Here is a 53676-nt window from a genome sequence, read left to right on the forward strand (position 1 = left end):
GCGGGAGGGTTAGCCGGCGGCGATATGGCGAATGCTATGGCGGGTGCGCACACCGGGAAGGTGACGGTTGAGAATAATGTTTTGGGTGCTTTGTCTTCGGATAAACTCGATACAGCTATAGAGAAAATTAAGCAAGGCAATACCTCACTTACAACGGTGAGCGAACTGATAACGCTTGAAAATGCCGATGCCCGTAGTGATGCCTTACTCTCCAAATTTACTAAAGACCCTTCTCAGATGAACAGTACGGAACGCGCCGAACTAGCTAGTTATCTGCGTGTTTATGCAGCTGAAATGGAAAAAGAGTATGGCCGTCCGGTAGCACAAGAACTGATTAAAGGTTTACTGTCGGGACAAGATTACATTAAACGAAACCCAGACTCGGAAGTCATGAGCAAAGCTCAGTCGATAATGAATACTTGGGGCTACCATAAATCAAATGCGAGTATTGGTGATGCACCACTACTATTTGGTAGCAACATGTTGGGCACCACCATCCGGGAAGGAATGGCGCTCAATGCGACTATTGGTATGGGGGTGAATTCAGCTGTGCAGCTCAGTGGAAGTGATTCATTTAGTTACGTGGATATGATTATGTCTGGGGTAATGTCTGCTGCGACAACGGGAAAAAATATAGGAACCTCTGCGGTCATTAATATGGGTGGTGCGGCGATTGGAAGTGGGATTAAGGGGGAGGATCCGACTAGTTCTATGGCTGGGGCTGGAATAGGTACTGTAGCTGGAGGCATTGGTGGTGAAATAGTCAAAGGAGCTGCTTCAAAATTTGCGAAAGATACCGTCTCCGATGTAACTGGCTCGATTTTTGGTGGATACATCAGCGAACAAATGGGAGATGTAGTAAAAAATACTCTTGATGAAAAGGATAAAACTAATGCTAAAAAATAACCTTCTTATTTTGGTAAAATTGGTATTCGGTTGCTTAGTTTTATTTTTAAATGCGAATTTAATATCTGAACTTCTGGCATCATCAATTATTTATATTAAAAAAGGATTTTTTCCATTTAGTTGGGAAAGGGTTTTTGCATCTTTCTTTAAATCTGGTTATGTAGGTGGTCTTGTTTTAGGTATTGGCCTTTGGATAAAAATCTGGTTAAAAGAAAAGAAAAATAAAAAGTCATCACATGGGTAAACGCTTAACTCCAGCCGATATCGGCTGAGGCTTTTGTCAAATAATGCGCTGGGTGCTATGTCTGGTTCAGATCATGGATTTTGTCTGGGTAAAACACCGGATGCGACGACAGGAGATAAAGCGAAACTTGTGGGTGATTTTGATTTTGATCGAAATAACTTAATCAGAGGCACAAAAATATCAATCGGATGCGGGATTATTATTGGTGTGGGGCAATGCTTCATGTCGAAAGAGAAACCGGCCTCGCCTTTTAATCCCAAGTAACATACGCAAATCCCGGCCATCGAGCCGGGATAATGGTTGAGAATAATGCGCTGAGCCTTCCTTCAGGAATGGCAGATTATGCTCAGTCAGCCTTTTCATTAGCAATGTCGATGGCTCAGCAAGGCGCAACCCCAGATGAAATCAATACAGCTCTAAGTCAGCATGTGAAGGGGGATTTGCCCGAGGGAGCGAATATCACAAAAGCCATTGTTGAGGGTTACACGGATGGTTTGCTGATTGCGGGTGCTTGGTATCTGGGGCCAGCGGCATCGGTGGGTAAAGTGATTGGCGGAGGAATTATCGCAGAGATAGCGAATGGAAGCTACCAATGGTTTGACCTGAGCCGTCCAGGTAACGAAAACAAAAGCTGGGACTGGAAAAGCAGCGTAAGCTCAGGGATTTCGGGGATGCTTGCTCCGGGAAGAACTGTCCAGCAAAATGTTGGAATAGCGGTAGCCGGTGCGGTATTTACGGATGGGCCTGATATGGGATCTGTTGGTGGTGCTGCTTTGGGTGGCTTAATTGGTGGAGGGATTGGTAAGTACGAACCGGACTTACTCAGCCCAGTTTTCGGAACTTCTGCTGGTTTTTGGTCTGATGTTGGTAGTGCTTACGTATCTGAAGCTACAGGCAATGCGGTTAAAGATGCTATCAATAAACAGGAGAAGAATAAGTGAAGAGAAAACCAACAATAATGCTTCTTCTATTAAGCATCTTATTCGGTTCGATTATCTTCTTTCTTCTGGGAATAGTATTAAGTTTAATTATTAACTTTATTTATTTAAATAATTTTTCTGTGGATGAACAGGACATTTTCAAAACAAGTGTTTTAAGCCTTATTGCTGGCACCGCAGGTGGAACTGGTTCATGGATCTTCGCCAAAATAGACGAACGTAATATCAGCAAATCTCCACCATCCGATCGTGAGTAAACTCAACAATAATCCAGCTAATCGGCTGGGATTATGGTTGAAAATAACTTACTAGGTGGTAGTGAAGAAGCTCAGGCTGCATGGATACGACAGCATGGTATCGATATGGCGAGCTGTGCTGATAATCCTGGGGGAAGCGCATGTCAAAAAGCCAAAAATGAACGTGATGCGGTAGGGTTTGCTCTTGCTACAGGTAGTGTCGCTCTCCTACCCGGCGGCGCTCAGGCTATGTGGGGGCTTGGTGCGGGCGCTAATGCAGGGATTAGCTACTGGGTAGATGGAGCGATTGATCCGGCTAATGCAGGGATTAGCTACTGGGTAGATGGAGCGATTGATCCGGCTAATGCAGCTATTTCAGGCTGGGTGAATGTTTTCAGTATGGGTAATGGCGTTGTGGGTACAGTCGGTTGGAATGCCGCAGGTGGTGCACTGGGTAACTGGATTGATAACAAAGATCCACTGTCTGGTGCGCTTATCAATGGTGCCGGTTCGAGTATTGGCTATGGCATTGGTAAGGGCCTTTCGTGGGGAATTAATACTGTAGCAAACTGGTGGAAAGGGGGCTGGGATCCGAAATTTAATCCAACACTTCAGAACTATACTGAAATAAAAGGTGATTTTGGGGTTTCTAAGGAAATAAAGCCAAGCAATATCCCTAGTCCTTTTGGTTACTTAGGTTGCTCCCTCTTAACTGAAGTAACCAGCAAAGGGATCGAAAAAATCTCATCTCCGATCAGTAATGGAGATAAAAAATGATAAATATCTTTTTCGCTTTATTTTCAATTTTGGCGGGGATACTTTTAGCTGAAATTGCATATGCTTTATTACTTACCATTGAATACGCGATGCTTAGCAGTTTTAACTTTGAGCTAACATTAGCATGGCACTACCTGAAAATTGGGGCAGTAGGAGGTGGTATAATGGGATTCGGTATTGCTCTCCTTCGATATTTTCGGGTTAAAGGTTTTTAATATTTATTGTTGAAAATAATGTTATGAGTTCTGTTTCTTCGAATAAACTCGATACAGCTATAGAGAAAATCATGTAAGGCAACGGCACACTTGGCTGAAGAGGGAACGGATAACACTTGAAAATGTAGACTCTCGTAGTGATACTTTACTCCCGAAATCTACTATATAGACCCCTACCAATTTTCAGCTAATAAAAAAGAAACCTTAACAGTCTGTTTAGGCAGTTATTCACGAGGCTACAGGAACCACTATAAAACGAGTGTTTAATGGAGCGTGTATATAGTATCAGGTGCAGGGCAGCGAAAAGATAAAATATTATTATGGATATAAATAAGGAGTTAAGGATGCTTAATAAAATAGCTATAATTTTTTCAATTATCTTATTAACAGGATGTAGTAAAGTTTTTCCTGTACCGACAAAGTACGAACCCCCGAGAAATACCAGCGATATTGCAAAAGTAAGATTAATGGGGAATCCACTTAATTATTCAATCAGACAAAAAAACGACACGGGCGATCTGGTTGGTGGATTTGTTGTAGAGCACAACAGATTCGTTAACATAGGTTTGGGTACCACTGTCGACAGTGGATTTCCCAAAATACAGGGAAAGGATTATAGCGGGAAGTACTTTGAAATTTTAGTGATCGCAGACCGCAAGACAGAGATAAATTACCTTGCCCAAAACTGTAGCGTCACTCTAGATGTTATCCCCAAAAGAGAGGCTATCTATGAGGTGCATTACAGTGATTCAGACCTGACAGGATATTGTGTCCTCTATATACGTCCTGTTGTATTTGATGAGGTCAATTCAATCTATATAGAGGGCAGTAACTAATGTCCAACATGAAAAAACTTACGGTATTAGCCCTCTCATTTTTACTTTCAGCTTGCATGGTGAATGTTGACAGAACCCGTGCTACGGAACTTAATCGATATTCTGAATCATCTATTAAAGAAAAATTAATCATAGGAAGTTCAACTAAAAAGGAAGCAATGTTGCTATTAGGTGCGCCAAACTCACCTAAGGATTATAACCATGCCAGTGAATGGGTGTATAAATCCGTCCAGATACACAGGGGAATATATCTATCCATTCCCTTTAATAACAATAAAGAGCAAGTTTTAACATTAAAGTTTAACGAGGTGGGGGTTTTATCATCTTTAGATTATATAGATAAGGCTTCCAAAAGTATTTTTAAGTAACGCTAACCCACGCCTACAAATGGATGAAACTAATAGGCGGACAGCAAATATGGTGTAAGGAACCAATTATTGATGATATCAGGGAAGCTAGTCTGAATTTCACAGTAAGGCTTTCACCGATAATAGAGTTAGAACGGGTGTCAGGTTCAGTCGCTGATCCGAATAGGCACGGTTCATGGACTCGGCAGTAACATGGCAAGAGTGAGCGCAGGGATACAGGCCGGACAAGCACCTCTTAGCTGCTAAGTTGGTTCACCATTACTACCAAAACATGGACGAAAATGGAGCGAGAAACGAAATGTATAGAATGTAATGGATTTGATGCAAACAAAGAGTCTGGACTCTGTGATGCCTGTGAAAATATAGAGTTAAGAAAAATTAATGGACTGCTGTATCTTCCTGCCATAGGGCTTATCCTATGAATTGTTCGTAGTGCAAACGAGCTTTACATTTTAACTATGGTTATAGTTGATCATTTCGATGAAACGAGTTTCTTGTCTTATTACTCCATGGGGGCAGTTGCATTTCTGATCGCTGATTTTCTTACCCCTCTTTATGCATCCTTGTCATTTTTTAGACGCAAGAAAAATACTCGAAAAGTCATGATAATTTACTATCTGATAGGGATGATCAGCGCGTTATATTTTACTGTTCTTCCTTTTGTTGTTGATAACACTCAATATGAAATGGAGGATGTAGGGATAATAGTGAATGGGCTTTTCGGGGTTGTCATAGGGATCCCTTACTTTTTGCTTTCCAAAAGGGTTAATAGTGTTTTCTGTCGGTAGTCTATTTGATTAGTTCACCCGCTTTCAGCTGACGTAGGATCTGTAGTACTACTCTGCTTAAGCAATAATTACTAGCACCTTACTCAGTTGGGTGTCCAACCTTTGGGGTGCAGTCCACCTCTCTGGCTTTTTTTATATCAAGACCTAACGCTTCTTCTTTGTACCCTGTACGGCTTTAAAGCGCGGGTTACTCTTGCAAATAACAAATACGCGTCCGTGGCGGCGCACGATCTTACAATCAGGATGGCGCTGCTTGGCGGATTTTAGTGAACTAAGGACTTTCATTATTTATCCTTTTTAGCATTATCGAAGAAGCGGCCAAAACGCTGTGCGAAACGCGCGGCGCTGCCTTCTTTGGCAAACTCTTTCTGTTTACCGGTATAGAACGGATGCGAGTGAGCGGACACGTCTAGGGTAACGTAAGGATAAACCTGGTCCTGATACTCGACGGTACGTTCGGTTTTAATCGTCGATCCGATAACCATATAGTGATCGGCGCCGAGATCGTGAAAAACGACCTGACGATAGTTGGGATGAATATTCGGTTTCATAATCGCTCCAAATTGTAATGTTATATTATAACAATAACGGTTTGCGGCGAGCGGTGCAACCCTCTTTAGGACAAATTAGCGATCATTGGGTCAAAGCGGCGTCGATACGCTCCATTAAGTTAGCGCTCGCTAACCGTAGATAATGGCTAAACGCCGAACGGGCGGCCGAGGCGGGGCGATGGCGCGGCGTAACGAGATTTACGGTAAAGGGTACGGAGACGCTAAAGCGACGCATCACCACGTTATGCGGTAGATAATCGAGGGCGGTCAGTGGATTAATGATCGACACCCCGCAGCCTTGCCCAACCATCGCGCAGACCGACGCCGCACTGTGCGTTTCTAAGGCGAGTCGCCGAGCAACGCCCCGGGTTAGAAACAGCTGATCCAGCAGCTGCCGATAGCTATCGGTACGTGAAAGGCTGATAAACGGTAGGTCGCGAAAATCCTCGGGGGTCAGCACTGCGTGAGTAGCGAGCGGGTGATGCGGCGCAAGAATACAGACCTCATCGACGGTCAATAGGGTATCGATCTCACAGCCTTCCGGGACCGATTGGGTCTCGGTGATCCCGAGATCGAAGCGCTGCGCGGTCAGCCATTCCTCTAGGAGCGGCGACTCTTGCGGCGTGATCGTCATACTTGCCGCAGGATAGTCGCGTAAATAGGGGGCGCAGGCATGGGGCAATAGGGATTGCGAAAAAGCCGGTAGGCAGGCGACCGTAATCTCCGCGTCATCGAGCTGGGCGAGGCCAGCCGCCGTCTCCTGAATACGCTGGCGTCCGTACCAGCTGCGCTGGACCTCTTCGAACAGACGAAACCCTTGCTGGGTCGGATGTAAACGCCCTTGGCTACGGCGAAACAGTGGCACGGTAAGTTGCTGCTCAAGTCGTGCCAGCTCTCGGCTCAGGGTGGGTTGTGACGTACGTAATAGGGCGGCGGCGCTGGTTAGTGTGCCTTGTGTCATCACCGCATGGAAAATCTCGATCTGTCGCCAGCTAAGTGGGGCCATCAGGTTTTTCGTCCAAGGTATATCATGGATGAATAGAGTAGCGATTAAATGATATTTTTCAATATATAAAGAGTGTGGCTTACTGAGCCTATCGCTTAAGGAGATAACCATGCCGACCCTGATCACCGACACATCCACCGCCCTACATCATACGCAACTGCTCGCCCTCGCTCAGCACTATCAAGGCCCTTTCTGGGCGTATGATGCGCAGATCATTCGCCAACAAATTGCTAAGCTGCGCCAGTTTGATGTGATCCGCTTTGCGCAAAAATCCTGCTCGAATATTCATATTCTAGGGTTAATGCGTGAACAGGGGGTGAAGGTCGATTCGGTTTCGGTGGGCGAACTCACCCGTGCGCTGCAGGCCGGCTATCGTCCAGAAGGGGACGATATTGTCTTTACCGCCGATCTCCTCGACCGTGAAGGGTTGGCACGGGTAACGGAACTGAATGTCGCCGTTAATACCGGCTCTATCGATATGCTTAAGCAGTTGGCGCAAGTCTCGCCGGGGCACCGCGTCTGGTTACGGATTAACCCAGGTTTTGGGCATGGCCACAGCCAGAAAACGAATACCGGTGGCGAGAACAGTAAACATGGCATCTGGTATCAGCAACTTCCTGAGGCCTTGACGGTGATCCAGCAGGCGGGTCTACGGTTAGAAGGCCTGCATATGCATATCGGCTCGGGCGTCGATTATCAGCATCTGCAACAGGTCTGCGATGCGATGGTCGAGCAAGTACTGGGGAGCGGATGCGATCTTCGTGCTATCTCCGCGGGGGGCGGTTTATCGACGCCTTATACGTTCGAGGAGCAAGAGATCGATCCCGCCCACTATTTCTCGTTATGGGACCAGGCACGGCAACGTATCGCCGAGCACCTAGGACACGCCATCACACTGGAAATAGAGCCTGGCCGCTTTTTAGTGGCGCAATCCGGCGTGCTAGTCAGTGAGGTTCGTGGCACGAAGTGGATGGGTAATCGCCATTTTACGTTGGTTGATGCAGGATTTAGTGACCTGATGCGCCCGGCAATGTACGGCAGTTATCATCATATCTCAGTGATGCCTGTCGATGGCAGTGACTCCGCATCACGGCCAGTGCAGCAGACCTTAGTGGCGGGGCCGCTCTGTGAATCGGGGGATGTCTTTACCCAGTTGGCGGGAGGGGAGGTAGAACCGCGTGCCTTGCCTTTAGCGCAGGTTGGCGACTACTTGGTCTTTCACGATACCGGCGCTTATGGTGCGTCGATGTCCTCCAACTACAACAGTCGTCCACTAATTCCCGAAGTCCTTTTAGACGACGGGAAAGCTACCGAGATCCGTCGCCGACAGACCCTCGATCAGCTTCTTGCCTTGGAAAGCGCCCAGCCTCTATTCGGCTAACGACCGGGGGAGCTATAGCTCTTCCAATCGGGCGACAGAGTGGCGAATGACCAGGGTCGGTTGGAAAAGATGGGTGACTGCGGGGGGCGTAAGGCCATTGCCTAAGGCCAACGCAAGGCGTGCCGCCTGCTGTGCCATCGCGACAACCGGATAGCGGACGGTAGTTAAGCGTGGGCGAACATAGCGGGAGACATGGACATCATCGAAACCTATCATCGACACCTGTTCAGGGACTTTGATGCCATTATCCGATAACGCTGCGAGCGCTCCGGCCGCCATGGAGTCGTTATAACAGGCGACGGCGGTAAAGTTCCTGCCTTGCGCCAACAACGATACCATGGCCTGCTCGCCACCCGTTTCATCAGGCTCGCCGTAGGCGATACACTCTACCGGAGCCGATAGCTGGTGATCGTGCAAGGCATCCCGATACCCGGCGAGGCGCTCTTTCGCATCCGAAATCTCATGGGTCGAACAGATGTAGGCAATTTTTTGATGGCCTTGGCTGATCAGGTGACGCGTCGCTAACCAGCTGCCATAGCGATTATCGAGGGAGATACAGCGCGATTCGAAGCCTTTTACCACACGGTTATTCAGAACCATCCCCGGCACTTGCTGCATAAACGTCTGCAGTACCTCGTCGTCAACCATCTTCGCATGGATGACCAAACTCTGACACTGGTGGCGGATCAGCTGCTCGATAGCCAGTTTTTCCTGGGCTGCGCGGTGGTAGCCATTACCGATTAATAAGAAATTGCCAGTCTGAATGGCTACCTGATCGACGGCTTTCACCATCGCACCAAAGAAGGGATCGGACACGTCGTTAACCAATAGTCCCAAGGTTGCCGTAGATTGCTGGGCCAGCGCGCGGGCATTGGCATTAGGAATATAGTTAAGCTCTACCACTGCTTCACCAACCACTTTCTTGGAGTGAGCACTTGCTTTAGGGGACTGGTTGAGCACGCGGGAAACGGTAGCCACAGAGACCCCCGCTAATCGAGCAACATCCTTAATTGTGGCCATAATAAATCTTCCAGGGTAAACGTTTACACTTGATTATGTTACGTCAATCATCTGGGGGTGCAACCCCGATAAATGCCAGATAGATCGCAGATTTACGCTAAAGTCCGACAGAAAAGCGTGCAAACGTTACGGCGCTTATCGTTGGTTACATTTTGCGGGGTTCTGTTGCGTTTTAGGGCTAGTTGTTTTTGTTCGACTTTCAGTAAAGTGATTCTCCCAGAGGTATTAATCGGTGAACATCTATCCATGGATTACACCAGCCTGCGCAACTGCGCAGGTTTTTTTTTGCCTAATGCCTATCTAACCCGCCATTTTTCAGCAAGTTAACCTAAGTTTTCTCCAGCTATTACGAACTGAAACACAGTTTTCGGCACTTTCGGCGACTTTTTAATGTAAACTAACGATAAATTTATCTTTATTTTTAACTTATCGGATTGCTATGCCCCGGATAAAAAAAATTTTAGGAAAAGACCAAATTAAATCGCCGTTTAACTCGTTTCGATTTCGTCTGGTCTGTCTCGGGGTCGTGGCCTGTTTAGGATTATTACTGTTACGTGTCGGCGACCTGCAACTGGTTGACCAGCCGATGTTAGAGCATGAGGCCGATCAGCGCTCCTTGCGTACGGTAACTCTCCCCACTAACCGCGGCACGCTTCTCGATCGCAATGGCGAGACAGTTGCCCTGAGCGTCCCTTCGCGGGATATCATCGCCGATCCGCTGAAAATTCTTGAAGCTAACCCCGATTTTTATAGTCCAAAGTGGGCTTATCTCGCGAATGCATTGAATATGCGTCCTGAACAGCTCGCTAACCTCATTACCGCCAATGCTAAGAAGCGTTTTCTCTATCTAGGTCGCAAGGTCGAACTCGGTATCGCCAAAGATATCTCCAGCTTGCACCTACAGGGACTCACCTCGGTCTACGACGATAGCCGCTTCTATCCGATGGCCGAGGCGGCTGCGCCGCTGATCGGCATCGTGGGGGCGGATAATAAGGGGCTGAATGGATTAGAGCATAGCTTCGACACGCTACTCCAAGGTGTGCCGGGCAAAGAGAAGTATCGTCAAGATCGCCACGGTAATATCATTTCCATGATCAGCTATCAGCCGCCGACTCAGCCGCCGACCGTGCAGCTTAGTATCGACAAGTTCATTCAATACACGATGTTCTCTAAGCTGCGTGATGGCGTGTTACTGAACAAGGCCGATTCCGGAGCCGCGGTGATGGTAAGAGTAGACACCGGTGAGGTCTTGGGGATGGCGTCTTATCCCTCTTATAACCCGAACAATTACGAAGGTGCGAATGCCGCACAGATGCGTAACGTTGCGATCAACGATAGCTTCGAGCCGGGTTCCACGGTTAAGCCACTCGTGGTGATGGAAGGGCTACAGCGGCGGTTGGTTCGTCCCGACTCGGTGTTAGACACGACCCCCTATATGGTCAACGGCCACTTAATCCGTGACGTCGGACACTGGCCGCGCCTTACCATGACCGGCATCTTGCAGAAATCGAGTGATATCGGGGTCTCGCATATCGCCTTGGCAATGCCTGCGGACGTGCTGGTCAATACCTATCGCTCGTTCGGCCTTGGCCGCCCTACGGGGCTGGGGCTTACCGGTGAAAGCGTCGGTTACTTCCCGCTTCACCGCCAGCGTTGGGCCGATATCGAACGGGCAACGTTCTCATTCGGCTATGGATTGCGTGTTACGCCGTTACAGATTGCGCGCGAATATGCAACGCTAGGCTCCTTCGGTCTGTACCGTCCGCTTTCGATCACTAAGGTCACGCCACCGGTCGTCGGGACGCGAGTCGCCGATGAAGACGTCGTGCGCAGTGTGGTCCATATGATGGAAAGCGATGCATTACCGGGAGGATCCGGAGTCCGTGCTGCCGTACCGGGCTACCGCTTAGCGATTAAAACCGGTACCGCAGAGAAGATGGGCAGTAATGGTAAATACGATGGCGGCTATATCAACTACACAGCAGGCGTTGCACCGGCCAGTCATCCTGTCGTGGCGCTGGTGATTATGATTAACCACCCGACAGCGGGCGACCACTTCGGGGGCAGCGTTGCCGCCCCGGTATTTGGTAATATTGTTGGACCGGTGCTTAAGCATATGAATATTGCGCCAGATGCCATCTATACCCCGCAAGATCCTCAAGCCACACATTAAGTTTTCGCTTAATCGCCGGGCGGCCTCAGGTCGCCCGTGTCCCAACGACCTTTACGTAGCCAGAAATAATTTAACGGCATCCTTACGAATTTATGCTGGCAACTCAGTGCCAGCTTGCTAATAATAAAGCCTATTATGACCCGACTGTTTGCCACCGCGCCGCAGATGGGTGTTGATGTCTCCTGATAACGAAGAAGAACCATGACCAATACGTCTCAACGACCTGTACGTCGCACTTGGCTGAAAAAGCTCGCTATTGTCTTGATTATTGTCGTCGTCGCCGTGGTGGCTTGGCGTCTCTTCTTCACCCAATCTTCCTCCCCAACAGGAGCGGCACCCGCAGGACGCCATGCAATGCGTGGGGGGATGGGAGCAGGGGGGGCCACTATCGTACATGCGGTAAGCGCCAAACAGGCAGATGTACCTGTCTATGTTTCCGCGCCGGGTACAGTCATTCCTAATGCAAGCGTCACGGTAACTAGCCGGATCACCGGCCAGCTCGACAAAGTCCTCTTCACCGAAGGCCAGAAGGTGAGCGCAGGGCAGTTGCTCGCCCAGATCGACGATCGAGATTACCAAGCGACCCTGGCGCAATATCAAGGCGCTTTAGCTGAAAACCAGGCGCTGTTAAAAAATGCCGAGTTGACCCTCGCACGCTATCGTAAACTCTACGCGCAAGACTCTTTATCTAAGCAAGACTTAGAGAGCCAAATCGCCACGGTTGGGCAATATCGCGGTACCGTACAACAGGATATTGCGCAGATTAATAACGCGAAAGTAAGTATTAGCTATGCGCGGATCACCGCTCCAGTAACGGGGCGCGTTGGGCTACGGTTGGTCGATGCCGGAAACCTGGTACAGAGTGGCGATAGTACCGGGATCGTGACGATTACGCAGATGCAGCCCGCGGCCGTCACCTTCAGCGTGCCACAGAGCTATGTGGGGCAATTGGCTAAGAAGCTGCACCAAGGCCAGGCGTTACCCGCGACCGCCTTCGACCAAGATGGTACCACCGTCCTCGCCGAGGGTGAGGTGCGCTTTATTAGTAACACTATCGATACCACCACCGGTAGCGTCGCGCTAAAAGCGATGTTTACTAACCAAGACGAATCGTTGTTCGCTAACCAGTTTGTGAATCTACGCCTGCAGATCGATCAGCTAAAACAGGCGACGGTAGTCTCGACCCAAGCTATCCAGCTCAGTAGCGATGGAAGCTTTGTTTTTGTGATCCGTCCGGATAATACGGTCGTGCGCCAAGCGGTCAACACCGGCCCGCTTTTCGGTAACGACCAGCAGGTGGTGCTCTCCGGGATTAAACCGGGGGATCGCTTAGTCTCCGAAGGTATTGACCGCCTGACCACGGGTAGCAAAGTGACGGTTGCTGATCAAACCGCGCCGCAGTCTGCTGAAAACAAGGCTGAGTAATGAATCCCTCTCGTCTCTTTATTCAACGCCCCGTGGCGACCGTGCTATTAATGGTCGCCGTCTTGCTCTCTGGGATCTTTGCCTACCGCTTCTTATCGGTGTCGGCGTTACCACAGGTCGATTACCCGACGATCCAAGTGACCACGCTCTATCCGGGGGCGAGTCCAGAAGTGATGTCGACCTCGGTCACCGCGCCGCTGGAGCGTGAACTCGGTGAGATGAGTGGCCTGAGTGCGATGACCTCCAACTCTTCCTCCGGCTCGTCGCTGATCACCCTGCGCTTTGGGCTGACGACCTCACTGGATGTCGCCGAGCAGGAAGTGCAGGCCGCGATTAACTCGGCCAACAGCCTATTACCTAACGATCTCCCTAACCCGCCGACCTATAAAAAGGTTAACCCTGCGGATACCCCGGTGGTGACGCTGGCGGCGACCTCCGATAACCTAGCGTTAACGCGGGTACAAGACTTATTGAACACGCGCGTGGCCTTAAAGCTCTCGCAAATATCCGGGGTCGGACTCGTCAGCTTGGACGGCGGTAATAAGCCTGCCATCCGTATTCAGCTTAACCCGACGGCGTTGGCCGCCCATAACCTGACCCTAGAGGAAGTGAATACGGTTGTCGGCAACAGTAACGTCAACGGTTCGAAGGGGGGCTTCGATGGTCAATACCACTCGGTGACAATCGATGCCAATGACCAGCTGCGGACCCCCGAAGAGTATGCGAATCTTATTATCACCTGGCAGGATGGCGCGGCGCTGCGCTTAAAAGACATTGCTACCATCACCCAAGGGGCGGAGAACACCTTCCAATCGGCATGGGCCGATAATCACCCCGCAATTATTATGAATGTCCAGCGCCAGCCGGGGGCTAACGTCATTCAGGTGGTCGATGATATCAAAGCTCAACTCCCTAAACTGCAACAGACCCTGCCCGCCGGGGTAACGCTGAAAATCGTGGCGGATCGGACGCAGACCATTCGCGCCTCCATCAGCGACGTCCAGTTCGAGATGGTGTTATCCATCGCGCTGGTGGTGATGGTTACCTTCCTCTTTTTACGCAATATCGCGGCGACACTGATCCCAAGCGTCGCGGTGCCGTTATCGCTGATCGGCACTTTCGGGGTGATGTACCTGCTCGGTTTTAGCTTAAACAATCTCTCACTGATGGCGCTGACTATCGCGACCGGGTTCGTGATCGATGATGCCATCGTCGTCGTGGAGAACATTTCACGGCGTCTTGAGGAGGGGGAGTCCCCGATGGAGGCCGCCTTGAAGGGGTCGCAGCAGATCGGCTTTACCATTATCTCGCTGACCTTCTCGCTAATTGCCGTGCTGATTCCCCTGCTATTTATGGGCGATGTGGTGGGGCGTTTATTCCGCGAGTTTGCGATTACGCTCGCGGTATCGATCTTGGTATCGATGTGTGTCTCCTTAACCCTAACCCCGATGCTCTGTGCCTATCTCCTCAAGCATACTCCGCCGGATCAGCAGTCGCGCTTTGCGCGCCAAGGAGAGGTATGGTTCGAGAAGATCGTTGCGGGTTACGATAAACTCTTGCGCCGGGTGTTGAACCACCAAAAGCTCACGCTATTGGTGGCGCTAGGGACCTTTGTGATGACCGCATTACTCTATATGGTGGTGCCGAAGGGCTTCTTCCCACAGCAAGATACCGGCATGATCCAAGGTATTACTCTCGCTTCGCAGGATGTCTCTTTCCAAGAGATGGCGACACGACAAAAACAACTGGCGTCGATCCTCCTTAAAAACCCCAACGTTGAGGCGTTAACTTCAACCATCGGTATCGACGGTACCAATACCAGCCTTAATAGTGGGCACTTACAGATTACGCTTAAGTCGTTTGAAGACCGCAGCGAACGTGCCGACGAGGTCATCGGTGAACTCAAGCAGGCGGCGCAACAAGTGCCGGGTATTAAGCTCTACCTGCAATCCGCGCAGGATCTGACGGTCAACGATCAGGTCACGCCTAACGAATATCAATTTACCCTGACCGACCTGAGCAGCGAGAACTTGGTCACTTGGACCCCACAGCTTATCGCCGCGCTGGCCAAGCGCCCGGAATTTAGCGATGTGGTCAGTAATCTGCAGGATCAGGGGCGTGTCGCCTATGTCGATCTCGATCGCGATAAAGCCTCGCGGCTTGGGATCACCGCTGCGGATGTTGATACGGCTCTATATAACGCCTTCGGCCAGCGGCTGATCTCCACTATCTTTACGCAGTCTAATCAATACCGTGTGGTGATGGAGGTGGCGCCGAAATACCAGCAGACTCCTGCATCGCTCGATGATATCTGGCTTAAGAGCTCGGTGACCGAGGCAGACACGTCTACGAGTACCACGGCGAACACCACTTCGACGAGCAACGCCACGTCGACCACCACGAAAAGTGGCATGGTTAAGCTCACAGCGGTCGCAACTGTGCATCAACGCCTAGGGTCGTTGATGAATATGCGCCTTAACCAGTATCCGGCGGTGATGGTCTCCTTTAATTTGGCGGACGGCTATTCGATTGAACAGGCGCAGCAGGCTATTACCGACGTGAGCCAACAGCTCGCGCTACCCGAGAGCATCTCGCTACAATATCAAGGCGCGGCGTCCTCGTTCCAAAGCGCGACCAATAATACCTTATGGTTGATCTTGGCCGCGTTATTGACCATGTATCTGGTGCTGGGGATCCTCTATGAAAGCTTTATTCACCCGGTTACCATCCTCTCGACGCTCCCCTCTGCGGCGATCGGCGCGCTACTAGCCCTATTATTAAGCGGCAGCGAGTTTAGCCTTATTGCGCTTATTGGGGTGATCCTCCTCATCGGTATCGTCAAGAAAAATGCGATTATGATGATCGACTTTGCCTTGCAAGCCGAACACGAGCAGGGATTATCACCGCGAGAGGCTATCCATCAGGCCTGTCTGCTACGTTTTCGCCCGATTCTGATGACGACGATGGCGGCATTATTGGGGGCGCTTCCACTGATGCTGGCGAGCGGTTCCGGTGCCGAACTGCGTCAACCCCTCGGGCTGGTCATTGTCGGCGGGCTGATTGTCAGCCAAGTGTTGACGCTGTTCTCCACCCCAGTGATCTACCTGTGGTTCGATCACTGGTCAGAGCGCGGACGCCGCTTTATCGCCCGTAAACAGCAACGTCGTCGGGATGAGCGATGAATATTACACGCTTATTTATCTTCCGCCCGGTCGCCACGCTATTATTGACCGCGGCATTGGTACTGCTAGGGTTCCTCGGTTATCGACTGCTGCCGGTTGCTCCGCTACCACAGATCGATTTCCCGACCATCATGGTGTCGGCCAGCCTCCCGGGGGCCAGCCCTGAAACGATGGCGGCGACCGTAGCGACCCCGCTGGAGCGTGCGCTCGGGCAGATCGCCGGCGTTTCGGAGATGACGTCGAGTAGCTCACAAAGCTCGACGCGCATCGTGCTCCAGTTCGATCTCGATCGCGATATCAATGGCGCGGCGCGTGACGTGCAAGCGGCCATCAACGCCTCGCGAAGTTTGCTGCCGAGTAGCATGCCGTCGCTGCCGACATACCGTAAGGCGAACCCCTCCGATGCGCCGATCGTCCTCTTGGCGCTGACCTCGAAGACGCGCACGGCGGGTCAGCTTTACGATATTGCCGAGAGTAAAATCGAGCAGGTTCTCGCACAGGTCAGTGGGGTGGGCGAGGTATCGTTGATGGGGAGCGCGTTGCCTGCGGTACGCATCGACCTGCAACCCAACAAGCTCACCCAGTACGGCGTCTCGCTCGATGAGGTCCGTAAAGCGGTGGCCAATAGCACCTCGAACCTGCCAAAAGGCATCTTACAGGGCACCCATATCTCTTGGGCGATAGACGGCAATAGCCAGCTGGATAAGGCCGCTCTCTATCAAAACTTGATCATTCGTTATCAGGATGGCAAGGCCTTACGGCTAAAGGATGTGGCGACCATCTACGACGGAGTACAGGATAAGTATGTTTCCGGGGCGTTAAATGGTAATCCGGCGGTGATGCTTGGGGTGACCCGCCAAGCGGGAGCCAATATGCTGGTGACCATCGATGAGATTAAAGCCAAGTTACCGCAACTTCGCGAACAGCTCCCGGCAGATACCTCGTTACAGCTCGTCCTCGACCGTTCGCCGAACGTCCGCTCATCGCTATATGAAACGGAAGAGACGCTATTGGTGGCTGTGATGCTCGTCGTCGCCGTGGTATTTGTCTTTCTACGGGATTGGCGCTCGGTACTGATCCCCGCGCTCGCCTTACCGGTATCGTTGATTGGCACCTGTATTTTCATGTATCTGCTCGGCTACAGCCTCGATAATCTCTCGCTGATGGCGTTAATTATCGCCACCGGCTTTGTCGTCGACGATGCCATCGTGGTACTCGAAAATATTATCCGCCATATCGAAGAGGGGTTAAGCCCGGTACGCGCGGCGATCCGTGGCGCCAAGGAGGTAAGCTTTACGGTGCTGTCGATGACGGCCTCCTTGATCGCCGTTTTTATTCCTATCCTCCTGATGGGCAGCATCGTCGGGCGTCTGTTCAGAGAGTTCGCCGTCACCTTATCGATCTCCCTCGTGATCTCGATGTTTGTCTCGCTCAGCCTCACGCCGATGCTATGCGCACGTTTACTAAAACGCCGCCCGCCGGTGAGCGAGCGTCCTCACCCGGTCTTTCGCTGGATAGAAGCTCGACTCGCTGGCCTGTTAGCGCTCTATAGTCGCGGCCTGAAATGGGTCCTCGCTCATCAGAAAGTGACGATGCTCGGGTTGTTGGCGACGGTACTCCTTAACTTCTATCTCTTTAGCGTCGTACAGAAGGGCTTTTTCCCGGATCAAGATACCGGCATGCTGATGGGGATGGTGCGTGCCGACCAGAGTGCATCGTTCGAGGCGATGACACCGAAAGTCACCCAGTTCACACAGCTGATCCTTAACGACCCCGATGTCGATGCCGTCATGTCCTCTCGCGGCGGTGGAATGTTTGGGTCGCGCAGTTCAGCGACCTTCTTCGTGAAATTAAAACCGCTGACACAGCGTAAAGACTCGGCGACCGCCATTGCCAACCGTCTAACGATGAAAGGTAGCCAGATCGCGGGCGCACAGATGTTTCTGATGGCCGCTCAGGATCTACGGGTGGGGGGGCGTAGCGCTAATGCCGCCTATCAATATAGCCTGCAAGCCGACGATCTTAGCCTGCTGCGTGAGTGGACGCCGAAGGTGCAGAAGGCCTTTAGCGCGTTACCGCAACTGACCAGCGTCGACTCCGACTCGCAGACCGGTGGACAAGAAGTGATGCTGACCATCGATCGCGATGCGGCGATACGCCTCGGCGTCGATGTACAGATGCTTGATACCATGCTGAATAACGCCTTCAGTCAACGACAGATTGCGACCATCTATAAAACGCTTAACCAATACAAAGTCGTGATGATGCTGCAGAGCAGTAACACTGCCGAAGCCGATGAACTGTCGAAAATCTATGTACTCAATGACGCGGGGGATCGTATTCCACTCTCCGCCATCGCCCGCTTTAGTGGGGCGAATGCGCCGCTCTCCGTTGCACACCAAGGGCAATCGGCGACCAGTACCATTGCGTTTAATTTGGCGGATGGCGTCTCTTTAGAGCAGGCGCAAGCCGTGATTAAGCAGACGATGGCGAAGATCGGGGTACCGGATACCATCGCGGCGAGTTTTCAGGGCACCGCGCAGGCCTTTAGCGCCTTAACCGCGACGCTACCGTGGCTGATCCTCGCGGCATTAGCGGCGGTCTATATCGTGCTGGGGATGTTGTATGAGAGCTATATCCATCCGCTCACTATCTTGTCGACCCTGCCTTCTGCGGGCGTTGGGGCGTTACTGCTGTTGATTCTTACCGACACCCAGCTCACGGTGATCGCCCTGATCGGGATTATCTTGTTGATCGGCATCGTGAAGAAAAATGCCATTATGCTGATCGACTTTGCCTTAGATGCCGAAAGGCGCGGTATGACGCCGCAACAGGCGATTACCGAGGCCTGCCTTAAACGGTTTCGTCCGATTATGATGACAACCTTAGCCGCCTTCTTCGGCGCGTTGCCGATGGCATTGGGGAGTGGTGGCGATGCCGATTTACGCAGTCCCTTAGGGATAGCGATTGCTGGGGGGCTGGCTCTGAGTCAACTCCTCACCTTATTCACGACGCCGGTGGTTTATCTGTGGCTAGATAGGCTTAGCCAAGCGACTCGTCAGCGCTGGCAGCGTTTTCGTCATTCAGGAAATTCGTAATGAAATTATCTTATAAGCTTTCGACGTTAAGCCTACTGCTGGCGTTAACCGGCTGTATGGTCGGTCCAGACTACCAACGACCAACGCAACCGCTGCCATTAGCGTTCAAAGAGGCGAAGGGCTGGCAACAAGCGCAGCCGCAGGATACGTTGCAAAAGGGAGAGTGGTGGCAGATCTACCAGGATCCACAACTCGATCAGCTGGTCTCGCAGGTCGCCATCTCTAACCAGAATGTGGCGATGTACGCCGCCCAGTATCGACAAGCGTTGGCGCTGACGGATCAAGCGACCGCGAATCTCTATCCGACCGTTAGCGGTGACGTGCACTCGACACGCAGCGGCTCTGCCACCTCAGGCCAACGTACCACCAGCAATAGTCATTCGGCGCAGTTGAGTGCCAGCTGGGAGGTCGACTTATGGGGCAAGCTACGGCGTCAACGGGCGGAGGATCGGGCGAGCGCGCAATCGAGCCAGGCAGATCTCGCGAATGCCACGCTGAGCGCGCAATCGACCCTCGCACAGGACTATTTCCAGCTGCGGATCATGGATCAGCGCATCGCGTTGTACCAGAAGAGTATCGATGCCTACCAAGGCTATCTGCGCATCATTAATAATAAATACCAGGCGGGTAGCGAGAACCGGGCGACGGTGGCACAAGCGCAGATGCAATTACAAGGCGCGCGCTCGACCCTACTCGGCATCACGTGGCAACGGGCGCAGCTCGAGCATGCCATCGCGCTATTAATCGGTAAGACACCGGCAGAGTTCTCGTTGCCCGCTGCACCGCTGACGGCGACGCTACCGACTATCCCCGTGATGGTCCCCTCGCACTTATTACAACGTCGGCCGGATATCGCGGTAGCAGAACGTTCCATGGCGGCGGCAAATGAAGCGATTGGCGTTGCTATCGCGGGTTACTTCCCTGACCTCACCTTGAGCGCGTCGGGGGGCACCAGCGCCAGCGAGCTACATAATCTCTTCTCGCTGCCTTATCGTGTCTGGTCCTTAGGGCCGGAACTCAGTGAGACGCTGCTAGACTTCGGCGCGACGAAAGCCTCGGTGGCGCAAGCGCGCGCTGCCTATGATGCCCAAGTCGCGAACTATCGACAAACCGTATTAACCGCTATGCAGGGTGTTGAAGATAACCTCGTCGAGCTTAATACCTTAGGTGAGGAGATCTCGGCACAGCGTGACTCTGCCCAGGCGGCGATGACCTCCGCCCAGGTGACGCGCAATCAATACGACGCCGGGATGATCGATTACCTTGACGTGGCGACCACCGAGAATAGTAGCCTTAGCGAACAGCAATCCCTCTTACAATTGCAAAGCCAGCAGTGGGTCAGCAGCGTTGCGCTGATTGCCTCTCTCGGCGGAGGCTGGCAAGCCCCAAAATAGTCACTATTTTCGGTAAGTGATTATAAAAGTTAACTAATAGTTAACGACAATATTTGTCAGGGGGCAGTTAAACGTGTTTAATCAAAGGTATCAGAATTCCGATACCTTTGATTTCAAGGAAAACATGTTGCTCAAATTTCTGCGCTGGGTGTGCCAAATGCTGTGGCGAGTTGACGTTCAAGGAGATACCTCCAGCTTTCGTTCGCAAAAGGTGATTATTACCCCCAATCACGTCTCTTTCCTCGATGGTATCCTACTCGCGCTATTCTTACCGGTTAAACCGGTGTTTGCCATAACCGCAACCTACTCCAATCACTGGGCACTGCGCCTAGTCAAGCGCTGGGCCGATGTCGTCGCCCTAGATCCCGCGAAGCCGATGACCATGAAGCGGTTGATTAAAGAGGTCAATCAGGGGCGGCCGGTGGTGATTTTCCCGGAAGGCCGTATTTCCGTGACCGGGTCGCTGATGAAGGTCTATAGCGGGGCGGGGTTTATTGCGGCCAAGACGGGCGCTACGCTGATCCCGATTCGTATTGAAGGCGCGGAGTTTACGCCGCTAAGTCGCCTACCGGCGAAACGCCGTCTATTCCCTAAAATTCGGCTATTTATTCTACCCGCTACGCAGATCCCCATGCCGCAAGCGCCGAAGGCACGCCAACGCCGCGTGTTAGCGGGGGAGCATTTAGCCCATATTATGCAAGAAGCGCGCATGGCGGTGCGTCCGCGAGAGACGTTATACGAAGCCTTTATCAACGCGGCAACGCGTTATGGCTGGTCGCACGGGTGTGTCGACGATATTAATTTCTCGGTGCATAGCTATCGCCAACTGCTTAAGAAGGTCTTGGGTGTGGCCTGTATTCTTGAGAAAGAGACGCAACCAGGGCAGAGCATCGGCTTGTTATTACCGAATAGCGTGGTTACCGTGGCGACCCTACTCGCCGCGACGGCTCGCGGCCGGATTCCGGCGATGCTTAATTACTCTGCGGGGAATAATGGGTTACAGGCGGCGATCACCGCCGCAGAAATCACCACCGTGTTGACCTCCCGCCAGTTTCTCGATAAAGGGAAACTGCATTATCTGGTGGAGAATGCACCGCAGGTTAGGTGGCTCTATCTGGAAGATCTTAAAGAAACGCTTACCCGAGAAGATAAATGGTGGGTCGCCAAGCATCTGTTCTTTCCGAAAGCGGCACAGGTTACACAGCAGGCGGAAGATGCGGCAGTCATCCTCTTTACATCCGGTTCAGAGGGCTTACCTAAAGGGGTGGTACACAGCCACAAAAGTTTATTGGCCAACGTCGAGCAGATCCGTACCGTGGCCGATTTTCTGCCGCGCGACTGCTTTCTTTCCGCCATGCCACTTTTCCATGCCTTCGGCCTTACGGTAGGGCTGTTACTCCCTCTCTCTACCGGAGCGAAAGCCTTTCTTTATCCAAGCCCGCTGCATTATCGTGTGATCCCTGAACTGGTCTACGATCAAGACTGTACGGTGTTATTCGGGACCTCTACGTTCCTCAACTACTATGGGCGTTTTGCCGAGGGCTATGACTTCGCGCGTCTACGCTACGTGGTGGCCGGGGCGGAGAAGCTACAAGATAACGTGCGACAGCTCTACGCCGAAAAATTTGGTATTCGTATCCTTGAGGGGTATGGCGCGACAGAATGCGCCCCAGTCTTATCGATTAATCTGCCGATGGCGGCTAAGATTAATACCGTCGGTCGCTTATTGCCGGCGATGGACTTTCGGCTAATCGCGGTTCCCGGTATTGATCAGGGGGGGCGACTCCAGGTTCGCGGCCCCAATATCATGAAAGGCTATCTGCGGGTGGAAAAGCCAGGACAGCTCGAAACGCCGAGTGCCGACAATGGCGAAGGGCAATTCGATGCCGGCTGGTATGACACTGGCGATATTGTCAGTTTCGATGAAGACGGCTTCTGCCGTATTCAGGGGCGAGTGAAGCGTTTCGCGAAGCTGGCGGGGGAGATGGTCTCTCTCGAGACGGTTGAATCGTTGGCGATGGCGGCGTCCGCCGAACACGACCATGCGGCATCGGTTAAGCAGGATAGCCAAAAGGGAGAGGCGTTAGTCTTATTCACGACCGACAGGCAGCTTAGGCGCGAGCAGTTGCTCGCCGCGGCGAAAGCCGGTGGACACAATGAATTACTGGTACCGCGCGATATCCGCTATCTGGAATCGCTACCGGTGCTGGGTAGCGGCAAACCTGACTATGTTTCCTTAAAAGCGCTGGCAGCAGAGCCTGCGCAATCATCTTCTGAAAATGGCTAACCATGAAATTATCTGCAGATTCACCTCTTAGTGTACCGGGCATCCGCCCGGTCTTATTGGCGCAATTCTTCTCTGCCTTCGCGGATAACGCACTACTCTTTGCGACGCTGGCGCTCCTCAAGAACGCCGACTATCCAGACTGGAGCCAACCGATCCTCCAGATGGTCTTTGTCATCGCTTATATCCTGTTAGCGCCTTTCGTTGGACACTTCGCAGACCGTTTCTCAAAAGGTCGTGTGATGATGATCGCCAACAGTATCAAGTTAATTGGCGTGGTCGCGATAGGCCTAAATATAAGTCCTTTCTTAGGATATAGCTTGGTGGGTATTGGCGCTGCCGCCTACTCCCCGGCTAAATACGGCATTCTAGGCGAGTTACTCCCGACCAAGCAGCTGGTGAAAGGTAATGGCTTGATGGAGGCATCGACCATCGCCGCCATCTTATTAGGATCGGTAAGCGGTGGGGTGCTCGCGGATTGGCATGTCTCAACAGCCCTACTGGTGTGTGCCATCGTCTATGCTTTAGCCGTGATAGCGAACGTTATGATCCCTAAACTGGCCGCGGCGCGACCGGAAGGGAATTACCATCCTAAGCGTCTATTACAGCAATTTAACCAAGCCTGCCGCACGCTATGGCAAGATAAGACCTGTCGCTTCTCGCTGATCGGAACCAGCATGTTCTGGGGCGCTGGAGTGACCTTACGCTTCTTATTGGTGATCTGGGTCCCTGTCGCTTTAGGCATCCAAGATAACACCACACCGACCACGCTCAATGCTATGGTGGCAATCGGTATCGTCGTGGGGGCGTTCTTAGCGGCGAAACTTGTGTCGTTACAACACGCCGGTAAGGCGCTTCCCGCAGGGATCGCAGTGGGACTGTTGGTTATCGTCTTCGCGTTAGAAACTCACTTGCTGCCGGCCTATGGCCTATTAGTATTAGTGGGTGTATTCGGCGGATTCTTTGTCGTCCCGCTCAACGCGCTGTTACAAGAGCGTGGTCAGCAGACAGTGGGGACCGGGAGTGCCATTGCCGTACAGAATCTGGGCGAGAACAGCGTGATGCTGGCAATGCTGGTTATCTACAGCGTGGCAGTTTGGCTTGGGGCTTCTGCGGTGGTCACAGGTGTAGCCTTCGGCATCTTATTTGCTCTGGCTATCACCTGTTTATGGGTCTGGCAGTTACAACGTAAAGCTTAATGCCTCTTAGGGCGCAGGATTAGGATAGCGGCGATGGATCGCCTCAATACCCGCCAAGACCTCTTCAGTTAATACTACCTCAATACTATCGATATCTTGCTTGAGTTGATCGAGGCTGGTCGCCCCTAATAGCGTGCTGGCGACGAACGGCTGCTGACGCACATAGGCCAACGCCATTTGTGCCGGGTCGAGCTGGTGCGCGTGAGCCAACGCCACATAGTCGGCTATCGCCAGTTCGGTATATTCGCCGTTATAGCGGGTAAAACGACTGAACAAGGTGTTTCGTGCCTTCTCGGGACGTTTACCCTCGAGATACTTGCCGGTGAGCGTACCGAAAGCCAGGGACGAGTAAGCGAGTAGCTCGATACCCTCGAACTGACTGATTTCAGCTAAACCTACCTCAAAGCTGCGATTGACCAAGCTGTAGGGGTTTTGAATCGAGACGATGCGTGGCAGGTCATGCTTTTCGGCCAGTTGTAGGTAGCGCATTACGCCCCATGGCGTTTCGTTCGAGACGCCGATATAGCGGATCTTACCCGCCCTAACGTGTTCAGAGAGGGCATCCAGCGTGTCGAGCAAGGTTACCGGAACATTTTCTTCGCTGTACTGATAGCCTAACTTACCGAAGCAGTTGGTTGGGCGCTGTGGCCAATGCAGCTGGTAGAGGTCGAGATAATCGGTATTCAGGCGTTTTAGGCTGGCTTCCAGCGCCTCACGGATATTTTTCCGGTCCAACGCCTGCTGCGGGCGAATCGACGCGTCATTACCCCGTACCGGGCCTGCGACTTTACTGGCGAGGATCACTTGATCACGTTGACCACTCTTTTTCAGCCAACTGCCGATATAACTCTCGGTCGACCCTTGTGTCTCTGGGCGTGGCGGCACAGGGTACATCTCGGCGGTATCGATAAGGTTAATCCCGCGCTCGCGGGCATAGTCGAGTTGTTGGTGAGCATCAGCTTCGCTGTTCTGCTCACCGAAGGTCATGGTTCCCAGCCCTAATTGACTGACTTCGAGACTACTGTGCGGGATACGATGGTAGTGCATAGTCAATCCTTATTATTTTTTAATAATACTGGAGATATCGTCGCTATTAATTTGCGTCGTATGGCCTTGCTGATCCGTATATTCGACCAGGCCAGTCTCTTTATCGATAATAGGCTTTCCTTCGGTGACTAACATTTTTCCATCCTTGGTCGCCATCACATAGTCGCTAGAACAGCCACTTAATAGCAGGCTACCGAGTACGCCGACGAGTAGTAAAATACCTTTGGTCATCTTTTCTTATCCTCTTTTCGTTAGCGCAACAGTAAAACGACGATAGCCGTTAGCTCATAGCAGAATTGTCTGTATTCCTTGTAGCGGGGAAGAAATGTGCCGCAAAGGAGTATCCCCAACCGAGTTTTAGGGATAATAATTATTTAATACATTGATTAATAGTACTAAAAATATTATTGGCTGCGTAACGTCAAGCCAATTTAAAACGTAAAGAGTTATGTCGTGAGTGTCATTGATAAGCTAAAGCGTTACGCGACTTTAAGCAAGGCCGATAATCCTACGTGGATTAGCCGAAATGCCGGCGCAGCAGCGGGGCAGTAAAGCTTTTTTTCAGATAGAAACCGCGAGGCAGCGTGAGTATTTTATCCCCAGACTCGCCGATTGCTGAGGTGAGAGCCCGATTATTGGCGGCTTTTGGCCGAATCTGTAAAAACTCACCTTGCCGAGCGGTGATCGCTTCCACACGACCCAGCGCGATCATCTCCATTAACTCTTCCCAATCCGCTTGCAGTTGTTGATCTTCTTCTTGCGATGGCTCCCAGAGTAGTGGGGCACCGATCCGCCGCTCGGCGAGAGGAATGTGCCGCTCTCCCTCAATGGGTATCCACAGCACTTTAGCGAGCTTTTGTCGGACGTGGCTCTGCTCCCACGTAACGCCGATATTACCGTTGAGGGGCGCAACGCAGACAAAGGTTGTTTCCAGCGGCTCTCCTTGTGCATTGATTGGAATCGTCTTCAACTCAATGCCGAGGTGTGCGAAGTCCTGCTCGGCCTTACTTCCCGCTTGCGCTCCCAGCGATAGCTCGATCAAATTCCCGACCCAGCCTTTATTACGCTGCAAGTTGTCTGGCAGGTGGATACCTCGTTCGGCGGCCACCTCCGCGAAGGTTTTTCCGGCAATCAGTTGCGCACGAGCAAGTAACTCGGCTTGTGACTCAGGGGGCGAAAGCAGGGCTACCGGCATAGTGAGCTCTCTGGTTAAAAAGTGACCACTTATCGAAGGATTTAGCGGGTCAATGTTAATTGATGGACAGAACGCGAATAATAGCATGAAAAGCCATGGTTTTTTAGGGTTACCCCGAGTGTTAAATTGCGCTCACCACGAGGTTATCCCTCCTTTAACTCGTTCATGAACAGGTTTGTCACCCTACTTATCCACAGAAAAATGGGATAACTGTTCAAAAAGCGGAGTACTGTTTCTATTTACAGCCTTGACATTGGGTTCTGGTCGATTTTTTTTCGACTTATGCATAACATTCCGGCAGGTTCTGTGGATAATTTAAAAATCGCTCATATTTTAACCAATGCGCTAAGTGTCTATCTTGCTCATTGCGAATAACCGGGTGAAATGTTGTTTATAAACCTATTAACTTCATGTAAATTAAGGTTTTTATAAATACGCTGTAGACGAGTAAAATAAGCCTCTCGCGATGATTATTCAGCTGAATCCCATCTTCTTCACAAAGCTATCCACAGAAAAGGTGAATAAAGTCGGTTAACTTAGGGGATGTTTGTTTATAACTTTGGTTTTACCCCATACTTATCCCAAAAAATCCGATTCATTTCGCCTGCAGGCAATTGTTTACCGCCCGTGAGGAGTATGAAACAATCAGGTTATCTAAAAAGAATATCGAGGTAGTCCAGTGATCGATGATGATGGCTACCGCCCCAACGTGGGGATAGTAATTTGTAATCGTCAAGGGCAGGTGCTCTGGGCACGACGATTTGGTCAGCACTCTTGGCAATTTCCGCAAGGCGGAATTAATCCTGGAGAGACCGCAGAGCAGGCGATGTACCGTGAATTATACGAAGAAGTGGGGCTGCACCGTAAAGATGTGCGCATCCTCGCATCAACGCGTAATTGGTTACGCTACAAATTACCCAAACGTTTGGTGCGATGGGATACACGTCCAGTTTGCATTGGCCAGAAGCAGAAATGGTTCTTGCTACAGTTACAGGGGCAAGATACGGCCGTTAATGTCCAACGCAGTAGCACCCCGGAATTCGATGGCTGGCGTTGGGTCAGCTTTTGGTATCCGGTACGGCAGGTCGTCTCCTTCAAACGAGATGTCTACCGGCGGGTAATGAAAGAATTTGCAATATCGCTAATGGTACAACCCGAAGGGGGAGGCCAGCGTACGAATTATCCAGGACGGCGTAAGAGAGGATAAATAATGGCACTGAAGCTCACACAGTTACGGGATATTGTTGAAAAAGTGGCGAGTGCGCCACGGCTCAACGATGCACTGGAAATTCTCGTTAATGAAATCTGTCATACGATGGATACAGAGGTCTGTTCTCTGTATCTGGCGGATCATGAGCGCGGTTGCTATTACTTGATGGCGACGCGTGGCTTAAAAAAACCACGCGGTAAAAACATCACTCTCGCCTTGGATGAGGGGATCGTCGGCTTGGTGGGCCGCCTAGCCGAGCCGATTAACCTCGCCGATGCCCCATCACACCCGAGTTTTAAATTTATTCCCTCTGTTAATGAGGAGCACTACCGTGCCTTCCTCGCAGCACCCATCGTATCGCGCCGCACTGTCTTAGGCGTATTGGTCGTCCAACAGCGTGAGACGCGGCAGTATGACGAGAGCGAGGAGTCGTTTCTCGTCACGCTTGCGACGCAGGTCGCAACGTTACTCTCGCCTTCACAACTGCGACAACTGTTTGGGCTTTATCGACAGAGTCGTTTACAGGGCATTGCCGCCTCTCCCGGTGTGGCGATCGCCCCCGGCTGGGTAGATCAGGTCCAACCGCTACTCGAACAAGTGACGAGAGCCTCGGCGCTGGATATCGAACAAGAGCAAGAGCGCTTATTGTTAGCGATGTCTGAAGCGGGGGAGGAGTTCCGTCGTTATAGCAAGCGCTTCTCCGGGAGCGCGCAAAAAGAGAGTGCAGAGATTTTTAATCTCTACTCCCACTTGCTCAGCGAACCTCGGCTGAAAAAAAGCCTGCTCGCCGAAATTGAGCAGGGTATCGTCGCCGAATGGGCCGTGAAAGTGGTGATCGAAAAGTTCGCTGCGCAATTCTTGGAGCTAAAAGATAACTATCTGCGTGATCGCGCCAATGATCTCCGTGAACTCGGGCAACGCTTGCTCTTTCATCTCGATGACTCCCTACAAGGCAGTAACAGCTGGCCAGAACGTTTTGTGCTGGTGGCCGACGAACTTACCGCCACCTCCTTGGCGGAGATCCCACAAGATCGGCTAGCCGGCATCGTCGTGCGCGATGGGGCGGCGAACTCTCATGCGGCAATCCTCACGCGTGCCCTAGGGATCCCTACCGTGATGGGGGTGGATATCCGCCCTGAACAGCTGGATAAACGTCAGCTAATCGTCGATGCCTATCGCGGTGAGGTGTTGATCGAGCCCGAGCCGATCCTGATTAAAGAGTATCAGCGGCTGCTTAAAGAAGAGAATGCCCTGAGTAAGACGGCGGAAACTGCGGCGGAACTCGCCGGTGAGCTGAAGAGCGGCGAGCATATCACGATTCTGCTCAACGCTGGACTGAGTGCTGAGCTTGAGCAGGCGCAAGATAAATGGGTTGAAGGGATCGGGCTATATCGTACTGAGGTTCCTTTTATGTTGCAGAGCGGCTTCCCTTCTGAGGAGGAGCAAGTTGCACAGTACCAAGGGATGCTTCAGCTCTTCCATCAAAAGCCAGTGACCCTACGTACCCTAGATATTGGGGCGGATAAACAGCTGCCTTATATGCCGATCAGCGAAGAAAACCCGGCGCTCGGTTGGCGCGGTATTCGCCTGACCTTGGATCAGCCTGAGATTTTCCTGGTACAGATCCGGGCCATGCTGAGAGCAAACGCGGCATCGGGTAATCTACGTATCCTACTGCCGATGGTCACCAGTATCGAAGAGATCGACGACGCTCGTCATCTTATCGACCGTGCCGCTCACGAGGTGGAAGAGTTATTGGGCTACGAGATCCCTAGGCCGCCTATTGGCATCATGCTTGAAGTGCCGTCGATGATTTTTCTGATCCCTCAGCTAGCGCTGAAGGTCGACTTTGTTTCAGTCGGGACCAACGATTTAACGCAATATTTATTGGCGGTGGACCGTAATAACAGCCGTGTGGCGAACCTGTATAGCGCATTACATCCCGCCGTGTTACATGCGTTATATCGCATTATGGTGCTGGCCAAACGCGTCGACCTACCGGTCTTTTTATGTGGCGAGATGGCGGGGGACCCGACTTGCGTCCCTCTACTTATTGGGATGGGTTATCGCCACCTCAGCATGAACGGTAAGAATATTCCAAGGGTGAAGTATTTATTGCGTAACCTAGCGTGTAACGATACCGAACAGCTGACGGCACAAGTTCTCCAATCCAGTACTACCGACGAGGTACGCTATCAGATTTCCGTGTTTATGGAACGACGCGGACTTGGAGGATTGATCCGCGGCGGTCGTTAATACTCCGCTACATTTACACGCCCGCAAGCTTGCGGGCTTATGCTATGATTTCGCCCAACCTCCTTATTCACCTCGTTTTTTTAGTCACGGTGAATGATTGATTTAATAACCTATGGTGCAAGATGACTGCGAGCTATCTTAAATTCCCACAATTTGATCCGGTAATATTCTCTATCGGCCCAATCTCCCTCCACTGGTATGGATTGATGTACCTCGTCGGTTTTATCTTCGCAATGTGGCTCGCTACCCGTCGCGCAAATAAACCAGGAAGCGGGTGGACGAAAAACGAAGTCGAAAACTTATTGTATGCGGGTTTCCTCGGCGTATTCTTAGGGGGACGTATCGGCTATGTTTTATTTTATAACTTACCGCTGTTTCTTGAGAACCCGCTCTATCTGTTTAAAGTTTGGGATGGCGGGATGTCGTTCCACGGCGGATTGATTGGCGTTATCCTCGTAATGTTGATTTTCGCTCGTAAAACAAAACGTACGTTCTTCCAGGTCTCTGATTTTATCGCGCCGCTTATTCCTTTCGGTCTAGGTGCTGGACGTTTAGGCAACTTTATCAACGGCGAACTCTGGGGCCGTGTCGATCCTAACTCATCATGGGCAATGCTCTTCCCAGGTTCGCGTGATGAAGATATTGCTTTAATCCCGACTCACCCGCAGTGGCAGTCACTGTTAGACACCTATGGCGTCCTGCCTCGTCATCCTTCACAGCTCTATGAGCTGGCCTTGGAAGGGGTAGTACTCTTTATTATCCTGAATCTATTCATCCGTAAACCGCGTCCGATGGGCAGCGTTTCGGGTCTATTTCTGATAGGCTATGGCGCTTTCCGCATTATCGTCGAGTTCTTCCGCCAGCCGGATGCACAATTAGGCCTATTTGGTGGCGTCATTAGTATGGGGCAGATCCTCTCTATTCCAATGATTGTTGCCGGGCTGATAATGATGATTTGGGCGTACAAGCGCCAGCCAACGACCGTAACGAGTGAAGTAAAATGAATCAATATTTGCAACTGATGCAGAAAGTCCTCGCTGAAGGGGCGGTAAAAGACGACCGTACCGGAACCGGAACGCTGTCTATTTTCGGGCACCAGATGCGTTTCGACCTGCAACAGGGTTTCCCGCTAGTCACCACCAAAAAGTGTCACCTACGCTCGATTATCCATGAGCTGCTGTGGTTCCTGAAAGGAGACACTAATATCGCCTACCTGAAAGAAAATAAGGTCACTATTTGGGATGAGTGGGCAGACGAGCAAGGGAATTTAGGCCCGGTCTATGGTCAACAATGGCGTAGCTGGCCTGCAGCTGATGGTCGACATATTGATCAGATCAGCGAAGTGATCCGGCAAATCAAGCAGGATCCTGACTCCCGTCGTATTATTGTCTCGGCGTGGAATGTCGGAGAGTTGGATAAGATGGCGTTGGCCCCTTGCCACGCGTTTTTCCAGTTCTACGTGGTTAACGGTAAGTTAAGCTGCCAGCTCTACCAGCGCTCTTGCGACGTGTTCTTAGGGCTACCGTTTAACATCGCCAGCTACGCGCTATTAGTGCATATGGTCGCTCAGCAGTGTGACCTTGAGGTCGGCGACTTTGTATGGACGGGGGGAGATACCCATCTTTACTCCAATCACCTCGAGCAGGCTCAGTTACAACTGACCCGCGAGCCGCGTGCGCTCCCGAAGCTCGTTATCAAACGTAAGCCCGACTCAATTTTTGACTACCGCTTCGATGATTTCGAGATTGAGGGTTACGACCCACATCCGGCAATCAAAGCCCCGGTCGCTATTTAGTCGTGTAAACCGCTCTTTCGAGCGGTTTTTTTTTGCTCTCATTTCCGTATTGTCATGCAGTGATTATTTTAATGCGGAGTAGCTTGAATTATTCAACTAATCGTTTATCAGTACTCCACGTTAATCAGTAAATCAAGAGAAAATAAATATATATATTTGCCGTTAAATCCACGCATAAATTTGCACAATCGCTAACTCCTCATATACTTATCGAGAATGTTTAAATTTTAAAAAACTACTTTTATCAGTGGTTTATAACTATATTTTACTCTTCACGGAGAAGCTTAATGGATCAGCTGCCCTTCACGATTGGGTTTATAATTATGTCGCTAGCGTCGCTGGCAATATATTTTACTGGAAGGAAAAAAATATCAATAAAGAATCATGTCATGATGCATTCGCTGGTGACATTTATTGCCGCTACCGCCTATTTAGCAATGGCATTAGGCGTTGGTAATATTCTTTTGGATAATGGTACTACCCTCTATATAGCAAGATATATAGATTGGTCGTTAACTACTCCTCTATTATTGGCTGGGCTAGTATTAATTGCCTTTCACGAATATACCGCATCAAGCCAAGTAAGCGGCTATTTAACGGCCATTATCGGCTTGGATATCGTGATGATCGTGACAGGCCTACTTTCCTCCGTGGCCGAGACAGCGCTGGTTAAGGAAGTGTGGTTTGTGTGGTCTTGTGCCGCATTTCTCGGCGTCATCTATTTATTATGGGGACCGTTACGAAAAATCGCTGCAACGCGCGCGCTGACCACCCCAGGTGGATATTATAAAAACATTACGCTGCTTACTCTAGTATGGCTAATTTATCCGCTGGTCTTCGCGGTGGGTCCAGAAGGACTTGGCGTGATCACCGATAATGCCTCAGTCTGGAGTTTCCTCGTTCTAGATGTGATCGCGAAGGTGCTGTACGCCTTCTACGCGGCGAAAGTCCTGGCGAAATCTTTCCAACCTACTGTTGTTGAGAGCACACTCGGTTCATGAGTCTGCGGCAGCATAGCGTTGGTAAAGGGCTTCTTTATTTGGCGGCGCTAGTTGCCGCCTTGAGCCCCTCTTTTTATCAGGCTATTTTCGCCGTTATCGGTATCGGTATTATTGGCATGGCCCATGGCGCGAGTGACTTGGCCGTCGTGGAATCACGTAAAAGAACTGCCTTCTTAAGCTGTTACCTGGTGATGATGCTGTGTTGTTTACTCTTCTGGCAGCTCAGCCCCGCTATCGCACTACCGAGTTTTCTTATTGCATCGGCTATCCACTTCGTACTGGAAGAACCCCCGACAAAATCATGGATGATAAGGCTTTCACTCGGCATAGGGCTAATCACTCTTCCAACGCTATTCCATGCCGAGAGTACACTGCAATTACTCGAGTATGCGGGGTTCTCTGCGCAGGAATTACCGGCATTTATGGTGTTTATGCGTCTACTAGGCGGGATAACCGCGTTTATCCTGATTGTTGCGACGTGCAGGACTCGCCACTACTCCTCCCTCTGTGCAGTGCTCGCCTTACTTTTCTTCCCCCCACTTGTCGGTTTTACGCTAGGCTTTCTGGTGCTCCATGCTTTCCCGCAGACAGAGTCTCGTCGCGATGCATTGGGCTGTAAAAACTATACGCATTATCTATCAATGACCTGGCCTATATTAGGATTAGCCGTGCTGTTCTCACTTTTTCTCATTAGCGTGTGCTTACCTGATACGCAAAATAGCGTACGATCCGCTTTTACGGTACTCACTGCCTTAGCCATTCCCCATTTACTTATTACTCCTTATTTTGAACGGCGTAAGCGCTAAATTTTTATTTATCTCTACACATATATTTAATTATTAATAATAGGAATTAAAATAGTATTATTTTTTAGCCTATCGCCCACCCATAAAGTGAAATGTTGACCTATGGGGTAAGGGTACAGACCTATTTCAATGAGAGAAAAAACACGACTAATACTAGCGAGTTGTCGCGTTTTTTACCGCTCGCCTTTGTGTTTCTTTGGCTTAACTCGCATATTTTTAACTTTTCTCAATTCTTCTTTAATACGATTGGAAGTTATCTTCAAGGCTTAAGTGAATCGATTAGACCGAGTCACACGCCAGGTTTAGGCTTTTCCCATGCCTACTTCACCTCGTGCTTCACAAGCTGGTTTTACGCTATTGGAAATACTGATTGTGCTCCTGATCACTACGATATTGGTGGGGCTTGCCAGTCGCTCCCTCACGCAGTGGCAGCAGCGGCAAGCAGTGAGGGCAAGTGCCATTGATCTGGCCCATTTTTTAAACCGCTTGCGGCAACAAGCCAGTCGGTATCACTCTACGGTCGTGGTGGCAGTAGCGCCCTCGGCAGATAACGTCCGTGTGGTGGCCAACAGCGACCCGCGGGTAGGGCTAGAACAGCACTGGGAATGGCGGCCACTAGACTCGGCGGTTCAGGTTGTCGCCATCGTGGGCGAGCCACGTTTTTTTGGGAAACACAGTACCGCATGGCCAGGGAGTATCGAGATCGGTAACAAGGCCGCACGCTGGCGAATTATTATTTCGGCTCACGGGCGCGTGCGTTATTGCCAGGCACAAGATAAAGGCTGCCAATGAGACCCCTTTCGTCTGCACAAGAGGGCTTTAGCCTGATTGAATTATTAATAGCCTTAACATTAGGAGCAGTAGTATTGCTCAGCGTGGAACGCCTGTTACCGCAGATCTGGTTACAGGCAGCCGCCCTTGAACAACGTCAGCTCGCGCGAGCTGAAGGGCACCGCTTACTATTACAGCTGGAAAAAGCGATTCGGCGGGCGGGGTTTTGTAATGGTGATAACTGTAAGGGGGTAGCCATGGAGATAAAGGACGGTGGTAAGTGTTTACTTCTACGCTGGGATGATAATGCTAATGGTCAATGGGAAGGGATAGCCCATCCACAGAGTGACTATTTCGGTTATCGCCATCGCGATAACCTACTCGAGTCAGCCAGAGGGGTTGGTAATTGCCAGCTAGGCCACTGGTCGCGACTCAATCAGCCTTCGCAGGTACAAATCATCGATTTTTCGGTACAGCAAGTTGGAGCGCGGGTTGAGGTCGTGCTTACGATCAAAGCGGGTAAGTACACACTTAGGCGAAAGCACATCGTTAATCGAGAGAATAGCTAGTTGAAACCGCAACTACCGCCTTATGTACTGATGCAACAGGGCAACGTTACGCTATTGGCCGTGTTAGTCGTTACGCTACTCGCGAGTACTCTTTTACGCGCCACGAGTCACTCTCTTCGCTATGGCGCTCAGCAGGTCAACGATGAAAAACAGTATCTTCAAGCTTTTTATCAAGCTCAATCTGCGTTGGCGTGGGGACTACCCTATCCTTGGCCGGCTGCGCAGGGTTGGCATTGTCCCGTCTCGCCTTCTCCGACATTTTCTCTCTGTTTGTGGCGGGAAACGGAGACTGAAGGGTGGTTACGAGGGCGTTCGCAAAAAAGTGAGTGGTTACTCTGGCAGAGGGTTACGTTTTCGAAAGACGTGCCACACGCTGCACGACGCCACCCACGGGGGTGGATCGATGAGTGTCCATTATCCCCCGAACAGTGCTACCGTCAGTTGCCAAGGAATGAGTCTCGTTGAGGTACTCGTGGCGATCACACTCTTGGCGATCAGTAGCTTGCTGCTACTTCGCTACGCGCAAACCCTGCACAGTAGTGAACAGACGCAGTGGCAGCGCCGAGAAATATGGCGTCAGCTGGCACAGCGATTGGAAGGCGGGGGGGAGGAGCTCCGTTACCTGAATGAACAGGCGACGATGGCCGATGGGGGCTGTCATTGGCAACGGGTAGAGTGGCATCCGCCGAATCACTCACCTCTGTATCTTGAACGTCTACGCTGCCCATAGCAAAGTTATGCGCGAGGTCGTGATAACAGACCAAGCGAGGTATACTACGCGCTAATTAGTAGGAAAAAGAGGTCACTATGTTTCGTGTTTGGCATTCCAATCGCCTGGATTTACTCAAAGATCTGGTTACCTCGATTATGCAAAATGATCCACTGCCCGATCCGCTAGAGCAGGAAGTGGTATTGGTACAAAGTCCGGGTATGGCACAGTGGCTACAGATGGAGCTGGCGACGGGTTTTCGTTCGCGCATCGCGGCCAATATCCACTTTCCACTTCCTGCAACCTTTATTTGGCAGATGTTTGTCGCCGTGCTCCCGAATATTCCTGCCGAGAGTGCGTTTACCAAGAGTGCAATGAGCTGGAAGCTGATGCACTTATTGCCGGCGCTGCGTGATGAGCCCGATTTCTTGGTGTTGAGCGACTATCTGGTGGATGATAGTGACCAACGCAAGCTCTACCAGCTCAGCGCCCAAGTCGCTGACCTCTTCGACCACTACCTCGTCTATCGTCCAGATTGGCTGGCGCTGTGGCAACGAGGAGAGCGTATTCCTGAGCTAGGTAGCGCCCAAGCGTGGCAAGCACCACTATGGCAGGCGCTCGTCGCCTATACGGAAGAGATAGGCCAGCCGGAGTGGCATCGTGCCAATCTGTATCAGCGCTTTATCGAACGCCTCACCGATGGCAATTTTCAGGCGGCGCTACCTAAAAGGATTTTTATTTGTGGTATCTCTTCACTGCCGCCGATTTACCTACAGGCACTGGAGGCGCTAGGCCGACACAGTGATATTCATCTACTCTTTACCAATCCCTGCCAGCATTACTGGGGCGATATTCAAGACCGTGCTTTTCTTGCTAGGTTATTAACTCGGCGGCGTAAGGTCTATGCGCTCAAGCAACAGCAATGGCAAGAGACAGGAGAGCAACGAGGGCTATTCAAATTACCCGACGTCGCCGCTCAGCTTTTTAGTTCCGAGGGTGAACAGGCGCTCCCGAACCCGTTGTTAGCGTCATGGGGGCGGCAAGGGCGCGATAACCTCTATCTACTCGCACAGATGGAGAGCGTTAACGATGAGATCCATGCGTTTGTCGAGAGCGAACCCACCCACCTTCTATCGCAGCTGCAACACGATATCTTGATGCTGGAAGATCATTCTGTAGTGGGGCTCAACGAACAGCAGTTTATGCACAGCGCGGCTAAGCGTGAATTAGCGGCCGATGATCGATCTGTCACGATAACGAGTTGCCACAATGCTCAACGAGAGGTCGAAGTATTACGAGACTATCTTCTGACTCTACTCGATCAGGACGCAGAACTCAGTCCACGGGATATTATCGTGATGGTCGCGGATATTGATGTCTACGCGCCTTACATCGAAGCGGTATTCTCGCGTGCTAATAACGACGCCTACCTCCCTTTTGCTATTTCAGATCGCAGCGCGAGTTATGCTCATCCGGTCATCCAAGCCTTTATCCAACTATTAATGCTACCGGACAGCCGATTTACCTCCGAACAAGTACTTGCCCTCCTGGAGGTTCCTGCCTTAGCGGAGCGTTTTTCGATAAGCGAAGAGCAACTACAGCGGCTGCGTCATTGGGTAGAGGAGTCTGGCATACGCTGGGGACTGGATGACGAGAGCGTTGCGCAGCTCGCTCTGCCGATTACCGGCCAACATACTTGGCAGTTTGGGATCCAGCGTATGCTACTCGGTTATGCCATGGATAGCGGTGTAGGCGATTGGCAGGGCATACTCCCCTTTGATGAAAGCGCCGGATTGATGGGCGAACTAGCGGGGCAACTGGCCGAGTTTCTTGCCGCGTTAACGCAATGGCGTGAGCGGCTGACCGACTCTAATACACTTGAAGAGTGGCTACCCTACTGCCGACAATTAACCGAGCGCTTTTTTATCGGCGATGCCGAAAGCCAAGCGGCCTTGGAAGTGATCCATGAACAGTGGCGTAAGGTCCTGCAAGAGGGTATCGACTCCCATTACGCCCAGCCGATCCCGATGACCCTACTGCGTGATGAGCTACGGGGACGACTTGAGCAACAGCGTGTCAGTCAACGGTTTTTAGCTGGGCAAGTCAATTTTTGTACGTTAATGCCGATGCGATCGATTCCGTTCAAAGTCGTCTGTCTACTTGGCATGAACGATGGCGTCTACCCACGTACGTTACTGCCCTCTGGCTTCGACCTGATGCCAAAACTTCCGAGAAAAGGAGATAGGAACCGTCGCGATGATGACCGCTATCTTTTCTTAGAGGCGCTAACCTCGGCGCAGCATTACTTCTATGTCAGCTATATTGGCCGTTCTATTCAAGATAATCAGCCACGGTTAGCCTCGGTCTTGGTGACGGAGCTTTTGGAGTATATCGGGCAAAGCTTCCATCTCGCGGACGATGCACACTGTGATGTGGATGAAAGTGCACGCCGCGTCCAACAACACCTCGTGTTGGCGCAAGCACGCACGCCATTCTCAGTGGAGAACTTTAGCCCAACGAACCCTTGGCGCTCCTTCGCACAACAGTGGACGGCAGCAGCAAATCGCACCGGGAGTCTACAGCCGACCTTCGCTCAACCCTTAGCGGCGCTTATCCCTGAAGAGCTACCGATTAGCGCGTTAGCGAGTTTTTGGCGGCATCCAATCCGTGCGTGGTTTACCCGCCGATTAGGCGTTTATTTCCACCGTGAGGCGGTCGGCCTTCCTGAGAGCGAGCCTTTTACTCATGATCACCTCACGCGTTATCAGCTTAACCAATTGCTCCTTAATACGCTTATTGAGCAAGAGCCTGCCGATCGACTCTATCGCCACTATCGGCTTTCCGGTCAGCTCCCCTATGGCGCATACGGGAGATTGACTTGGCAGCGGCAATGTCGAGAGATGGAAGGCATTGCCGAGACGGTGATACGCCAACGCCAAGCCACCCAGAGTATGGAGGTAGATTTAATCCTGCTCCAGACGCGAGTGGTCGGCTGGATACCGCAGGTACAAGCCGATGGGCTGCTGCGTTGGCGTCCGGGTAAGCTTAACCTGACCGACGGACTCGTGCTGTGGATTGAGCATCTCCTCTATTGTGCGATGGGAGGAGGGGGGATCAGCCGTCTTTATGGGCGTGATGAGAGTTGTTGGCGTTTCTTACCTCTGCCCGCAGACCAAGCGATTATCGAATTGGAGAAAATGATGCAGGGCTATTACCAAGGCATGGTTGAACCGCTCTGGTTGCTTAAAGAGAGTGGCGGGAGCTGGTTACAGGCTTCTCTCATCAAGAATAGCCAGCCTGCGGCCATCGACTGGCAAGAAGAGACACAGAACACCGCCCTGCAACGCCTACAGACGGCATGGCATGAGGGGTATTTAATGGCTGGGGAAGGCAGCGACCCTTATCTACAACGCCTCGCCCCTCAGCTGACCGCTGAGCATATTACAGAGATTTGCCAACAAGCCGCGACATGGTATCTCCCGATAATACAAGCGCATAGCCCTGAGCCATCGGAGTCTGGATCATGAGCCACTCTTCGCCGACGATCACGCTGGATCCCTTCACGTTACCCTTGCAAGGGCAGCGCCTCATCGAGGCTTCTGCGGGGACGGGAAAAACATTTACCTTAGCTATCCTTTATCTACGGCTGTTGTTAGGCCTAGGGCAAGCCGCTGCATGGCCGCGCCAGCTGTCGGTGGAAGAAATTCTTGTTGTGACCTTTACGGAAGCGGCCACTGAGGAGCTACGTGGACGGATCCGCGAGAATATCCATCAACTACGTATTGCCTGTATTCGCGGGTATTCTGACCATCCAGTCATGCGTCGCCTACTCGATGAAATCGACGATAAAGCCAATGCGGCGATGATCTTACTCTTGGCCGAACGGCAGATGGACGAGTCTGCGATTTATACTATCCATGGTTTTTGTCAGCGCATGTTGAACCTGAATGCATTCGAGTCGGGGATGCTATTTCAACAAGAGTTGTTAGAAGATGAGCAACAATTATTACGACAAGCGACCGAAGATTTTTGGCGACGTTATTGTTATCCGCTTGATGAGACGATAGCCCAAGAGATAGTGGCACTGTTCACCGGTCCTGAACACCTCCTACACTCTATTAAAGCCTGGTTACAGGGGGAGTCAGTACAGCTTAAACATCCGCTGTCCGCTAAGGATCTTAGCGAATGCCACCAAGAAAACTGCCGCCGCATTATCGAGATGAAGCAGCAGTGGCAGCAAATAGCGGCGGACGTTTATGCCTTGGTTATGGACTCCGACGTCGATAAACGTAGCTATTCCAAGTTGCATGTCCCGAATTGGATCAACGCCATCACGCTGTGGGCTGAAAGCGAGGAGGCCGGGTATCAATTTCCGCAAAAAGAGCTTGAGAAATTTAGCCAAGCCCAGCTATTGGCCAAGACTAAAAAAGGGCAGGCTCCGCAGCACAGCGTTTTTGAGGCGATTGACCTTTTCCTTGCGACACCTATTTCGTTATACGAACCGCTCGTTGCGCTAGCGCTTCAGGATATCCGCGCAAATCTGCGTCGTGAAAAAGAGCGACAAGCGCTGCTCAGCTTCGACGATCTTTTAACTAAACTCGATCGCGGGTTACAACAGCCACAGGGAGAGGCGCTGGCCGAGGCGATCCGTCAGCGCTATCCGGTCGCGATGGTGGATGAGTTTCAGGATACCGATCCGACCCAATATCGGATCTTTAGCCATATCTACACGCCAGCTTCGCAGACGGCACTCCTGTTGATTGGCGACCCGAAACAGGCGATCTATGCGTTTCGAGGTGCGGATATCTTTACCTATATTAAAGCGCGTGACGAGGTCGTCGATCACTACTCCTTACATACTAACTGGCGCTCTTCGCCGGGGATGGTCGCCACGGTCAATCAGCTGTTCCAGCGTGTTGAACATCCTTTTCTCTTTGCCGATATTCCCTTCCTGCCGGTCGCATCAGCACCGAATAATCACGATCTTAGCGTGTGGCGAGATGGCGAGAAGCAGCCCGCAATGCGCTGGTGGCTAAAAGAAGGTGAAGGCTGCAACGTTACGGATTATCAGCATACGATGGCGCACTATTGTGCTAACGATATCGCGCAGTGGCTGACCGCCGGGCAGCAGCAGCAGGCTTGGTTGGTGAGAGGAGAAACTCGTCGCGTCGTCTGCGCGGCGGACATCACGGTATTGGTACGTAGCCGCCGTGAGGCAAGCCTCATTCGCGACGCCCTACAGCAGCAGGGGATCGCTTCCGTTTATCTCTCCAGTCGAGATAGCGTCTACCAAACCGTGGAGGCGCAAGAACTCCTGTGGCTATTACAAGCAATCTTGACGCCGCAGCAGGAATCGTTATTACGCACTGCGCTGGCAACACGCCTACTCGGCTATTCGGCGATGCAGATCGAGGATCTCAGTCAAGATAGTCGTCAATGGGATGAGCTGACCGATCGCTTCGTGCAGTGGCAGCAGCAATGGCGGGCCTACGGCTTCTTACCTATGTTCCGCTCGGTGATGCAGCAGCAGGGACTCGCCGAGAATATCTTATCGGGTGAACGGGGTGAGCGCCGCCTGACCGATATTATGCATGTCAGTGAGTTACTGCAAACAGCATCTGCCGATCACGATACGCCACATGCGCTACTACGCTTTTTCGCGCAGCAAGTCGATCAGCCCGATGATAATGCACGTAATCAACAATTACGGTTAGAGAGTGATCGCGATTTAGTCCAAATAGTCACTATCCATAAATCTAAAGGATTAGAGTACCCCTTGGTCTGGCTGCCCTTTATCGCTAGCTATCGAGAAACGAAGCAGCCGCTGTACCATGACCGCCAGCATTTCTCCGCGGTACTCGATCTGCAGGCTGACGAGGAAAGCCTCGAATTAGCGGAAGAAGAGCGGCTAGCGGAAGATCTGCGTTTACTCTATGTCGCTATGACCCGTTCCATTTGGCATTGTAGCCTAGGGATTGCGCCGCTATTTTATCGTAAGCGTAAATACCAAGGGCCTACCGAGCTTGAGCGCAGTGCAGTCGGCTACCTGCTACAAAAAGGGGAGCCTGCTACCGCCCAGGAGCTAGCGACGGCGTTGGCCGCGATGGCCGATAGCGAGTGTGAGCTAATAATGGCCAGCGAGCGCTCTACCACCGACTATCAAGCGGTTGTCCCGGTGGCTTCACAGGTTTTTGCACGGGTCTTGCAACGCTCATTGCAGGACCACTGGCGAGTGACCAGCTATTCCGCGTTAACGCACCATGCTAGCAGTCGGCAGCTCTTTGTTCCGGGCTTTGATAACGAGGTCGTGGCTGAACGTGCCGATGAGTCTCCTTCTACCGCGACGGTTCATCAGTTTCCCAAGGGAGCAGGGCCGGGGACGTTTTTACACTATCTCTTCGAACATCTCGATTTTACCGCGATACCCGAAACACAGTGGGTGACCGAACAGCTATTAGGCTGGGGCTATGAAGAGACATGGACGAGTGTGGTGCATACGTGGATCCAGCGCGTATTAGCCCAACAGCTCCCGATGGCCGAAACCTCGCTCTCGCAGATCGATCGTGGCGATCGCGTGATCGAGATGGAGTTTTGGATCCCCATCGAAAAACCGCTGAACGCTACGGCGTTGGATCGATGCATCAAGCGCTACGATCCGCTATCCGCCCAGGCACCGGCGTTAGTTTTTTCCCAAGTTCAGGGGATGCTGAAGGGCTTTATCGATCTGGTCTTTCGCTGGCAGGGTAAATATTACCTCGCGGACTATAAGTCGAATTGGCTGGGTGAAAATAGCCAAGCCTATACCCCGGCGGCGATGGCTAATGCCATGGTAGAGCATCGTTACGATTTCCAATATCAGCTGTATACCCTAGCGCTCCATCGCTATTTGCGTCATCGCCTGCCTGACTACGATTATGAGCAACATTTTGGGGGTGTCTATTACCTCTTTCTACGGGGGATGGCAGATAATTTACCCGGAAACGGGATCTATTTTACACGACCGCCTCTTGCTTTGATTGAGCAGATGGATCGTTTCTTTAGCGAAGAAGAGGGTACTGATGAATCCGCTTGATAAGGTGATGAGCTATGCGCACACCGCGCAGCTGTTCCGACCGGTAGACCTACAATTTGCGCGCCTTGTCTGTGGTGGCGAACGAGCGGATTATTTTCTCGCCGCGGCCTGTGTCAGCGCCAGCGCGGGTGAGGGGCATGTCTGCATCGATTTAGCTTCCCTAACGCCCGCAGGATTATGGGCGGGGTCGCAACGTGTCGCCGCTGAAGGATTATGGCAACTCTGCGAGGCCCCCATGGAGGCAGAGGTATGGCAACGCCAATTAGAGCATTGGCCAGCACTCTCTTCGCCGACGCACAGAGGGCCGCTATGCTTGGTCGACCACCAGCTCTATTTGCAACGAGCCTGGCAGTATGAACAGCAAGTGGCGGCCTTTTTTAACGCTTTTCCTGAACAACAGGTCGATGATGAAGCGCAGGCACGGCTGATCTTGGACCGATTGTTTGGTGAGGCGTCGCATAACGATCAGAAAGTCGCGGCCGCTGTCGCGCTAACCGCGCGCCATGCAATTATCTCCGGCGGTCCGGGGACAGGAAAAACGACGACGGTCGCAAAGCTACTGGCGGCGATGATCCAGCTCAGCCCGAATAAACTGCGAATTCAGATGGCGGCCCCCACCGGTAAGGCGGCCGCTCGACTCACCGAGTCGCTGGGCAAGGCACTCCTTGGCCTTGAGGTTGACGACGCGGTTCGCCAGCGTTTTCCTCGCGAAGCGACAACGCTACACCGTTTATTGGGCGCACAGGCAACAACGCGTCAGCTGCGTTACCATGCACAAAACCCCTTACATCTCGACGTATTAATCGTCGATGAAGCCTCAATGGTCGATTTAACGATGATGGCGAACCTGATCGCAGCTTTACCGGCAAGCGCTCGCGTTATTTTCTTGGGCGATCGCGATCAGCTTGCTTCTGTCGAGGCGGGGGCGGTGCTCGGCGATATCTGTCGTAGTGCCGAGTATGGCTATAGTCGTGCGCGTGCAGCTCAGCTTACTCGCCTCACCGGCTGTGTGATCGCAGGGAATGATCTTAGCGATGCACCAAGACTTCGAGAGAGTATCTGCTTACTGACGCACAGCTACCGATTCGATGGCGATTCAGGTATCGGGCAGCTCGCGAAGGCGGTAAACCAAGGTGATAGCCGTCAGGCGCAGGCTTTGCTGGCCGGAGAGCATCGCGATATCCACTGGCGTACCTTGGCGGATGAAGGGGACTGGCAAACACTACTAACCGAAATTTGCCAAGGCTATCAGCCCTTTTTAGCGGCGATAGCCAGTGGCTCTTCGCCGCATAAAGTTGTGTCAGACTTCGGCCACTATCAGGTGCTGTGTGCCTTACGGGAAGGTGCGTTCGGGGTGAAAGGTCTTAACCAAAGTATCGAGACTGCATTACGGCAACGTGGGCTATTGCCACCGCTTCCTCCTACGCAACAGGCGTATGTCGGGCGGCCAATTATGATCACGCGTAATGATAGTAGCCTAGGGCTATTTAACGGCGATATCGGCATCACGCTGTTAGATGATGAACAGCAATTAAAGGTCTATTTTCAATTACCGAGTGGCGAACTGCGGGCCGTACAGCCCTCGCGCTTACCCGAACACGAAACCGCCTGGGTGATGACGGTCCATAAGTCTCAAGGCTCCGAGTTTACGCACACGGCGTTGGTGCTACCGCGTCAGTTTAGTCCCGTGCTCTCAAGAGAACTTATCTATACCGCCATTACCCGTGCCAAATCGCAGTTAACCCTCTATGGTGAGGCAAGTATGATCAGCCGTGCGATAGCCAACCAAACCTCCCGCCGTAGTGGATTAACGGCTGCGCTGCGTTAGCGATCAATCGAGGGTAAGCATTAAGATTTTTGAGCGCCGTTGGTAGTTATAGAGTTTCTGTTTACTTTCCGGCAGGAACTCTACATCGACCGGCTGAAAGCCTCGCTCTTGGAACCAGTGGATACTGCGGGTGGTCAGCACGAATAGCTTTTCCAATCCCGCTTGCCGTGCCTGCTGGCTTACTTGCTGGAGCAGAACATCGCCTCGCGAAGAGCTACGGTAATCGGGGTGGACGGCGACGCAGGCCATCTCTCCGATTTTCTCTTTACTAAAGGGGTAGAGAGCCGCACAGGCAATGGTAAGTTGATCGCGTACCACCACCGTAAATTTATCGATCTCCATCTCTAATTGTTCGCGGGAGCGTCTGACGAGTATCCCTTGCTGTTCGAGAGGGCGGATAAGTTCGAGGATGCCGCCGATATCGTCGATCGTCGCCTTACGAACCTGCTCAGCCGAGGCCATCACGACTTGAGTACCAATCCCTTCACGAGAGAAAAGTTCTTGCAGCAGCGCACCATCTTCGAGATAGCTAATCAGGTGACTGCCGGGGACGCCACTTTTACAGGCTTGCACGGCGCCGCGTAAGAACCGCACGGTCCCCGATAAGTAGTCACCTGCATTTTCGTATTGCTTAATGCGTTGCGCGGCTTGGTCAGGAAATATCTCAGAGATAATCTTCCCGTTATCGTCGGGCACGCCTTGCTCGGAACAAAACCCAATCATTTTCGCGGCATTGAGTTTAATCGCCACTTGCGTCGCGATTTCTTCGGAGGTGAGGTTAAAGCTCTCTCCGGTCACCGAGACGGCGACGGGACCGAGCAGAACAATCGCCCCAGTATCGAGTTGCTGATTAATCGCTTGGTAATCGATACGCCGAATACGGCCGGTATGGCAATAATCGACACCATCATCGACGCCCAAAGGTTGTGCGATGATAAAGTTACCGCTGACAACGTTAATATGTGCGTTTTGTAGCGGCGTATTGCCAAGGCTCATTGAGAGGCGTGCCGTAATATCTAATTGCAGCCTACCCGCTGCTTGTTTGACTAACTCCAAGGATTGGGCGTCAGTAACTCTTGTATACTTATGATAAGTCGGCTCAATATTATGACTGAGTAAATTCGCATCGATCTGTGGGCGTGCGCCGTATACCACGACGAGGCGGATACCTAAACTGTGCAACAGACCAATGTCACTGACAATACTGAGGAAATTTTCATGGCAGATAGCTTCACCGCCGAGCATGATGACAAAGGTCTTATTACGATGAGTGTTAATGTAGGGCGCGGTATGCCGAAAACCTCTAACCAGTTCAGTGCTACGTTCTGTCACGATAACTCCAAGTGAATTTTTATTCGTTATAAATGTATTTTTATTCTTAATAAGTGCAAATTGCAAGGTGTGATTGTGTTAAATCACAAACTTATCTTTAGGGACAAGGATAATGGTGTACCAAAAAGGAGGAGGCTATCGTCGGCTTCTACGTAATATCTCGCTAATCGCTTGCCTAGCAGGCATGACGCCACCGGCGTATGCGGCCAATACGGATCCTCAATTTAGCGCGGCGCGGGTGTGGCCCTCCACACTCTATACGCGGCTTACGTTTGAGTCGCAAATCGCCCCTCATTATCGCTATTTTATATTGAATAATCCGCGGCGCTTGGTGATCGATGTAGATAACTTCCGAACGAGCCAGTCTCTGCGTAATATAAGCCGCCTCGTTAAGGCTAGCGACCCCTTTATCGCCGGGATCCGTGTCGCTAAGTTCGATAGCAACACGCTACGTATTGTCATCGATTTAAAGCAGCCGATACGGGCAGATATCTTTGATTTGAAACCGGTCGCCCATTTTCAACGCCGATTGGTTATCGACCTCTATCCCAAACTGAATAATGAGAAAGACCCTCTTGGCGTGTTCATCGCACAGACGCCAGCGGTCAATACCCCGTTCAAGGCCTTGCCGCAGACCGTCACTCACACGCCGTTTATCGTGATGATCGACCCGGGGCATGGCGGTGAAGATCCCGGTGCACATGGGTTACGTAAAACGCGCGAGAAAGACGTGGTGTTACAGATCGCTAAGCGTTTAAAGCAGCTGATCGATAAACAGCCGAATATGGCAGCACTCATGACACGCAACGATGATCATTTCGTTCCGCTTAACGCTCGAGTCGTCAAAGCCCAGCAGCAGAAAGCGACGATTTTCGTCTCGATTCATGCGGACGCCTTCGCAAATCGCCAAGCTCGCGGCTCGTCGGTATTCACTTTATCGACACGGGGGGCAACCTCGGCGGCCGCACGTTTTCTTGCGCAATCGCAAAATGAATCGGATCTGATCGGTGGGGTAAGTCGGAGTGGGGATTATTATCTGGATAACACCCTGCTTGAATTAATGCAGCGTCAAACGTTACACGACAGCGCGCTGCTCGGTAAGGCCGTTCTCGATCAATTACAAAAAATTAGTCCATTACATAAGACGCGTGTTGAACGGGCGGGATTCGCAGTACTCAAGGCTCCCGATATTCCCTCGATACTAGTCGAAACCGCCTTTATTAGTCATCCTGAGGAAGAGCGGAAGTTACAGACAGCGCGGTATCAACAGCAGGTTGCCGAGGCAATTTTGGCGGGAATTACACGTTATAAAGCGAAGCATACTAATTAGGCTAACGCCCCACCCATAGGGTAGGGCGTGTGGCTTAGCGTTGTGATAATTGTTGTTCTTTCTCGCGTCCTGCAATGAATCCGTAGAAGATATAACCGACCATAGTGATAATTGTTCCGCCGAAGACGGCCTCAACCCCGCAAGAGTAGACCCCATAAATACTATAGAGAACCGCGGCGGTACTAACGACCGAGGCGATACGATACTCTGATGCGCTGACGTGGCTTTTTTGTAACATCACCTGTAGACCCGTCATAGAGAGGACATAAGGCACCATATTGATAAATACCGCGAGGTTCAGCAGCATGTTGAACTGTTTAAGCAGGTTAGGTGAGATGGTCATGCATGCCAGCAATAGCTCAAGAACCAGCATGATTAGCATTCCGGCAATCGGAGCATCATCTTTACTCATTTTGCTAAAAATAGTGGGGAATAAACGGTCGTCTGCCGCGGACTTTGCCACCTGCGCATTAGTAAACTGCCAACCGAGTAGCGAACCGATACAGGCAATTACCGCCAAACCAGTGACAATCATGCCGATGGTCGGATTAAACATCGTTGAAAAGACCAGACCGAAAGGCGCATTACTCGCCGCTAATTCCGCATTAGGGATAATTCCTTGAATAACGGTAGTCGACGCAATATAAACGATGGCCGCGAAGCCGGTCCCGAACAAACAGGCTAGTGGGACGTTACGTTCAGGATTTTCCACCGCGTCAGAGTTAGCCCCAGCGGATTCCACTCCTAAGAAAGCCCACAAGGTAAGGGAGATACCTGAAGAGATAGCCCCTCCGGTTGTAAATCCATGCGGGTTCCACGAAGCGCTGAAAATAGCGGGATCGAACCAGAACCACCCTAACACCGACAGACCGGCAACCGGAATAATAATCCCCCATACGGTAAAATTAGAGATTCGTCCGGTAATTTTCGGCCCTTTAAAATTTGCCACCATGGTAACGACTAAGATAGCCACAACGGTAATAAAGGTGTGAATCGGCGTCTCTTTAATCCAAGGTGCGAAAGGGGCCATATAGCCGGTGGCCGACACAGCGATCGCCACACAGCTGATCACTAAACAGATATAGTAGGTGTAGGAAGCGATGAAAAATGCCGATTTACCATGCGCTTCTGAGGCATAGGCAGACATCCCCCCCGACCGCCGACATAACGCCCCACAGCGAGCAAAAGTGTACGCAATGCACATTGCCCCGACTACCGTCACTAGCCAAGAGAGAACCGAAATCGCTCCAGTTTCAGCTAAGCTTGCGGGCAGCATGATAATTCCTGACCCCATCATGTTAACCGCGACCAGCACGGTGAGGTCCATTACCCCCATCTTTTTTGATTTCGTCGTCATACACTTTCTCCTAATGTTAAAAGATCATCCTTCCACCTGAATATTTATATTCTTGTTTGTGGGAATTAATATTCATTTTTATTTTAATGGAAGGGTTTGTATGTTTTTAAATTATGACTTTAAAGGGTTCTTGTAATTGATTGATATCAATTTATCACCGAAGAAATATTTTTTTAGATAATTATTCATTTGTTTTTAACCTGTGAGTTATTTGGTTAAGTCGATGATTTGTATATCTAATTTAATATATTATGGTGTTTTTTATTATATTTGTATTCGGCCATCATTAATATCTATCTAAAAATATTTTTACTCTAAAAAATACGCTGGAATTCTTTTTAAATTAGCGTTACGTTTTTATTAACTTCACGAGTTTGCTTTTGGTTAAGGTTGTTTGATAACGAAAGAATAACCTGTCTTTATCTATTTAAAATAATAAAGAGGTCTATATGTGTGACAAAAATTATTTAGTTGCCCTACACCAGGCGAGAACGCAACAAACCAGTCTAACGCCTCTTGAAGAGACGATTGATAACATCAGTCATTCCCTACGCAGCAAAGGGGAGCGCGTTAAATTTACCCACCACTATCAAGAGGCAGCTACCTATGTCAGCTCTATGGCACCGGTTGACTGCATTATGATTGAGTGGGCACCGACGCAGACTGAGGCTATCTGCCACCTTCTCAAACAGTTGAGGGTTCGTCATGAAAAGGTACCCGCATTCTTATTAGTGAATACGCATGAAGAGGGTAAATCGATTCCGTCAGACATTATGAATAACGTGACGGAAACCTTCTTAGTGCTAGACGATACTACCGATTTTATCGTGGGACGTTTACAGGCGGCAGTCGCTCGTTACGAAAAAATCATTATGCCGCCGCTCATGTCGGCAATGATGAAATATGCCAAGGAAAAAGAGTACTCATGGTCGGCACCGGGTCACCAAGGCGGTATTGGCTTTTGTAAAACGCCGGTCGGACGTAAGTTTTTCGACTTCTACGGCGAAAACATCTTCCGTACCGATATGGGGATCGAACGGGCTTGCCTTGGGTCGATGTTAGATCATACCGGCGCGTTTGGGGATAGCGAAAAGTATATTGCTGAAGTATTTGGCGCGCACCGATCCTATTCGTTGGTGGTCGGTACGTCTGGCGCAAACCGGACGATTATGCAGGCTTGTTGTACCGACAGCGATATTGCGATTTGCGACCGTAACAGTCATAAGTCAATTGAGCAGGGGCTGATGCTGACAGGCGTCGCTCCGGTTTATATGACACCTACGCGTAACGCATATGGCATCATCGGGCCGATTCCGAAAGCACAGATGCATCATTCCGCAATTGCACAGCGCATTGCCGATAACCGTTTTGCCAGCCAAGCACCGAACAGCCGTCCCGTTTACAGTGTTGTGACTAACTGTACCTACGATGGACTTATCTATAACGGGGATGAAATCCAACGGCTATTAGGGGAAAGCTGTGATCGGATCCACTACGACGAAGCATGGTTCGGCTATTCTCGCTTCAATCCGATTTATAAAAGCTTCCACGCGATGCGCGGCGACAAGGCGGCACATGGCGCAGACCAGCCAACGCTCTTCGCGACGCACTCTACCCATAAATTATTGAATGCCTTATCCCAGGCATCTTATATTCATATGCGTGAAGGGCGCGCCTCGATCAAGCCAGCGCAGTTTAGCCAAGCCTATATGATGCATGCGACAACCTCGCCTCTATACTCGATTGCGGCGTCTAACGACGTTGCGGCTGCGATGATGGAAGGGAATCAAGGGATTAATTTAACCACCGAGGTGATTGAAGAGGCCGTAGAATTTCGTCAGGCGGTCGCACGTGCGCACCAGCAAGCCTGTGCCGACAAGAGTTGGTTCTTTAAACCGTGGAACCCTGAGGTAGTGATCGACCCTGCTACCCAGCAAAGTTACGACTTCGCTGAAGCACCGCGTGAACTGCTAGTTAAAGAGCAGAGTTGCTGGATGCTCGATCCTCAAGATAGCTGGCATGGCTTCGCCGGGCTTGATGACAATTGGGTGATGCTCGATCCGGTGAAGGTTAGCCTACTCACTCCAGGTCTCAACGACGACGGAACGTTACAGGATGAAGGCGTGCCTGCTGCGTTAGTCACCGCTTATCTGTCTAGCCTAGGCATTGTCCCGACGCGTACCACCGACTTCCAAGTGATGTTCCTCTTCTCAATGGGGGTGACAAAGGGCAAATGGGTGACGTTGATGAATAGCTTGTTGGCCTTCAAAAAACATTATGATGCCGATGCACCACTGAGTGAAGTTCTGCCTGGTTTAGTCGAAACCGACCCAGCACTATATGGTGAGATGACCATGCAACAGCTGGGCCGCCGGATGATCGATTTCCTCAAAAAACATAACCCTAGCGAACAGTTAAATAAGGCCTATTCAACACTTCCAACTATGGATATGTTGCCGCGTGATGCTTATACACAACTGGTCAAAGATAATGTGGAATTAGTTTCCATTTATCAGCTAGCCGGTCGTACGGCCGCCAATTCCGTAATCCCTTATCCACCAGGGATCCCAATGTTAATGTCCGGGGAGAACTTCGGTGATCAGCTCAGCCCGCAAATCGCCTACTTGCAAGCGTTGCAAGCATGGGATGACGCGTTCCCAGGGTTCGAGCATGAAACTGAAGGTGCGGAGAAAGAGGAGGGTATTTACCACGTCATGTGCATAAAGAAATAAGCACGTCCTTTGATTAGCATCAATTAATACTGAAATAGACCTAGGGTAGCAATATTTATATTGTTACCCTTTTTTATTAATGATTATGTTGTATGTTAATCCATATCAATATTATTTTTATCTCGGGGTATTTGAATAATTAGGATTTATTTTTAATTTATCGCATTATGATTAAAGTCAATAACCAAGACAGGTAGGTCTTCTTTTAATAACGGGGGTCATGAATAATAAAAGCTACGGTATTCATCTTTACCGAGTGTAAAAGGTAACAGTTATATGTTGAAGAAAAATAAATGTCTTGATCTCGATCGTGTATTTAAAAAACTTTTAGCAGATGAATGTATTGGCTCGCAATCTGATTTTGTTGAGCATCTAACTCAACAAGGTTTTGAGCATATCAATCAGTCTAAAATATCTAGGATGCTCGCCAGCTATGGCGCAGTACGTAAGCGTAATGCACGGATGGAGATGGTGTATAGCCTCCCTGCTGAACGGGGTGTTCCGACGGCAAAAACTACGCTGAAAAGTTCGGTGCTAAGTGTTGATTATAATCAATGGATGGTGGTCATTCATACCGTACCTGGTGCCGCTCCCCTCATTGCACGCTTACTCGATTCTTGCGGGAGAAATGACGGAATATTAGGCACTGTCGCGGGTGACGACACGATATTCACTGTGCCAGTTATTGATGCCGATATTAATGATATTTATAAATCTGTCATACAAATATTAAATTCCGACAATCTTTAATGAATGAATAGGGAATTACTAGAGGGGATACCATGAATATATCAGCATTATTTTCTTCTTATGCACAGGAAGCACTACAACAGCTAGGGATTTCATCGCCCTTACCTATTTGTGCAAAAGTCTCGACACGTTATGAATTAGGGGATTACCAAATCGATTCTATCATCCCCCTCGCTAAGCAATTACAACGGCAGCCACGGCAATTAGCAGAGCAAGTCGTCGAACAGATGAAATCCTCTAGCGAGGTTACTGCGCGTGCCGAGTCGATTGAGGTAGCAGGGCCGGGTTTTATTAATATCCGTTTAAAAAATAGCTGGTTAGCAGAGTCGCTCACGGCGTTAGCCGACGATCCGCGGTTAGGCGTGGCCCGTCAATCCCCCTCGCATGTGGTGATCGATTACTCCTCGCCTAACGTCGCAAAAGAGATGCATGTCGGGCATCTACGCTCGACGATTATTGGCGATGCCAGCGTACGCACTTTACGCTTTCTTGGCCATAAGGTGACTAAGGTTAACCATATCGGGGATTGGGGGACGCAATTTGGTATGTTGATTGCGCACTTAGAGGAGGTCGATCGCCAGGATCTTCTCTCGCTCTCCGATCTTGAGGGTTTTTATCGCGAGGCAAAAAAACGTTATGACCAAGATAGCGATTTTTCCAAGCGTGCCAGAAGGTATGTGGTCAAGCTACAACAGGGAGACGAGTATTGTCGTAAGATGTGGCGTCAACTTGTTGATATTTCTATGCAGCAGAATCAGCATAATTACGATCTCTTGAACGTTTCATTGACGCCTGCAGACATTCGTGGTGAGAGCGCCTATAACGATATGCTACCAGAAATCGTCAATGATCTTTTAGCACGGGATATCGCTAAGGAAGAGAAGGGATCGGTGGTCGTCTACCTCGACGATTATCAGAATAAGCAGGGTGAGGCGATGGGGGTCGTGGTCCGTAAGCAAGATGGTGGGTATCTCTACACCACTACCGATATAGCCTGTGCAAAATACCGTTATGAAACACTCAAGGCAGACCGTATTCTTTATTACATCGATGCGCGCCAGCACCAGCATTTGATGATGGCTTGGGCGATTGTCCGTAAAGCCGGCTATGTCCCGCCCAATGTGGCGTTAGAACATCATAAATTTGGCATGATGCTCGATAAGCAAGGACAACCGTTTAAGACCCGCGAAGGGGGAACGATCAAGCTCTGCGACTTGTTAGCAGAGGCGGTTAGCCGAGCGAAGCAGTTAATCGAGCAGAAATCGCCGCATTTCACGGGTACGGCACTGGATGAACTGGCGACAATTATCGGTATTGGGGCGGTGAAGTATGCCGATCTCTCGAAAAATCGTACCACCGACTATATCTTCGACTGGGACAGTATGTTGAGTTTCGAAGGGAATACCGCCCCCTATATCCAATATGCCGGCGCACGTATTCATTCACTGTTAGAGAAAGCACAGCAACAGGGGATAGTGTGGCAGGATGGCAAGGACATTAGCATTACGACGGGCGAGGAACGCGCGATTGCGTTAGCGATTCTTCAGCTGGAAGAGCGGCTGAGTGTGGTCGCGAGAGAGGGATTACCAAATATAATGTGTCAGTATCTCTACGATTTGGCATCACTCTTTTCACGTCTCTATGCGAATTCACCGATCGTGACAGAGAGCGATGTTGTGCAGCGCAAAAGCCGCCTCTACCTAGCTCAACTTACCGAGAAAGTATTGAGCCTAGGCCTATCAACCTTGGGGATACGTATTCCTGAGCGGATGTAACGAAAAAAAGCTTATCAATATGCATTGATAAGCTTTCTTAAATTGGTTGCGGGGGCCGGATTTGAACCGACGACCTTCGGGTTATGAGCCCGACGAGCTACCAGGCTGCTCCACCCCGCG

The 53676-nt window shown here is 50.9% G+C and carries 44 protein-coding genes and 1 tRNA gene; 35 read left to right on the forward strand and 10 right to left on the reverse strand.

What is annotated here, in order from left to right:
- The 10 genes from HGT70_RS15630 to HGT70_RS16690 form a co-directional block, all read left to right on the forward strand.
- On the forward strand, positions 1-906 hold a 906-nt coding region (locus tag HGT70_RS15630), incomplete at its 5' end, for a VENN motif pre-toxin domain-containing protein (protein WP_214196494.1).
- Positions 893-1150, forward strand: a complete 258-nt coding sequence (locus HGT70_RS15635; protein ID WP_214196495.1) for a hypothetical protein — start codon at positions 893-895, stop codon at positions 1148-1150. The genes HGT70_RS15630 and HGT70_RS15635, both read left to right, overlap by 14 nt.
- Before the next feature lie 57 nt (positions 1151-1207).
- The gene (locus HGT70_RS15640) at positions 1208-1414 is read left to right on the forward strand and encodes a hypothetical protein (protein WP_214196496.1); all 207 of its coding nucleotides are present in this window, start codon (positions 1208-1210) and stop codon (positions 1412-1414) included.
- Positions 1415-1446: 32 nt separating this feature from the next.
- On the forward strand, positions 1447-2091 hold the full coding sequence (locus HGT70_RS16685) for an adhesin (protein ID WP_244968978.1): 645 nt from the start codon (positions 1447-1449) through the stop codon (positions 2089-2091).
- Positions 2088-2345 carry a hypothetical protein gene (locus HGT70_RS15650; protein WP_214196523.1) on the forward strand — a complete coding sequence of 86 codons (258 nt, stop codon included), beginning with the start codon at positions 2088-2090 and terminating at the stop codon, positions 2343-2345. Before HGT70_RS16685 ends, HGT70_RS15650 begins: the two co-directional genes overlap by 4 nt.
- Positions 2346-2378: 33 nt before the next feature.
- The gene (locus tag HGT70_RS15655) at positions 2379-3101 is read left to right on the forward strand and encodes a hypothetical protein (RefSeq protein WP_483407270.1); all 723 of its coding nucleotides are present in this window, start codon (positions 2379-2381) and stop codon (positions 3099-3101) included.
- A complete protein-coding gene (locus HGT70_RS15660) occupies positions 3098-3316 on the forward strand; it encodes a hypothetical protein (RefSeq protein ID WP_214196497.1) in 219 nt (72 codons plus the stop codon). Before HGT70_RS15655 ends, HGT70_RS15660 begins: the two co-directional genes overlap by 4 nt.
- Before the next feature lie 344 nt (positions 3317-3660).
- On the forward strand, positions 3661-4152 hold the full coding sequence (locus HGT70_RS15665) for a hypothetical protein (RefSeq protein WP_214196498.1): 492 nt from the start codon (positions 3661-3663) through the stop codon (positions 4150-4152).
- Positions 4152-4520: a hypothetical protein gene (locus HGT70_RS15670; protein WP_214196499.1), complete on the forward strand. Its 369-nt coding sequence runs from the start codon at positions 4152-4154 to the stop codon at positions 4518-4520. Before HGT70_RS15665 ends, HGT70_RS15670 begins: the two co-directional genes overlap by 1 nt.
- Before the next feature lie 458 nt (positions 4521-4978).
- Entirely contained in the window at positions 4979-5308 is a 330-nt protein-coding gene (locus HGT70_RS16690; RefSeq protein WP_277753668.1) for a DUF2569 domain-containing protein, read from the forward strand.
- A 144-nt stretch (positions 5309-5452) separates the two neighbouring features.
- Here HGT70_RS16690 and ykgO read toward each other — a convergent pair whose 3' ends face one another.
- The 3 genes from ykgO to HGT70_RS15690 form a co-directional block, all read right to left on the reverse strand.
- The gene (gene ykgO / locus HGT70_RS15680; RefSeq protein WP_048913566.1) at positions 5453-5593 is read right to left on the reverse strand and encodes a type B 50S ribosomal protein L36; all 141 of its coding nucleotides are present in this window, start codon (positions 5591-5593) and stop codon (positions 5453-5455) included.
- Entirely contained in the window at positions 5593-5859 is a 267-nt protein-coding gene (locus HGT70_RS15685; protein ID WP_214196500.1) for a type B 50S ribosomal protein L31, read from the reverse strand. Before HGT70_RS15685 ends, ykgO begins: the two co-directional genes overlap by 1 nt.
- An 82-nt stretch (positions 5860-5941) precedes the next feature.
- On the reverse strand, positions 5942-6865 hold the full coding sequence (locus HGT70_RS15690) for a LysR family transcriptional regulator (RefSeq protein WP_214196522.1): 924 nt from the start codon (positions 6863-6865) through the stop codon (positions 5942-5944).
- A 109-nt stretch (positions 6866-6974) separates the two neighbouring features.
- Here HGT70_RS15690 and lysA point away from each other — a divergent pair, with 109 nt between their 5' ends.
- Complete coding sequence (gene lysA, locus HGT70_RS15695; RefSeq protein WP_214196501.1) at positions 6975-8246, forward strand: diaminopimelate decarboxylase; 1272 nt, start codon at positions 6975-6977, stop codon at positions 8244-8246.
- A gap of 12 nt (positions 8247-8258) precedes the next feature.
- On the opposite strand, the gene galR is transcribed toward lysA, so the two are convergent.
- Positions 8259-9266, reverse strand: a complete 1008-nt coding sequence (gene galR / locus HGT70_RS15700) for an HTH-type transcriptional regulator GalR (protein WP_214196502.1) — start codon at positions 9264-9266, stop codon at positions 8259-8261.
- A gap of 439 nt (positions 9267-9705) precedes the next feature.
- Here galR and HGT70_RS15705 point away from each other — a divergent pair, with 439 nt between their 5' ends.
- The 7 genes from HGT70_RS15705 to lplT all read left to right on the forward strand — a co-directional run bounded on the left by HGT70_RS15705 (position 9706) and on the right by lplT (position 24021).
- The gene (locus HGT70_RS15705; protein WP_071431706.1) at positions 9706-11439 is read left to right on the forward strand and encodes a penicillin-binding transpeptidase domain-containing protein; all 1734 of its coding nucleotides are present in this window, start codon (positions 9706-9708) and stop codon (positions 11437-11439) included.
- A gap of 201 nt (positions 11440-11640) precedes the next feature.
- On the forward strand, positions 11641-12864 hold the full coding sequence (locus HGT70_RS15710; RefSeq protein WP_214196503.1) for an efflux RND transporter periplasmic adaptor subunit: 1224 nt from the start codon (positions 11641-11643) through the stop codon (positions 12862-12864).
- Positions 12864-16046 (forward strand): efflux RND transporter permease subunit, encoded by a 3183-nt coding sequence (locus HGT70_RS15715; RefSeq protein WP_214196504.1) that lies wholly within the window; start codon positions 12864-12866, stop codon positions 16044-16046. Before HGT70_RS15710 ends, HGT70_RS15715 begins: the two co-directional genes overlap by 1 nt.
- Positions 16043-19144 carry an efflux RND transporter permease subunit gene (locus HGT70_RS15720; protein ID WP_214196505.1) on the forward strand — a complete coding sequence of 1034 codons (3102 nt, stop codon included), beginning with the start codon at positions 16043-16045 and terminating at the stop codon, positions 19142-19144. The genes HGT70_RS15715 and HGT70_RS15720 overlap by 4 nt, the downstream gene beginning before the upstream one ends.
- Entirely contained in the window at positions 19144-20538 is a 1395-nt protein-coding gene (locus HGT70_RS15725; RefSeq protein WP_214196506.1) for an efflux transporter outer membrane subunit, read from the forward strand. Before HGT70_RS15720 ends, HGT70_RS15725 begins: the two co-directional genes overlap by 1 nt.
- A 124-nt stretch (positions 20539-20662) precedes the next feature.
- On the forward strand, positions 20663-22825 hold the full coding sequence (aas, locus tag HGT70_RS15730) for a bifunctional acyl-ACP--phospholipid O-acyltransferase/long-chain-fatty-acid--ACP ligase (RefSeq protein WP_214196507.1): 2163 nt from the start codon (positions 20663-20665) through the stop codon (positions 22823-22825).
- Between the two features lie 2 nt (positions 22826-22827).
- Positions 22828-24021, forward strand: a complete 1194-nt coding sequence (gene lplT / locus HGT70_RS15735) for a lysophospholipid transporter LplT (protein ID WP_214196508.1) — start codon at positions 22828-22830, stop codon at positions 24019-24021.
- A 6-nt stretch (positions 24022-24027) separates the two neighbouring features.
- On the opposite strand, the gene HGT70_RS15740 is transcribed toward lplT, so the two are convergent.
- The 3 genes from HGT70_RS15740 to mutH all read right to left on the reverse strand — a co-directional run bounded on the left by HGT70_RS15740 (position 24028) and on the right by mutH (position 26263).
- Positions 24028-25068 carry an NADP(H)-dependent aldo-keto reductase gene (locus tag HGT70_RS15740; RefSeq protein ID WP_214196509.1) on the reverse strand — a complete coding sequence of 347 codons (1041 nt, stop codon included), beginning with the start codon at positions 25066-25068 and terminating at the stop codon, positions 24028-24030.
- 12 nt (positions 25069-25080) lie between these two features.
- Positions 25081-25299, reverse strand: coding sequence for a YgdI/YgdR family lipoprotein (locus tag HGT70_RS15745; protein WP_214196510.1), 219 nt, complete (start codon positions 25297-25299; stop codon positions 25081-25083).
- Positions 25300-25585: 286 nt separating this feature from the next.
- A complete protein-coding gene (gene mutH / locus HGT70_RS15750) occupies positions 25586-26263 on the reverse strand; it encodes a DNA mismatch repair endonuclease MutH (RefSeq protein WP_071431688.1) in 678 nt (225 codons plus the stop codon).
- A 679-nt stretch (positions 26264-26942) separates the two neighbouring features.
- On the opposite strand from mutH, the gene rppH reads away from it, so the two are divergent.
- The 13 genes from rppH to recD all read left to right on the forward strand — a co-directional run bounded on the left by rppH (position 26943) and on the right by recD (position 44280).
- The gene (rppH, locus tag HGT70_RS15755) at positions 26943-27470 is read left to right on the forward strand and encodes an RNA pyrophosphohydrolase (RefSeq protein ID WP_071431686.1); all 528 of its coding nucleotides are present in this window, start codon (positions 26943-26945) and stop codon (positions 27468-27470) included.
- 3 nt (positions 27471-27473) lie between these two features.
- Positions 27474-29729: a phosphoenolpyruvate--protein phosphotransferase gene (ptsP, locus tag HGT70_RS15760; RefSeq protein ID WP_071431684.1), complete on the forward strand. Its 2256-nt coding sequence runs from the start codon at positions 27474-27476 to the stop codon at positions 29727-29729.
- Positions 29730-29851: 122 nt separating this feature from the next.
- A complete protein-coding gene (lgt, locus tag HGT70_RS15765) occupies positions 29852-30733 on the forward strand; it encodes a prolipoprotein diacylglyceryl transferase (protein ID WP_071431681.1) in 882 nt (293 codons plus the stop codon).
- Positions 30730-31524, forward strand: a complete 795-nt coding sequence (gene thyA / locus HGT70_RS15770; protein ID WP_071431679.1) for a thymidylate synthase — start codon at positions 30730-30732, stop codon at positions 31522-31524. Before lgt ends, thyA begins: the two co-directional genes overlap by 4 nt.
- 287 nt (positions 31525-31811) lie before the next feature.
- Positions 31812-32525 carry a bacteriorhodopsin gene (locus tag HGT70_RS15775; protein ID WP_214196511.1) on the forward strand — a complete coding sequence of 238 codons (714 nt, stop codon included), beginning with the start codon at positions 31812-31814 and terminating at the stop codon, positions 32523-32525.
- Positions 32522-33331, forward strand: a complete 810-nt coding sequence (locus HGT70_RS15780) for a Brp/Blh family beta-carotene 15,15'-dioxygenase (protein ID WP_214196512.1) — start codon at positions 32522-32524, stop codon at positions 33329-33331. The genes HGT70_RS15775 and HGT70_RS15780 overlap by 4 nt, the downstream gene beginning before the upstream one ends.
- A gap of 315 nt (positions 33332-33646) precedes the next feature.
- Entirely contained in the window at positions 33647-34123 is a 477-nt protein-coding gene (locus HGT70_RS15785) for a prepilin-type N-terminal cleavage/methylation domain-containing protein (protein ID WP_214196513.1), read from the forward strand.
- Positions 34120-34671: a prepilin peptidase-dependent protein gene (locus HGT70_RS15790; RefSeq protein ID WP_214196514.1), complete on the forward strand. Its 552-nt coding sequence runs from the start codon at positions 34120-34122 to the stop codon at positions 34669-34671. Before HGT70_RS15785 ends, HGT70_RS15790 begins: the two co-directional genes overlap by 4 nt.
- Positions 34672-35136 (forward strand): DUF2509 family protein, encoded by a 465-nt coding sequence (locus tag HGT70_RS15795; RefSeq protein ID WP_214196515.1) that lies wholly within the window; start codon positions 34672-34674, stop codon positions 35134-35136.
- Complete coding sequence (locus tag HGT70_RS15800; RefSeq protein WP_198363417.1) at positions 35123-35401, forward strand: hypothetical protein; 279 nt, start codon at positions 35123-35125, stop codon at positions 35399-35401. The genes HGT70_RS15795 and HGT70_RS15800 overlap by 14 nt, the downstream gene beginning before the upstream one ends.
- Positions 35402-35478: 77 nt before the next feature.
- On the forward strand, positions 35479-38907 hold the full coding sequence (gene recC, locus HGT70_RS15805) for an exodeoxyribonuclease V subunit gamma (RefSeq protein ID WP_214196516.1): 3429 nt from the start codon (positions 35479-35481) through the stop codon (positions 38905-38907).
- Positions 38904-42452 (forward strand): exodeoxyribonuclease V subunit beta, encoded by a 3549-nt coding sequence (recB, locus tag HGT70_RS15810; RefSeq protein WP_214196517.1) that lies wholly within the window; start codon positions 38904-38906, stop codon positions 42450-42452. The genes recC and recB overlap by 4 nt, the downstream gene beginning before the upstream one ends.
- Positions 42439-44280: an exodeoxyribonuclease V subunit alpha gene (gene recD / locus HGT70_RS15815; protein WP_214196518.1), complete on the forward strand. Its 1842-nt coding sequence runs from the start codon at positions 42439-42441 to the stop codon at positions 44278-44280. Before recB ends, recD begins: the two co-directional genes overlap by 14 nt.
- Before the next feature lie 3 nt (positions 44281-44283).
- Here recD and argA read toward each other — a convergent pair whose 3' ends face one another.
- On the reverse strand, positions 44284-45615 hold the full coding sequence (gene argA, locus HGT70_RS15820) for an amino-acid N-acetyltransferase (RefSeq protein ID WP_198363460.1): 1332 nt from the start codon (positions 45613-45615) through the stop codon (positions 44284-44286).
- Positions 45616-45724: 109 nt separating this feature from the next.
- On the opposite strand from argA, the gene HGT70_RS15825 reads away from it, so the two are divergent.
- Positions 45725-46942, forward strand: a complete 1218-nt coding sequence (locus HGT70_RS15825; protein WP_071431658.1) for an N-acetylmuramoyl-L-alanine amidase — start codon at positions 45725-45727, stop codon at positions 46940-46942.
- Positions 46943-46976: 34 nt separating this feature from the next.
- On the opposite strand, the gene potE is transcribed toward HGT70_RS15825, so the two are convergent.
- Positions 46977-48299: a putrescine-ornithine antiporter gene (gene potE, locus HGT70_RS15830; RefSeq protein WP_214196519.1), complete on the reverse strand. Its 1323-nt coding sequence runs from the start codon at positions 48297-48299 to the stop codon at positions 46977-46979.
- 449 nt (positions 48300-48748) lie between these two features.
- Here potE and adiA point away from each other — a divergent pair, with 449 nt between their 5' ends.
- The 3 genes from adiA to argS all read left to right on the forward strand — a co-directional run bounded on the left by adiA (position 48749) and on the right by argS (position 53556).
- On the forward strand, positions 48749-51031 hold the full coding sequence (gene adiA, locus HGT70_RS15835; protein ID WP_214196520.1) for an arginine decarboxylase: 2283 nt from the start codon (positions 48749-48751) through the stop codon (positions 51029-51031).
- Between the two features lie 276 nt (positions 51032-51307).
- On the forward strand, positions 51308-51781 hold the full coding sequence (gene argR / locus HGT70_RS15840; protein WP_071431652.1) for a transcriptional regulator ArgR: 474 nt from the start codon (positions 51308-51310) through the stop codon (positions 51779-51781).
- Between the two features lie 32 nt (positions 51782-51813).
- A complete protein-coding gene (gene argS / locus HGT70_RS15845) occupies positions 51814-53556 on the forward strand; it encodes an arginine--tRNA ligase (protein WP_214196521.1) in 1743 nt (580 codons plus the stop codon).
- 43 nt (positions 53557-53599) lie between these two features.
- Here the strand turns inward: argS and HGT70_RS15850 are convergent.
- Positions 53600-53676, reverse strand: a tRNA-Met gene (locus HGT70_RS15850).

This window comes from Rosenbergiella collisarenosi (assembly GCF_018494085.1).
Lineage (GTDB): Bacteria > Pseudomonadota > Gammaproteobacteria > Enterobacterales > Enterobacteriaceae > Rosenbergiella > Rosenbergiella collisarenosi.

Coding starts and splice junctions, on each gene's coding strand:
- HGT70_RS15635 (WP_214196495.1), top strand. CDS start 893: ATGCTAAAAAATAACCTTCTTATTTTGGTAAAATTGGTATTCGGTTGC.
- HGT70_RS15640 (WP_214196496.1), top strand. CDS start 1,208: ATGTCTGGTTCAGATCATGGATTTTGTCTGGGTAAAACACCGGATGCG.
- HGT70_RS16685 (WP_244968978.1), top strand. CDS start 1,447: ATGGTTGAGAATAATGCGCTGAGCCTTCCTTCAGGAATGGCAGATTAT.
- HGT70_RS15655 (WP_483407270.1), top strand. CDS start 2,379: ATGGTTGAAAATAACTTACTAGGTGGTAGTGAAGAAGCTCAGGCTGCA.
- HGT70_RS15660 (WP_214196497.1), top strand. CDS start 3,098: ATGATAAATATCTTTTTCGCTTTATTTTCAATTTTGGCGGGGATACTT.
- HGT70_RS15665 (WP_214196498.1), top strand. CDS start 3,661: ATGCTTAATAAAATAGCTATAATTTTTTCAATTATCTTATTAACAGGA.
- HGT70_RS15670 (WP_214196499.1), top strand. CDS start 4,152: ATGTCCAACATGAAAAAACTTACGGTATTAGCCCTCTCATTTTTACTT.
- HGT70_RS16690 (WP_277753668.1), top strand. CDS start 4,979: ATGGTTATAGTTGATCATTTCGATGAAACGAGTTTCTTGTCTTATTAC.
- ykgO (WP_048913566.1), bottom strand. CDS start 5,593: ATGAAAGTCCTTAGTTCACTAAAATCCGCCAAGCAGCGCCATCCTGAT.
- HGT70_RS15685 (WP_214196500.1), bottom strand. CDS start 5,859: ATGAAACCGAATATTCATCCCAACTATCGTCAGGTCGTTTTTCACGAT.
- HGT70_RS15690 (WP_214196522.1), bottom strand. CDS start 6,865: ATGGCCCCACTTAGCTGGCGACAGATCGAGATTTTCCATGCGGTGATG.
- lysA (WP_214196501.1), top strand. CDS start 6,975: ATGCCGACCCTGATCACCGACACATCCACCGCCCTACATCATACGCAA.
- galR (WP_214196502.1), bottom strand. CDS start 9,266: ATGGCCACAATTAAGGATGTTGCTCGATTAGCGGGGGTCTCTGTGGCT.
- HGT70_RS15705 (WP_071431706.1), top strand. CDS start 9,706: ATGCCCCGGATAAAAAAAATTTTAGGAAAAGACCAAATTAAATCGCCG.
- HGT70_RS15710 (WP_214196503.1), top strand. CDS start 11,641: ATGACCAATACGTCTCAACGACCTGTACGTCGCACTTGGCTGAAAAAG.
- HGT70_RS15715 (WP_214196504.1), top strand. CDS start 12,864: ATGAATCCCTCTCGTCTCTTTATTCAACGCCCCGTGGCGACCGTGCTA.
- HGT70_RS15720 (WP_214196505.1), top strand. CDS start 16,043: ATGAATATTACACGCTTATTTATCTTCCGCCCGGTCGCCACGCTATTA.
- HGT70_RS15725 (WP_214196506.1), top strand. CDS start 19,144: ATGAAATTATCTTATAAGCTTTCGACGTTAAGCCTACTGCTGGCGTTA.
- aas (WP_214196507.1), top strand. CDS start 20,663: ATGTTGCTCAAATTTCTGCGCTGGGTGTGCCAAATGCTGTGGCGAGTT.
- lplT (WP_214196508.1), top strand. CDS start 22,828: ATGAAATTATCTGCAGATTCACCTCTTAGTGTACCGGGCATCCGCCCG.
- HGT70_RS15740 (WP_214196509.1), bottom strand. CDS start 25,068: ATGCACTACCATCGTATCCCGCACAGTAGTCTCGAAGTCAGTCAATTA.
- HGT70_RS15745 (WP_214196510.1), bottom strand. CDS start 25,299: ATGACCAAAGGTATTTTACTACTCGTCGGCGTACTCGGTAGCCTGCTA.
- mutH (WP_071431688.1), bottom strand. CDS start 26,263: ATGCCGGTAGCCCTGCTTTCGCCCCCTGAGTCACAAGCCGAGTTACTT.
- ptsP (WP_071431684.1), top strand. CDS start 27,474: ATGGCACTGAAGCTCACACAGTTACGGGATATTGTTGAAAAAGTGGCG.
- lgt (WP_071431681.1), top strand. CDS start 29,852: ATGACTGCGAGCTATCTTAAATTCCCACAATTTGATCCGGTAATATTC.
- thyA (WP_071431679.1), top strand. CDS start 30,730: ATGAATCAATATTTGCAACTGATGCAGAAAGTCCTCGCTGAAGGGGCG.
- HGT70_RS15775 (WP_214196511.1), top strand. CDS start 31,812: ATGGATCAGCTGCCCTTCACGATTGGGTTTATAATTATGTCGCTAGCG.
- HGT70_RS15780 (WP_214196512.1), top strand. CDS start 32,522: ATGAGTCTGCGGCAGCATAGCGTTGGTAAAGGGCTTCTTTATTTGGCG.
- HGT70_RS15785 (WP_214196513.1), top strand. CDS start 33,647: ATGCCTACTTCACCTCGTGCTTCACAAGCTGGTTTTACGCTATTGGAA.
- HGT70_RS15790 (WP_214196514.1), top strand. CDS start 34,120: ATGAGACCCCTTTCGTCTGCACAAGAGGGCTTTAGCCTGATTGAATTA.
- HGT70_RS15800 (WP_198363417.1), top strand. CDS start 35,123: ATGAGTCTCGTTGAGGTACTCGTGGCGATCACACTCTTGGCGATCAGT.
- recC (WP_214196516.1), top strand. CDS start 35,479: ATGTTTCGTGTTTGGCATTCCAATCGCCTGGATTTACTCAAAGATCTG.
- recB (WP_214196517.1), top strand. CDS start 38,904: ATGAGCCACTCTTCGCCGACGATCACGCTGGATCCCTTCACGTTACCC.
- recD (WP_214196518.1), top strand. CDS start 42,439: ATGAATCCGCTTGATAAGGTGATGAGCTATGCGCACACCGCGCAGCTG.
- HGT70_RS15825 (WP_071431658.1), top strand. CDS start 45,725: ATGGTGTACCAAAAAGGAGGAGGCTATCGTCGGCTTCTACGTAATATC.
- potE (WP_214196519.1), bottom strand. CDS start 48,299: ATGACGACGAAATCAAAAAAGATGGGGGTAATGGACCTCACCGTGCTG.
- adiA (WP_214196520.1), top strand. CDS start 48,749: ATGTGTGACAAAAATTATTTAGTTGCCCTACACCAGGCGAGAACGCAA.
- argR (WP_071431652.1), top strand. CDS start 51,308: ATGTTGAAGAAAAATAAATGTCTTGATCTCGATCGTGTATTTAAAAAA.
- argS (WP_214196521.1), top strand. CDS start 51,814: ATGAATATATCAGCATTATTTTCTTCTTATGCACAGGAAGCACTACAA.